The 57,671-nt window shown below is 60.6% G+C and carries 40 protein-coding genes (1 of these 40 cut by a window edge); 28 read left to right on the top strand and 12 right to left on the bottom strand.

All coding sequences use genetic code 11. From position 1 onward, the window contains the following. Positions 1 to 981 carry the 5' portion of a tetratricopeptide repeat protein gene (locus PSH90_RS14460; RefSeq protein WP_305380857.1) on the bottom strand. 75 nt of this gene lie to the left of the window's left edge, so the window shows 981 of its 1,056 coding nt (coding positions 1-981); its start codon is at positions 979 to 981; its stop codon lies off the left edge, out of view. A 171-nt stretch (positions 982 to 1,152) separates the two neighbouring features. On the opposite strand from PSH90_RS14460, the gene PSH90_RS14455 reads away from it, so the two are divergent. Genes PSH90_RS14455 through PSH90_RS14445 form a run of 3 tightly spaced genes read left to right on the top strand, consistent with a single transcriptional unit; the run spans position 1,153 to position 4,433 of the window. Then, on the top strand, positions 1,153 to 3,288 hold the full coding sequence (locus PSH90_RS14455; RefSeq protein ID WP_305380856.1) for an FUSC family protein: 2,136 nt from the start codon (positions 1,153 to 1,155) through the stop codon (positions 3,286 to 3,288). Beyond that, entirely contained in the window at positions 3,278 to 3,478 is a 201-nt protein-coding gene (locus PSH90_RS14450) for a DUF1656 domain-containing protein (RefSeq protein ID WP_016774855.1), read from the top strand. The genes PSH90_RS14455 and PSH90_RS14450 overlap by 11 nt, the downstream gene beginning before the upstream one ends. A 25-nt stretch (positions 3,479 to 3,503) precedes the next feature. Further along, positions 3,504 to 4,433, top strand: coding sequence for a biotin/lipoyl-binding protein (locus tag PSH90_RS14445; protein WP_370695142.1), 930 nt, complete (start codon positions 3,504 to 3,506; stop codon positions 4,431 to 4,433). 202 nt (positions 4,434 to 4,635) lie between these two features. Here the strand turns inward: PSH90_RS14445 and PSH90_RS14440 are convergent, their stop codons facing one another. From PSH90_RS14440 to mexE, 3 genes are read right to left on the bottom strand one after another with little or no spacing between them, the layout of a single operon-like run. Next, on the bottom strand, positions 4,636 to 6,057 hold the full coding sequence (locus tag PSH90_RS14440) for an efflux transporter outer membrane subunit (protein WP_150635171.1): 1,422 nt from the start codon (positions 6,055 to 6,057) through the stop codon (positions 4,636 to 4,638). Next, positions 6,054 to 9,245: an efflux RND transporter permease subunit gene (locus PSH90_RS14435; protein ID WP_041480270.1), complete on the bottom strand. Its 3,192-nt coding sequence runs from the start codon at positions 9,243 to 9,245 to the stop codon at positions 6,054 to 6,056. The genes PSH90_RS14440 and PSH90_RS14435 overlap by 4 nt, the downstream gene beginning before the upstream one ends. A gap of 15 nt (positions 9,246 to 9,260) precedes the next feature. Then, positions 9,261 to 10,514, bottom strand: coding sequence for a multidrug efflux RND transporter periplasmic adaptor subunit MexE (gene mexE / locus PSH90_RS14430; protein ID WP_305380855.1), 1,254 nt, complete (start codon positions 10,512 to 10,514; stop codon positions 9,261 to 9,263). Between the two features lie 370 nt (positions 10,515 to 10,884). Here mexE and gcvA point away from each other — a divergent pair, with 370 nt between their 5' ends. The 3 genes from gcvA to PSH90_RS14415 all read left to right on the top strand — a co-directional run bounded on the left by gcvA (position 10,885) and on the right by PSH90_RS14415 (position 13,484). Continuing rightward, complete coding sequence (gene gcvA / locus PSH90_RS14425) at positions 10,885 to 11,790, top strand: transcriptional regulator GcvA (RefSeq protein WP_305380853.1); 906 nt, start codon at positions 10,885 to 10,887, stop codon at positions 11,788 to 11,790. A gap of 75 nt (positions 11,791 to 11,865) precedes the next feature. Further along, positions 11,866 to 12,693: a DMT family transporter gene (locus PSH90_RS14420; RefSeq protein WP_305380852.1), complete on the top strand. Its 828-nt coding sequence runs from the start codon at positions 11,866 to 11,868 to the stop codon at positions 12,691 to 12,693. Between the two features lie 29 nt (positions 12,694 to 12,722). Beyond that, positions 12,723 to 13,484: an SDR family oxidoreductase gene (locus PSH90_RS14415; RefSeq protein WP_256809980.1), complete on the top strand. Its 762-nt coding sequence runs from the start codon at positions 12,723 to 12,725 to the stop codon at positions 13,482 to 13,484. Between the two features lie 6 nt (positions 13,485 to 13,490). Here PSH90_RS14415 and PSH90_RS14410 read toward each other — a convergent pair whose 3' ends face one another. Continuing rightward, positions 13,491 to 14,405: a LysR family transcriptional regulator gene (locus PSH90_RS14410; protein ID WP_016774850.1), complete on the bottom strand. Its 915-nt coding sequence runs from the start codon at positions 14,403 to 14,405 to the stop codon at positions 13,491 to 13,493. Between the two features lie 270 nt (positions 14,406 to 14,675). Here PSH90_RS14410 and PSH90_RS14405 point away from each other — a divergent pair, with 270 nt between their 5' ends. From PSH90_RS14405 to pgm, 4 genes are all read left to right on the top strand, one after another. Then, entirely contained in the window at positions 14,676 to 15,698 is a 1,023-nt protein-coding gene (locus tag PSH90_RS14405) for a zinc-dependent alcohol dehydrogenase family protein (protein ID WP_095180096.1), read from the top strand. 550 nt (positions 15,699 to 16,248) lie between these two features. Next, entirely contained in the window at positions 16,249 to 17,715 is a 1,467-nt protein-coding gene (locus tag PSH90_RS14400) for a hypothetical protein (RefSeq protein WP_252867676.1), read from the top strand. Between the two features lie 49 nt (positions 17,716 to 17,764). Next, positions 17,765 to 19,165: a PLP-dependent aminotransferase family protein gene (locus PSH90_RS14395; RefSeq protein WP_305380851.1), complete on the top strand. Its 1,401-nt coding sequence runs from the start codon at positions 17,765 to 17,767 to the stop codon at positions 19,163 to 19,165. Positions 19,166 to 19,273: 108 nt separating this feature from the next. Further along, on the top strand, positions 19,274 to 20,920 hold the full coding sequence (gene pgm / locus PSH90_RS14390; protein ID WP_305380850.1) for a phosphoglucomutase (alpha-D-glucose-1,6-bisphosphate-dependent): 1,647 nt from the start codon (positions 19,274 to 19,276) through the stop codon (positions 20,918 to 20,920). 55 nt (positions 20,921 to 20,975) lie between these two features. Here pgm and PSH90_RS14385 read toward each other — a convergent pair whose 3' ends face one another. Continuing rightward, complete coding sequence (locus tag PSH90_RS14385) at positions 20,976 to 21,671, bottom strand: pirin family protein (RefSeq protein WP_305380849.1); 696 nt, start codon at positions 21,669 to 21,671, stop codon at positions 20,976 to 20,978. Positions 21,672 to 21,930: 259 nt separating this feature from the next. Here PSH90_RS14385 and PSH90_RS14380 point away from each other — a divergent pair, with 259 nt between their 5' ends. Beyond that, the gene (locus PSH90_RS14380; protein WP_305380848.1) at positions 21,931 to 24,405 is read left to right on the top strand and encodes a UvrD-helicase domain-containing protein; all 2,475 of its coding nucleotides are present in this window, start codon (positions 21,931 to 21,933) and stop codon (positions 24,403 to 24,405) included. Between the two features lie 49 nt (positions 24,406 to 24,454). Here PSH90_RS14380 and PSH90_RS14375 read toward each other — a convergent pair whose 3' ends face one another. After that, positions 24,455 to 24,727, bottom strand: a complete 273-nt coding sequence (locus tag PSH90_RS14375) for a DUF1652 domain-containing protein (RefSeq protein ID WP_041480416.1) — start codon at positions 24,725 to 24,727, stop codon at positions 24,455 to 24,457. A 264-nt stretch (positions 24,728 to 24,991) separates the two neighbouring features. Between PSH90_RS14375 and PSH90_RS14370 the strand changes: the two genes are divergently transcribed. From PSH90_RS14370 to PSH90_RS14310, 13 genes are all read left to right on the top strand, one after another. Further along, positions 24,992 to 25,804, top strand: coding sequence for a nuclear transport factor 2 family protein (locus PSH90_RS14370; protein ID WP_305380847.1), 813 nt, complete (start codon positions 24,992 to 24,994; stop codon positions 25,802 to 25,804). Positions 25,805 to 25,856: 52 nt separating this feature from the next. Then, on the top strand, positions 25,857 to 27,263 hold the full coding sequence (locus tag PSH90_RS14365) for an FAD-binding oxidoreductase (RefSeq protein WP_252884278.1): 1,407 nt from the start codon (positions 25,857 to 25,859) through the stop codon (positions 27,261 to 27,263). Positions 27,264 to 27,294: 31 nt separating this feature from the next. Continuing rightward, positions 27,295 to 27,639 carry a cupin domain-containing protein gene (locus tag PSH90_RS14360; RefSeq protein WP_041480281.1) on the top strand — a complete coding sequence of 115 codons (345 nt, stop codon included), beginning with the start codon at positions 27,295 to 27,297 and terminating at the stop codon, positions 27,637 to 27,639. Positions 27,640 to 27,694: 55 nt separating this feature from the next. Then, positions 27,695 to 28,780 (top strand): polyamine ABC transporter substrate-binding protein, encoded by a 1,086-nt coding sequence (locus PSH90_RS14355; RefSeq protein WP_150740902.1) that lies wholly within the window; start codon positions 27,695 to 27,697, stop codon positions 28,778 to 28,780. A gap of 463 nt (positions 28,781 to 29,243) precedes the next feature. Further along, on the top strand, positions 29,244 to 30,689 hold the full coding sequence (locus tag PSH90_RS14350) for a serralysin family metalloprotease (RefSeq protein ID WP_305380846.1): 1,446 nt from the start codon (positions 29,244 to 29,246) through the stop codon (positions 30,687 to 30,689). 91 nt (positions 30,690 to 30,780) lie between these two features. Then, a complete protein-coding gene (locus PSH90_RS14345) occupies positions 30,781 to 31,203 on the top strand; it encodes an AprI/Inh family metalloprotease inhibitor (protein WP_191636954.1) in 423 nt (140 codons plus the stop codon). Between the two features lie 179 nt (positions 31,204 to 31,382). Then, positions 31,383 to 33,155 carry a type I secretion system permease/ATPase gene (locus PSH90_RS14340; RefSeq protein ID WP_305380845.1) on the top strand — a complete coding sequence of 591 codons (1,773 nt, stop codon included), beginning with the start codon at positions 31,383 to 31,385 and terminating at the stop codon, positions 33,153 to 33,155. Next, positions 33,152 to 34,501, top strand: coding sequence for an HlyD family type I secretion periplasmic adaptor subunit (locus PSH90_RS14335; protein ID WP_305380844.1), 1,350 nt, complete (start codon positions 33,152 to 33,154; stop codon positions 34,499 to 34,501). The genes PSH90_RS14340 and PSH90_RS14335 overlap by 4 nt, the downstream gene beginning before the upstream one ends. A 2-nt stretch (positions 34,502 to 34,503) precedes the next feature. After that, positions 34,504 to 35,874: a TolC family outer membrane protein gene (locus PSH90_RS14330; protein WP_252882087.1), complete on the top strand. Its 1,371-nt coding sequence runs from the start codon at positions 34,504 to 34,506 to the stop codon at positions 35,872 to 35,874. 872 nt (positions 35,875 to 36,746) lie between these two features. Beyond that, complete coding sequence (locus tag PSH90_RS14325) at positions 36,747 to 39,692, top strand: autotransporter domain-containing protein (protein WP_370695101.1); 2,946 nt, start codon at positions 36,747 to 36,749, stop codon at positions 39,690 to 39,692. 189 nt (positions 39,693 to 39,881) lie between these two features. Then, positions 39,882 to 42,959, top strand: coding sequence for an autotransporter serine protease (locus PSH90_RS14320; protein WP_305380842.1), 3,078 nt, complete (start codon positions 39,882 to 39,884; stop codon positions 42,957 to 42,959). Between the two features lie 57 nt (positions 42,960 to 43,016). After that, positions 43,017 to 44,705 carry a polyurethanase gene (locus tag PSH90_RS14315; RefSeq protein WP_305380840.1) on the top strand — a complete coding sequence of 563 codons (1,689 nt, stop codon included), beginning with the start codon at positions 43,017 to 43,019 and terminating at the stop codon, positions 44,703 to 44,705. 303 nt (positions 44,706 to 45,008) lie between these two features. Continuing rightward, a complete protein-coding gene (locus PSH90_RS14310) occupies positions 45,009 to 46,862 on the top strand; it encodes a polyurethanase (protein ID WP_305383135.1) in 1,854 nt (617 codons plus the stop codon). Between the two features lie 207 nt (positions 46,863 to 47,069). Here PSH90_RS14310 and PSH90_RS14305 read toward each other — a convergent pair whose 3' ends face one another. Then, positions 47,070 to 47,294, bottom strand: coding sequence for a YgdI/YgdR family lipoprotein (locus PSH90_RS14305; RefSeq protein ID WP_041480289.1), 225 nt, complete (start codon positions 47,292 to 47,294; stop codon positions 47,070 to 47,072). A gap of 195 nt (positions 47,295 to 47,489) precedes the next feature. Between PSH90_RS14305 and PSH90_RS14300 the strand changes: the two genes are divergently transcribed. From PSH90_RS14300 to PSH90_RS14285, 4 genes are all read left to right on the top strand, one after another. Then, complete coding sequence (locus tag PSH90_RS14300; RefSeq protein WP_305380839.1) at positions 47,490 to 49,142, top strand: VRR-NUC domain-containing protein; 1,653 nt, start codon at positions 47,490 to 47,492, stop codon at positions 49,140 to 49,142. After that, positions 49,139 to 51,469: an ATP-dependent DNA helicase gene (locus tag PSH90_RS14295; RefSeq protein WP_236169809.1), complete on the top strand. Its 2,331-nt coding sequence runs from the start codon at positions 49,139 to 49,141 to the stop codon at positions 51,467 to 51,469. Before PSH90_RS14300 ends, PSH90_RS14295 begins: the two co-directional genes overlap by 4 nt. Next, complete coding sequence (locus PSH90_RS14290) at positions 51,462 to 53,381, top strand: PAS domain-containing sensor histidine kinase (RefSeq protein ID WP_305380838.1); 1,920 nt, start codon at positions 51,462 to 51,464, stop codon at positions 53,379 to 53,381. The genes PSH90_RS14295 and PSH90_RS14290 overlap by 8 nt, the downstream gene beginning before the upstream one ends. 78 nt (positions 53,382 to 53,459) lie before the next feature. After that, complete coding sequence (locus PSH90_RS14285; protein ID WP_016774826.1) at positions 53,460 to 53,993, top strand: hypothetical protein; 534 nt, start codon at positions 53,460 to 53,462, stop codon at positions 53,991 to 53,993. 226 nt (positions 53,994 to 54,219) lie between these two features. Here the strand turns inward: PSH90_RS14285 and PSH90_RS14280 are convergent, their stop codons facing one another. From PSH90_RS14280 to PSH90_RS14265, 4 genes are all read right to left on the bottom strand, one after another. Continuing rightward, complete coding sequence (locus tag PSH90_RS14280; protein WP_039761510.1) at positions 54,220 to 54,513, bottom strand: hypothetical protein; 294 nt, start codon at positions 54,511 to 54,513, stop codon at positions 54,220 to 54,222. Between the two features lie 184 nt (positions 54,514 to 54,697). Then, complete coding sequence (locus PSH90_RS14275; RefSeq protein WP_305380837.1) at positions 54,698 to 56,041, bottom strand: sodium:proton antiporter; 1,344 nt, start codon at positions 56,039 to 56,041, stop codon at positions 54,698 to 54,700. Positions 56,042 to 56,083: 42 nt separating this feature from the next. Then, positions 56,084 to 56,695, bottom strand: coding sequence for a Yip1 family protein (locus tag PSH90_RS14270; RefSeq protein WP_056786193.1), 612 nt, complete (start codon positions 56,693 to 56,695; stop codon positions 56,084 to 56,086). An 87-nt stretch (positions 56,696 to 56,782) separates the two neighbouring features. Then, a complete protein-coding gene (locus PSH90_RS14265; RefSeq protein WP_256809952.1) occupies positions 56,783 to 57,640 on the bottom strand; it encodes a glucose 1-dehydrogenase in 858 nt (285 codons plus the stop codon). Between the last annotated feature and the right edge of the window lie 31 nt (positions 57,641 to 57,671).

Raw genomic sequence — 57,671 nt, 5'->3', positions numbered from 1 at the left:
CAGTTGGCCGCTTTCCTTCCAGTAGTTGATCAGCAACACCCGCGCCTTGCGGTCGGCGGGATGGCGCTGGACGATTTCCTGCAGCTGTTTTTGCGCCGCTTCCAGTTCTTCCGCGCTGTGCAGAGTGGTGGCGAGGTCGTACCGATAATCCTTGTTGGCCGGCTCCAGTTCTACCGCTTTGGACAGGCCGAGCAGGGCGTATTCGCGCTGGCCGTGGTGCAGCAGCCACAGGCCGAGGGCATGTTGCAGATAGGCGGAATCAGGCTGCGCCTTGAGTTGACGTGCGAGCAACTGGCGAGCGGCATCGCTCTGGCCCTGGCGGTCGAGCACATCGATCTGCATGACCAGCGCTGGCAGGTTGCCCGGTTCCAGACGCAAGGTATTGTCCAACGACTGTTGGGCCTGTTTGTATTCGGCGTTGTGGATATAGAGACGGGCCAGTTGCGCGTAGTTGGCGGCGCTTTCCGGCTGGCTTTCCAAGGTCTGTTGCCAGCCGTCGATGGCCTGCTGTAGCGGTGCGAAATACAGACCGAGCTCGTCCGGGGCCAGGCCGAGCAGGGCGTTGATCGCGGCAAAACGGACAGTTTGTTCTTCATCATCGAGCAACGGTCCGAGCAGCAGACTGCGTTGCCCGCCGGGCACCAGACCGACGATGCTTTTGATCGCTGCGACGCGCACTTGCGGTGCTTCGTGATGCAGGTCGATGTCAGCCAGTTTCAAGGCCTGCGGGCTGGGGTAGTTGGGCAGCTCGCCGTGCAGCCAGACCCGGCGTTTGACCGAGATGTCCGGGCGGCCCAATTGCTGGTACAACTGGCGCGCCGCTCCGGGTTCACCAGTGCGCGCGGCGTTCAGCGCTTCGCTGTAGCCATGTTTGATAGCATCGGGGATGGTCGGTGTGCTGCTGCGCCATGACAGCCAGACGACGCCGAGGATCAGTACGAGGCCTAGGCCGATCAGCAGGTTGCGGCGGGACTGAGTCATGCGGGGTTTCCGAAAGCTTCGAACTTGAGCAGAGCGGCAAGCTTCGTTCAGCTTGGCGCGTGAGTCAAACCGTTGCCGGCGAATCGTCCTACAACACGTGTCGACTGTGAAATCCGTCAGGCTTTTGCTGGAATGTCTACGCTTGCAGAAGTCGTTTTAAAGAGAGTGCCCATGTCTGCGCTGTTCGCTTATTTCAAGGCTTTGATCCATCCCGGTCAGGCTGTTCTGCTGTTTGCCCTGCGGACCATCGCCGCCGGGCTGTTGACCCTATATCTGGCGTTCATTTTCGATCTCGAACAACCGAAGTGGTCGATCATGGCTGTTGTGATTGTCAGTCAGCCATTGGCAGGGATGGCACTGGCGCGCAGTTTCGGCCAAGTGGTCGGCACCACCGTGGGTGCCGCGGTGGCGGTGCTGATCATGGCGATTTTCCCTCAGGCGCCGCTGCCGTTCATCACGACATTGGCGTTGTGGCTGGCGCTGTGCACCGCGGGCGGCACCTTGTTGCGCTACACCAGTTCCCAGGCGTTCGTGCTCAGTGGCTACACCGCGGTGGTGGTGGCCTTGTTGGCAATCCCGGACCAGGAAGGCACGTTTTTGCTAGCGGTCACCCGCGTCACGGAAACCCTGCTGGCCGTTGCCTGCGTGTGCGTGGTGAGCCTGCTCACAGCCCGGCCTGAAGCAGTGGCCAAAGGTTATTTCGCCAAAATCGATCAGGTGATCAAACTGGCCGCCAGCCACGCCGCCGAAGTGCTTCGCACGGAAGAAAGCGAAGCCGATTTTCAGCGTCGGCAGATGCAATTGCTCGGCGAGATCAGCGTATTGGAGGGGTTGCGGCGCCATTTGTATTTCGATGCCCCACGTTTGCGCGATGCCGACAATCTGGTGTTGCTGCTCGGCAATCAACTGATGCTGCTGACGTCGCGACTGACCGCGCTACGGCATCAGCGCGAATTGCTCATCGAACGCTGGGAGGGCGATCTGCCGCTGGAGGTGCAGCAACTGCGGGCCGAGGAACTGGCGTTGCTTGAGCAACTGGCGCAACAGGGTCGTGCGCTGTCTGGCGCGGACCGGCAACGTTTCGTCACATTGCAGCAACAGTTCGAAGCGTTGGCGTACAAGGCCGAGCAGCAGACCGAGAACATGAGTGCGGCCCTGCGTTCACTGGCCTGGGCGCTGCGTTGGGAGCAGGCGCGCCTGCTGCAGCAACTGGAGCAGATTCTCGAACTGAGCGACGCCATTCAGGAAGGGCGCCCGGCCAGTTGCCTATATCGCGGCCAGAGCAGTCCGTTGCATCTGGATTTCACCCTGGCCTCGATGAACGCCATTCGCGCCTTTACCGCGCTGTTGGTCAGCGGATTGATCTGGATCGAAACGGCGTGGGATGGTGCGCGCGGCGGAATGATTCTGGTGGGAATTCTCTGCTCGCTGATGGCGACTTTCCCGCGTCCGCTGATGGCTGCGCAAAGCTATGCGCGAGGCTTGGGTCTGGCGCTGGTAGTGTCGGCGTTCTATCAATTCATGCTGGTGCCCGCGATCAGTGATTTCGAGCTGCTGGCCTTGCTGCTGGCGCCGCTGCTGTATGCCATTGCCGTGGGCATTTCCAGTCCGGCCACCGCCGGTATCGGCATGGGCCTGGGGCTGTCGAGTTTTCTCATGCTCGGACCGCAAAACACCGGCACTGGGCAGAATACGGCGATCCAATGGTTCGAATTCGCCGGCGCCTACGTCAGTGCAGCGATGCTGGCCCTGATCGTTTATGCGCTGATCTTCCCGTTCCGCCCGGGCTTGCGCATCCGGCGCCTGTACGGCGAAGCGCGGGAGCAGGTGTACCAACTGAGCAAAATGCCGGCCACCGATGAACAACAATTCGCCTTCGAGAGTCGGATGACCGATCGCCTGACCAGCATGCTCGGCCTGCTGCCAGCGGCAAACGATCGCGCCATGCAACGCTTGTATGAAATCAGCCTGGCTTGCGTAGCCCTGGGCGTGGCCATGCATCAGCTGAGGCAGCAGGCGCAGAACAACGCGTTACTCACCGATGCGTTCAGCCAGCGCCTGGCATCGGCGTTACGCAAGACCGGTCGCCTGGTTGCCGGACGCGCGGATGTGCAGCTCCCGGCGCTGCTGGCGACGTTGCACCAACTCGGAGATCAGCTGGACGAGCTGCACGCCGCCAGCCATGAACATTTATGGTCGGTTTTTCGCATGCGTGTGGCGCTGCTGATTGTGGTGTCGTTCCTCGAGCGCCACGGCGAACATTTGCAACCTCAAGGTCTGGAAGGAGAACCGCAACTTGCCCATTGATTTCGAAATTGGCGGGGTTTATCTGCCGCCGATTGCCCAGGCTCTGTTACTGGCGATCCCGATTTTCATGTTGCTGGACTGGTGCTTGCGCCGCCTGGGCGTACTGCGCCTGGTCTGGCATGAAGCGCTGTTCGAAGGCGCCCTGTACGCCTGTGTCTGCGCCACGCTGATTCTGTTGATGGGAGCCTGATGTCTTGAAAGCACTAGTTGCACGAATGATGACCGTGGCAGTGGTGATCCTGGCGATCGTCCTCGGCTGGTTTGCCTGGGAGTATTACACCCGCGCGCCGTGGACACGGGATGCTCGGGTGAGGGCGGATGTGGTAACGCTGTCGGCGGATGTTTCGGGGCGTATCGTCAAACTGGCGGTGCAGGACAACCAGCATGTCGACAAGGGCCAGTTGTTGCTGGAGATCGATCCGGCGCGCTATCAACTGGCGGTCGAGCATGCCCGACGCTCGGTGGAGGTGTCCAAGGCCTCGCTGGGGCAATCGCAAGCGGCAATCGTCGCCAGTGAAGCGTTGCTCAAACAACGTCAGAGCGAGGAGCGCCGGCGACGTACGCTGAAGCAAGGCTTCGCCATTTCCGGTGAGGAATGGGAGAAGGCCAGTACCGACGTGGCGGTTGCCCAGGCGGATCTGTTGCGCAATCAGGCCAACCTCGGCTTGGCCGAAGCCAATGTGCAACTGGCAATTGCCGCGCTGACCCAGGCTGAACTGGACTTGCAGCGCACCCGCGTCGAATCGCCGGTCAGCGGTTATGTCACCAACCTGCTGACCCGCCAGGGTGATTACGCACAGGCGGGCGGGGCACTGCTGGCGTTGGTCGACAGTGATTCGTTCTACGTCAGCGGCTATTTCGAAGAAACCAAGCTGCCGCGAATCGCGGAGGGTGATCGGGTACGCATTCAATTGATGAGTGGTGAGCGCTTCGGCGGCACAGTGGAAAGCATCGCCTTCGCCATCGCCGACCGCGAAAACGCGCCCGGCAGCCGATTGCTGGCAAACATCAACCCGAGTTACACCTGGGTGAAGCTCGCGCAACGGGTGCCGGTGCGCATTGGGATTGATGGTGACTTTGCCGGCAAGAATCGCCTGCGCGCCGGTACAACCGCCACTGTCACCGTCCTGGAGGATCACCGCTGATCCATTGTGGGAGCGAGCCTGCTCGCGAAGGCAGAGTATCAGCCACCGCTGATATGTCTGACCTGACGCTTTCGCGAGCAGGCTCGCTCCCACAAAAAATCCCAGTGCTGCAAACAGGCATAAAAAAACCCCGCGACCGAATGATACGCGGGGCAAAAAATTTGGTTGGTTGCGGCCAACCAAAGGAGCTCTTTAACAACCTTTACTTGCTGGCGACCGTCTCCGGTTGCCAGCCACCGCCGAGGGCCTTGTATATCGCGACGATGCCGCGATACAGCTCGACTTCGGCCTGTGCCTGACTGTCTTCGGCGTTCAGGCGCTCACGCTGGGCGTCGAGCAGGACGAGGAAATCGGTGGTGCCTTCGCGGTAGCGGATTTCCGCCAGATCAGCGGCCTTGCGACTCGATTCGCTCTGACGGATCAGCGAGATCAAACGTTGCTGACGCTTGCCGTAATCGCTGAAGGCATTTTCCGATTCTTCCAGCGCCAGCAGCACCTGTTGCTCGTAGTTGGCCAGCGCGCCTTCGGCGTCAGCATCGGCACCGCGCAAACGGGCGCGGACGCTGCCGAGGTCAAACGCAGCCCAGGTGATGCTCGGGCCGAGTGCCCAGGCGTTGGCTGCCGACGAACCGATCTGCGAGCCACGTCCGGCCGTCCAGCCGAGGAAGCCGCTGAGGCTGACCCGCGGGAACAGGTCGGCTTTGGCCACGCCGATTCGCGCAGTGGCCGAGGCCAATTGCCGTTCGGCGCTGAGGATGTCCGGACGACGTTGCAGCAGTTCACCCGGATCACCGATCGGCAGCGCCTTGGCGATGGCCGGCAGATCTTTCGGGCTCAGGTCGACGGTCAGTTTGTCCGGGCGCTCACCGAGCAGCGTAGCGATACGGTTTTTCTGCCGAACCTGTTCCGCCTGCAACTGCGGTACCGTGGCTTCGACGTTGGCCAGACGCGCATCGGCGCGTTCGACATCGAGCTGATCACCGACACCGGCGTCACGCAGGCTGATGGTGATCTTGCGCGACTCCTGCTGGTTGTTGAGGTTGGCCACGGCGATCTTTTCCCGCAGCTGGGCGCCGCGCAGTTGACCGTAAGCGTCGACCAGTTCGGCAATCATGGTGACTTGCAACTGGTACAGATCGGCTTCGGCGGCCTGCTGGTCGGCGTCACTGGCTTCCAGATTGCGCTGGATGCGGCCGAACAGGTCGAGCTCCCAGGCCATGTCCAGACCGAGGTCATAGCGCTCGCTATTGACCCGGTCGGTGGTCTGGCCGGGAATCTGGCCCTTGCCCAAGTCGCTGCTGGCGCGGCTGGTGATGGTCGGCATCGCGTCATTGCTGGCGTCGTCGCGGATCGCCCGGGCGGCTTTCCAGCGGGCGAACGCCACGCGCAGTTCACGGTTGCCTTGCAGCGATTGCGTCACCAACTGGTTGAGTGTCGGATCATCGAATTGCTGCCACCAGATGCCTTCGAATTTCGAACGGTCGAAGTTCTTTTGCCCGGCGGCGCCGTCGGTGGCGGTCGTGATGTTGGCCGCCTCCGTAGCTGGGGTCTTGTAGTCGGGGCCGACGGCGCAGGCGCTGAGGGCCAGCACCAGCAGACTCGGCAGGAAGACTTTCAGACTCATTGTTGCGCCTCCAGTGGCTTTTGAAGAGTGTGCGCCTTGGCTGCTTTGCGCTGCTCGCCGCGTTCGACAAAGTTACGGATCAGTACATAGAACACTGGCGTCAGCAGCAGACCGAAGAAGGTCACCCCGAGCATCCCGGAGAACACCGCCACACCCATGGCGTGACGCATTTCGGCACCGGCACCGCTGGAGAACACCAGTGGCACCACACCCATGATGAACGCGAAGGAGGTCATCAGAATCGGCCGCAGACGCAGGCGGCAGGCTTCCAGCACCGCAGCGAGCGGATCGAGGCCTTCTTCCTGTTTGTCCTTGGCGAATTCGACGATCAGAATCGCGTTTTTACAGGCAAGTCCCACCAGTACGATCAAGCCGATCTGGGTGAAGATGTTGTTGTCACCGCCGGAAATGATCACACCGGTGATGGCCGACAGCAGGGTCATCGGTACGATCAGGATCACCGCCAGTGGCAGGCTCCAGCTTTCGTATTGGGCGGCGAGCACCAGGAACGCCAGCAGTACGCAGAGCGGGAACACGAACAGCGCGGTGTTGCCGGACAGAATCTGCTGGTAGGTCAGGTCGGTCCACTCATAGGTCATGCCGTTCGGAAGTTCTTCCTTGAGCAGTTTCTCGATGGCTTTTTCCGCCTGGCCAGAGCTGTAGCCCGGAGCTGCGGCACCGTTGATTTCAGCGGTGATGAAGCCGTTGTAGTGCATCACGCGGTCCGGCCCGGAGGTGTCGCTGACCTTGATAAAGGTCGCCAGCGGGATCATTTCGCCTTTGTTGTTGCGTACTTTCAGCTGGCCGATCTGGTCGGATTCAAGGCGGAACTGTTGTTCGGCCTGAACGTTGACCTGGTAGGTGCGCCCGAAGCGGTTGAAGTCGTTGGCATACAGCGAACCCAAATAGATCTGCAGGGTGTCGAAGATATCGCTGACGGCCACGCCGTGGGTCTTGGCTTTTTCACGGTCGATGGCGGCATCGACCTGCGGCACGTTCACCGTGTAGCTGGTGAACAGGCCGGCCAGTTCCGGCACGTTGTGGCTTTTGTTGATGATGTTCATGGTTTCTTTGTACAGCTCGTCGTAGCCCAGGTTGCCCCGGTCTTCGATTTGCAGGCGGAAACCACCAATGGTGCCCAGACCTTGTACCGGCGGTGGCGGGAAGATCGCCATGTACGCTTCCTGAATGTTCGCGTACTGGCCGTTCAAGGCGCCGGCAATCGCGCCGGCGGACATGCTCGGGTCTTTACGCTCGTCGAACGGTTTTAGCGTCACGAAGACGATGCCGGCGTTCGGGCTGTTGGTGAAACCGTTGATCGACAGGCCCGGGAACGCTACGGCGCTTTCCACGCCCGGCTGTTTCAGCGCGAGGTCGGACATGCGCTTGATCACGTCTTCGGTGCGATCCAGGCTCGCGGCATCCGGCAATTGCGCGAAGGCCACCAGGTATTGCTTGTCCTGGCCGGGTACGAAACCGGTCGGCGTGCTGGAGAAACCGAAGAAGGTCAGTACCATCAGGCCTGCATACACGAGCAGGGCGATGCCGCTGCTACGGATAACCCGGCGCACGGTGCCGACGTAGCCATGACTGGCACGGTCGAAGAAACGGTTGAACGGACGGAACAGCCAGCCGCCGAAGATCTTGTCGAGCACTTTCGAGAAGCGGTCTTTCGGCGCGTCGTGGCTTTTCAGCAACACAGCGGCCAATGCTGGCGACAGGGTCAGCGAGTTGAACGCCGAGATCACTGTCGAGATAGCGATGGTCAGTGCGAACTGTTTGTAGAACTGCCCGGTGAGGCCGGAAATGAACGCCGCTGGAATGAACACCGCACACAGCACCAGTGCGGTGGCCACGATCGGCCCGGTCACTTCCCGCATGGCGCGCTTGGTCGCTTCGACCGGCGTCAGGCCGAGTTCGATGTTCCGTTCGACGTTTTCCACCACGACGATGGCGTCATCCACCACGATACCGATGGCCAGTACCAGGCCAAACAGCGACAGGGCGTTGAGCGAGAAACCGAACAGGTGCATGACCGCAAACGTACCGATCAACGATACCGGCACCGCCACCAACGGGATGATCGAGGCGCGCCAGGTCTGCAGGAACAGAATCACCACCAGCACCACGAGGATCAGCGCTTCGAACAGGGTGTGCACCACCGCCTCGATCGAGCCACGAACGAAGATCGTCGGGTCATACACGATGCTGTAGTCCATGCCCTGCGGGAAGCCTTTCTTCAGCTCTTCCATCTTGCCGCGCACTTCGTTGGAAATGTCGATGGCGTTGGAACCGGGACGCTGGAAGATCGGAATCGCTACAGCCGGCTGATTGTTCAGCAGAGAGCGCAAGGCGTATTGGCTGGAACCCAGTTCAATGCGCGCGATGTCCTTCAGGCGAGTGATCTCACCGTCGTCGCCTGCGCGAATGACGATGTTCTCGAACTCTTCCTCGGAAACCAGACGGCCTTGAGTGTTGACCGACAGCTGGAAACTTTGTGCGGTCGGGGCAGGGGGCGCGCCCAGTTGACCGGCGGCGACCTGACGGTTCTGCTCGCGAATCGCGGTCACCACATCGGTGGCGGTCAGATTGCGCGAAGCGGTCTTGTTCGGATCAAGCCAGACGCGCAGCGAGTAGTCGCCCATACCGAACAACTGCACATCACCGACACCACCCAGGCGAGCCAGCTCATCCTTGATGTTGAGGATTGCGTAGTTGGACAGGTAGAGCATGTCGTAGCGCTTGTCCGGTGAGGTCAAGTGCACAACCATGGTCAGGTCCGGCGAAGCCTTGTCGACGGTGATACCGATGCGTGTCACTTCCTCGGGAAGCTTCGGCTCGGTCCGGGTCACCCGGTTCTGCACCTGCACCTGCGCGTTGTCCAGGTCAGTGCCCAGGGCGAAGGTGATGGTCAGGGTGATCTTGCCGTCAGCGGTCGATTGCGAGGACATGTACAGCATGTTCTCGACGCCAGTGATGGCCTGCTCCAGCGGAGCGGCCACGGTTTCACCGATGACTTTGGGGTTGGCCCCCGGGAAGTTGGCGCGCACGACCACGGTCGGCGGCACGACTTCCGGGTATTCGCTGATCGGCAACTGGAACAGCGAGATCGCACCGGCGATCAGGATCAACAGCGACAGCACCGCTGCGAAGATCGGCCGGGAAATGAAGAATTGGGAAAAATTCATCGGAGTTGTCGTCCCTTAACCGCGTGGGGTCGTAGCAGCCAGCTTCGCAGCCGAACCCGATGCGCCCTTGGCAGGGGCAACTTTGGGCAGGTTGCTGGCTTCCAGCGCTTGACGTTGTTGAGCGAGGGCGGCGAGGGTCTGCTCGCTGGCCATCGGAATCACCTCGGGGGTGACCGGTGAGCCAGGACGAACTCGTTGCAAGCCCTTGACGATGATGGTGTCGTCCTTGTTCAGACCGTTGCGGACGATGCGCAGGCCTTCGATCTTCGGACCGAGTTCGACGGCGCGGTAGGCGGTCTTGTTGTCGTCATCCATCACCAGCACGAACTTCTTGCCCAGGTCAGTGCCCACGGCTTCGTCATTGATCAGCATGGCGTTATAGGTGCCGCTGCCGACCAGTTTCAGCCGTGCGTACAGGCCCGGGGTGTAGGTGCCGTCAGCGTTGTCGAAGACCGCGCGACCACGGATGGTGCCGGTTTTCGGATTGACCTGGTTGTCGACGAAGTTCATCTGGCCGAGGTGCGGGTTGCCGTCTTCGTTGGACAGGCCCATGTAAACCGGCGTAGTGGCGCCACGCTGGCCGTTGCGGGCCAGTTGGGTGTATTTGAGGAACACGCGTTCGTCGGCGTCGAAATAAGCGTAGACCTTGTCGGTGGAGACGACGCTGGTCAGTGCGGTGGTGTCGGCGGTCACCAGGTTGCCGGCAGTGATTTCGGCGCGGCTGACGCGGCCGCTGATCGGTGCTGTCACGCGGGTGAAGCTCAGATTCAGTTTGGCCAGGTCCAATTGTGCCTGCAGAGCACCGACGGCGGCGCGGGCCTCTTGGGCAGCGCTGGTGCGCGAGTCGGCCAGTTCAGCGGAAATGGCGTTGCTGGTACGCAGACGTTCACCGCGAGCGGCTTCGTTTTCGCTGCGAGTGGCGGTGGCGCGGGCTTGAGCAACCAGAGCTTCGAGGCGGCGTACCTCGGCCTGGAACGGACGCGGATCGATCTGGAACAGCAGGTCGCCTTTCTTGACCAGCGCGCCTTCGGTGAACGCGACCTGATCGATCTGGCCCGATACCCGTGGGCGGATTTCAACGGTTTCCGGCGCTTCGAGGCGCCCGGTAAATTCGTCCCACTCGTTGACCGGTTGTTCCAGCACCTTGGCTACGCTGACTTTGGCAGCGGGCGGGGCGCCGGCAGTCTCCGGAGTTTTGCCGCAGGCGCTCATCACCAGTACGGCCAGCATGGCCAACGGGAAGCGCAAATGTTTGAGTGATTGTTCCATGGATGCAATCCGCCGAAGTATTGAAGATGGGCGGATGATGCTCGGCGCGGGTGTGATGGCACGAATCGAATGAAGCAAAGGTAACTATCATTCGGAATGATATAAGCGCCGAGGCAGCCCTCTAGCATGCACCTTTCGTTAGGAGGCTAACAATCGGCCTGAAAGCAATTCTGTGTTGCTTGATCTGCAATGATTGCGACCGACGCTGCGCGCGGAGGATTATCCGGCGATTAAATACCTCGCTGTTACCAGCACCTCGCCCACTTGCCGGAGCAATACGCCAATATCGCGGAACGGGCAACCAAGGGAGTTTCGCTCTAACATGAGCGTAACCTCATGCTCTGACATTTACCGTCCCCGGATCATATTTATGCGCGACCTGCCCCCGACCGCGACCCTGCGGGCTTTCGAAGTGGCCACCCGGCACCCGACGTTCACCGCTGCCGCTCAAGAACTGCACGTGACCCAGAGCGCCGTCAGTCACCAGCTCCGGCACCTCGAAGAACTTTGGGGCTTGCAATTGTTCGAGCGCGGCAAGGCGTTACGCCTTACAACAGCGGGGGCGGCGCTGGCGCCGATCGTGCGCGAGTTTTTCATCAGCCTTGAAGCAACGCTGGAGGATCTGCGCGAGCAAAAGGACAGGGTTCGCCTGACTGTCAGCACCACTTATTCGTTCGCGTTGAAGTGGCTGCTGCCACGCTTGCCGAACCTGTCACGCCAACACCCGGAGCTGTTGGTGTCGCTGGATACCACGGACAAGATCATCCACTTCGCCAATGGCGAAGCCGATGTCGCAATCCGCTTGGGCAAGGGCAATTACCCCGGCCTGTATTCAGAGTTCCTGTTTGGCGAACAGGTGTTTCCCGTGGCCAGCCCCGAACTGCTGCAGCGTGTCGGCAGGCCGGGCAGTCCCGCCGAGTTGCTGCAGATGCCGTTACTCATTCGCGACGGCGCCGAGTTGGCGCCGAAATGGGAGGTGTGGTTTCAGTCCGTCGGGCTGGAGTTTTTACCGCTGCGCGAAGGCGTCAGGTTTGGCGACACCAACATGACGGTGGAAGCTGCGTTGCTCGGCCAGGGAGTGGCGTTGGTGCGCAGCGGCCATGTCGAAAATGAAATTGCCGACGGCCGTCTGGTGAGGCTGTTCGATGTGCCGTTCACTTCGCCGCTTGCTTATTATTTCGTCTGTCCCAAAGGCATCGAAGCCCAGCCGCACATCCTCAGATTTCGTCAATGGTTGCTCAGTGAAGCGTTGAAGGTGCAGAGCGCACAGCGCTGAAGTATGAGTAATTGCTCACGGTGTAATGAGGAGACTTCACTGTAAGGCCAATGCCAGGGATGCCTAGAATGCTGCATGCCAATCCATCTCGTACTCCTCGTTCTGTTCGCCGCGCTCCTGCACGCCAGCTGGAACGCGCTGCTGCGCGGTGGCGCCGATCGGCTCTGGTCGATGACGATGATGTGCGTGGCCATCGCCATCGTCTGCGCCATCGCCGCCTCTTTCATGGCCCCGCCTGCACCTGAGAGCTGGGGTTACGCGCTGCTCTCGGCACTGCTGCATGTCGGCTACAACCTGTTTCTGGTACGCAGCTATCGGGTCGGCGATCTAGGGCAGATCTATCCGATTTCCCGTGGGTCGTCGCCAGCGCTGATCACCCTCGGCGCCGCGCTGTTTGCCGGCGAAACCATAACCCCCGGCGAACTGCTCGGCATTGGTCTGGTGTCCGGGGGGATCATCTCGTTGGCGTTCCGAGGGCGCAGCCTGTCGGTGCCGAGCCTGCCATATGCGCTGGGTACCGGTTGTTTCATCGCCGCCTACAGCGTCGTCGATGGCATTGGCGCCAGGCTTTCCGGTGCGCCGCTCGCGTACACGGTGTGGATGAGCGCCCTGTGGGGTGTGTTGATGCCATTGGTGTATATCGGCCTGCGCGATGCTCGCAGTCTGTTTTCCGTGCGGCCCGGCATGCTCGCCGCTGTGGGCGGCGGACTGGTTTCCTTACTGGCTTACGCAATCGTTATCTACGCGATGAACGAAGCGCCACTGGGCGCGGTGTCGGCCCTGCGCGAAACCAGCGTGCTGTTCGCGGCATTGCTCGGCTATTTGTTCCTCGGTGAAAAGCTCACCGTCCGCAGGATGCTGGCATGCGTGGTCATCGCCAGCGGCGCCATCATCATCGGCTGACATAGGCCAACTGCTCAGGAGAACGTCGCATGGATAAAGTCTCACAAGCACCGCTGATTCTGATCACCGGCGGCAGTCGCGGAGTCGGCGCCGCCACCGCCCGACTCGCCGCCGCGCAAGGCTACGACGTCGCCATCAGCTACGTCGCCAACGAGTCTGCCGCTCTTGAGGTGGTGGCGGATATCGAAGCGTTGGGGCGCAAAGGCATCGCGGTGCGTGCTGACAGTGCTGACCCCGAGCAGGTTGCTGAACTGTTCTCGGCCGTCGATCGCTCATTTGGACGGATCGACGTTCTGGTCAATAACGCAGGCGTTCTGGCAAAACAGTCACGCATGGAGGGCCTCAGCTTCGAACGCATGCAGCGCATCTTCGCAGTCAATGCGTTGGGGCCGATCTTGTGCGCGCAGCAGGCGGTGAAGCGCATGTCTCTGCGCCACGGCGGAACGGGTGGCGTGGTGATCAATATTTCGTCTGCCTCCGCGCGCCTGGGCAGTCCCAATGAATACGTCGACTATGCAGCGTCGAAAGGCGCGCTGGAAACTTTCACCATCGGCTTTGCCAAGGAAGTCGCGCGCGAGGGAATTCGGGTTAACTGCATTCGCCCGGGGCACATCTATACCGATATGCACGCCAGCGGCGGCGAGCCGGGGCGGGTGGATCGCGTGAAGGAGTCGATCCCGATGGGCCGGGGCGGTCAGCCGGAAGAGGTGGCGCGGGCCATCTTGTGGCTGGCCAGCGCGGAGGCTTCGTTTGTCACCGGGACTTTTCTGGATGTGACGGGTGGCAAGTAGGTCCGGCTACAGGCTATCCGGATCCCCAAAAAACATCTGAATCCGCGACCTCAACCACCGCTCTCCCGGGTCGTTATCCTGCGACCCACGCCAGGCCATGTGCAGTTCAAATGTACGCGTCGGCAGCGGTGGATCTTCAGCCCGCAGACCGCCAGCTGCCGTCAGTGCCTCAGCCGTGTAATCCGGCACGGTCGCGACGATATCGGTGCCCGCAAGCAGCGTGCCCAGTCCGTTGAACTGTGGCACCGCGAGCACCACGTGCCGTTTGCGTCCGAGTTTTTCCAGTTCTTCATCGACAAAACCACTTAGGTCACCAGCAAACGACACCAGTGCGTGCGGTCGGGCGCAGTAGTCGTCCAGGCTCAGCGGCCCCGGCACGGTGTCGGCGCGCAGCAGCTTCGGTGCGCTGCGGCGCAGGACCTTGCGCTTGGCGTTGGCCGGCAGGTCGGTGGTGTAGCTGACGCCGATCGAAATCTCGCCCGAGGCCAGCAGGCCCGGCATCAATATGTAATTGACCCGCCGTACCACGAGGACAATGCCCGGTGCTTCGGCGCGCAGACGTTTGAGCAGCATGGGCAGCAGCGCGAATTCGACGTCGTCGGACAAACCGATGCGAAACACCGAGGTGCTGGTCGCCGGATCAAAATCGGCGGCACGACTGACGGCGGTCGAGATCGAATCAAGGGCAGGCGAGAGCAGGGCGAAGATTTCCACCGCGCGCGCGGAAGGTTCCATGCTGCGACCGGTGCGGACAAACAAGGGATCGTCAAACAGGCTGCGCAGGCGCGACAGCGCCGCACTGATAGCCGGTTGGCCGAGGAACAATTTTTCCGCGGCCCGAGTCACACTGCGTTCGTGCATCAATGTTTCGAACACGATCAGCAGGTTCAGGTCGACACGACGCAGGTCATTACGATTCATCTGGAGTCCTGGCAGAGTCATCAAACTTGACGAGGGCGGCCATATGAGAACAATGGCCGGCATGAATCTTACGGGGAAAGGCTGGTACTCTGCACCGGAAAATTCAGCTTTACTGCGACGGTGGCAGGCCTTTTTTCATGGATTTTGCCAATGCCGCCCTTGATGCGGAATCAATGACAGGCATGTCGACTATTAATAGCCACTGATGGTCTTGGGTCCAAAGCCCAGATAGAGTTCATGGCATTAGAGGTTACTTTGACGAGGTTTGCGATGTCCCGCACGATCCGTTTTCACAAGTTTGGTCCGGCCGAGGTGCTCAAATGCGAAGAGCATGCGGCTGCTCAGCCAGGTCCTGGCGAAGTGCAGGTGCGTGTCGAGGCAATCGGCATCAGTTGGTACGACACCCTGTGGCGCCAGAATCTGGCGTCGTCCCAGGCACGTCTGCCTTCGGGCCTCGGTCATGAAATGGCTGGCGTGGTCACTGCGGTGGGCGCTGATGTCGAAGACCTGTCCGTCGGCGACAAAGTGGCCAGTTTTCCTGCAGAAAGCCCGAACGACTATCCGGTGTACGGTGAGTCCATCGTCCTGCCGCGCACCGCGCTGACCCGTTATCCCGATGTGCTCAGCCCGATCGAAGCGAGCGTGCATTACACGCCGCTGCTGATCGCCTACTTCGCTTATGCCGATCTGGCGCGGGTCAAACCCGGTCAATTTGCGCTGGTGACTGACGCCAGCCACTGCGCCGGCCCGTCGTTTGTGCAATTGGGCAAGGCGCTGGGTGTGCGAGTGATCGCGGCGACCAAATCGGCGGAGGAGCGGGAGTACCTGCTGTCCCTCGGTGCGGAGAAGGTCATCGTCACCGAAGAGGAAGATCTGTTGATGCGCATCAACAAGATCACCGACAACCGCGGCGTCGATGTGGTGTTCGATGGTCTTGGCGGCCCGCAGATGTCGTTGCTCGGCGATGTGCTGGCGCCACGCGGCAGTCTGGTGCTGTACGGGCTGCAAGGTGGTAACCAGACTCCGTTCCCGGCGTGTGCAGCGTTCCAGAAAAACATTCAGTTCTTTGTGCACTGCATCGGCAACTTCACCGGCAAGCCGGAGCTGGGCATTGTCCAGGACCACGTCGCTCTGCAGCGTGCTTTGCGTGACATCAACCAGTTGACCGCTGACCGCGTGCTTTTGCCGCTCAAGACTCGTGTATTCCCGTTCAACGAGTTCGTCGAAGCGCATCGCTACATGGACGAATGCCCATGCCGCGAGCGAGTGGCCCTGCAAGTGGAAACCGCGTAAATCCGCTCATCAGAGTCCGTGGCCGCCACGGACTCTTTTCTGTTTATACCCTCGCTGTCAGTAAACCCTCCCCAATATCGAAGCATTGGCCTTTTCAGCAACTGAACTGGTTTTTGCCGTTCATCTGTATCTTCTAATCACACTATAAGCACTGATAATTGAATGATTACTTTCATCTCAAGGAATGAGCTATGGCTGTGCATTCAATTTGTCCGAGGCAATATCAAATGGCTGGCTCAGCTGGCTTCGTCAATTTCTGTTTAATTGCTGTAGGGCGATTCGGAAGTTGCTTCTCTTTTTCTTGTAATGATTTGGCGTGGGACGTTGTGGGAAGTTTCCTCAGAACATTGTTGAGTGGCGAAAGGCCAATGAATACGGGTGGTTGAGCGTCAAGCCTGGCATCTGGAAGGCTTTGTTCAGGTGAAGTGTTTCAAATAACTACAACTTTGTAAGTGTTAGCATTTCAGCGTCTATTACTTATTGATCCAATTGCCGCGCGCCTACTGTCATGTCTGCGCGGCATGAAACTTTTGATACCGGGTAAATACCGATGAGCACGATCCATGATCAGGCAATGAACTATGTCTATCAGCAAGTATTGCAGCGTTTGCTGAGTTTCTTTTCCCGAGCCGAGCGCACGGCATTGCAATTGCTGATACAGCGCCTGGTGGTGGCCGCAGGCGGCATGGAAAACATCGGGCAATTCAAGGTGCTGGTGCCTCAGTCCGGCCTGCGGGACGGCTGCTATACCCTGGCCTTGCTCCGGGCCGCTCAGTTGACCATTGCCGGCCGTGCTCCGGCGACCTTTCAGCTGCGCGTGGCTTCCCTGCGCTGGAATGGCGACAGCCCGCTCGCCCTGCAAAACCTGCATCGCAGCTACAGCGCGCTATTCCTTTATGACGATCCGCGGGTCGAGGTGCTGATGGTGGATAACCGCGAGGTCCTGCCGTTCGACCATCGCACGCCTGTCAGCAATGAAGGGCGCGAGGCCAGCCGGGTCAATCTGCTGCTGGTGGGGCACTGTCGCACCTGGCTGGAAACACCTGAATTATGGGATGACGCCTACCTGGCGACGGCCGAGTACTACAGCCAGATCGCGCGCTGGAACAACGGCGTCGACGCCATGATCAGCACCGAAACCAAAGGCAGTCAGCAGCATTTCCTCGAAGGCCTGAACCGCGCGATGCAGCGAGTGGCAATACCGGCTCCAGGCCTGGTCAATGCCGGATTCGAAACGCTTTTTCCTCTGCTCGACGAACTCGGTGACGACTTTTACCGGGAACTGCGTGCCGATGATGACCGGACCGTGTGGCGGCCGGAAGGTGAGTTCGAAGCCTGCCGGCGCACCAGTTTTATCGACATCAACGACATGATGGTCGGCAAGCTCGAGGATCGCTGGCCGCTGTTGGGCGAGTTTCTCGGTTATGAACCTGATGATCTGGCGCTATACCAAGGCGAAGCGGTGTTTGCTGATCCTCTGATCTCGGCACATGTGCGAGGTTTGTACGCACGGTTCATCGAGGGGCGCGCCTATGAGGCGGGCATCGACGATTACGTCCGGCACACGCTGGCCGACATGCGGCGAAAGCAGGTTGCCGAAACCGTCTGCGAGCACTTGCTGGCCAGCTACGACAACGCCGGCGGGCCAGAACAACTGCGGATGCTTGCCGAGGATTACCTCAGCAATGGTTTCGGATTGACCGAAACGCAGTTGGCGTGCCTGCTGTTTGCGCCGTTCATCGACAACGGCAAAGGTCTCGAACGCTTCCTGCGCAATTGTCATCCCGGCATGCTGGTCGCCATGCCGGACCTGCACCGCGCCATGCAGGGTCTGCACGCACCTGAGCAGGTGATGAAGTGGCTGACGGAAGTCAGCGGCTTGCCAGTCAGGCTGTTGAACCGCCTGTATGCGATGGGTCCTGTGCAGATTGATGCACCTGCGCAATTCTCCTCGGAGAGTTCGGGTTCGGACGAGGCGCGTTCGGCTGCGCCGTTCGAGCGGTCGACGGAACGCTGACGGTGAGCCAGAGCCTGGATTGTGAACCAATATCTACGGAAATGAGGGTGTGAAGGGCGCGCGGGACAACGACTTTGTTTATCAGGCAGTTTATCGATATCTGACAACGCTGATTGATGCTGCCGGAGGTGGTGGGGCGGTACGCATGCCTTCCTTGCGACAACTGGCGGACCGGCTGAATGTCTCCATCTCAACTGTGCAATACGCCTATTCGCTTCTGGAAAAGGAAGGCCGGGTCTATTCGATCGCCAAGTCAGGGTATTACGCGCAAGCGCAGTTCAGCATGGATGCACCCGGCAACGGCAATGACCTGCTGGAGACCCTGTACGTCAACGCCAGGCGTCCCGGGATGTGTGTGTTGAGTGCTGACGAACCGGCCTCGCTGCAACCGTTGGACAGTCCGTTGCTGACCTCGGAACGTGAGCTCTTGCGTCAATACCCGCGTCAGTTGCAGACATTCGTGCAGCCTTGCGGTGAACTGGAACTGCGGGTTGCGCTGGCGGCGCGGTATACCAGCTCGACAGAGCACTTCTGGCATGCCGATGACATTTATATCGGCGCTGATCTGCGTGGCGTCCTGGAGATTCTGATTTCGGTGCTTGGATTGCGTCAGGCCACCGTGATTGTCGAATCACCGTGCGACTGGGTCATCCTGCGCCTGCTCGAGTCGTGCGGAGTACGCGTGATCGAGTGGCCATTGCTTGCCCGAGGCGTGCTCGATCTGTCGGCACTCGAATCACTGCTGAAGAACGAGCCGGTTCGTTTGATCCTGCTGTCTTCCGTACTGAGCATGCCCCAAGGCAACGGTTTCACTCGCGAGTGTCAGCAGGCCACGGCGCAGTTGCTCAATCATCATGGCGTCTGGGTACTGGAAAACGACTGCTACAGCGAGCTTGACGAGCGCAATGATTCGCAGCGTTTGCGCAGTTGGCTCGATCCTGATCGTCTGCTGGTGTTTTCCACTTTCGAGAAATTCATCGGCGCCGAAGCACCATTCGGCTTTGTCTTGTCGCGTCACTGGCGCGAGGAATTGCAGCGCCATTTTCTGCTGCGGGCGTTTCGCTTGTCGCCCATTCGCCAAAAGGCGATTGCGCGGCTGTTGAATGGCGGACGGCTTGATCAGCATTTATTCGTGTTGCGGCGAATGCTGGGTGAGCGGCGAGCCGTGTTGATCCAGACACTGCGCGAACGCCTGGGCGATACCCTGCAGATTGGCGAGCCGCCGGGCGGGGCGACGGTGTGGGTGCGTTCGTTACGCCCGGTCGACATGGCAAGCGTGTTTCATCGCCTGCTCAAGCAACAGATCATCGTGGCGCCGGGCGAGCTGTTCAGTCTGCAGGGCTTGCATGCGGATCATCTGCGTTTGAGCGCGCTGAACCATGGCGAGCGGGATTTGCCGAGTGTCATCGGCTTGCTCGGCGATGCCATGCGCCTGTCGCCCGGTCAATAACGTTAAAAAACATCGGGCGAGTTTCGGATACATCCCGTCGCACAGTGGTCAAACTGCCAGTAAACTGCGCTGCATTTCCTGAACCACTCCGATTTCAGAGGTTTTTGCATGACACTCAGTCCTTTTGCGGGCAAACCGGCACCGGCAGAACTGTTGGTCGACATCCCGCGACTGGTTACGGCCTATTACACCGGCCAGCCTGATGCATCGATTTCTACCCAGCGAGTGGCGTTCGGCACGTCCGGCCACCGCGGCAGTTCGTTCGATTTAAGTTTCAACGAATGGCACGTTCTGGCCATCAGCCAGGCGATCTGCCTGTATCGCGAAGCCCAGGGCATCACCGGCCCGCTGTTCGTCGGCATCGACACCCATGCATTGTCGACCCCGGCCGGCGCCAGCGCGCTGGAAGTCCTCGCCGCCAACGGCGTCACCGTGATGATCGCCGAAGGCGATGAGTACACGCCGACCCCGGCAGTTTCTCACGCCATTCTCTGCTACAACCGCGGTCGCACCTCCGGCCTGGCGGACGGTATCGTCATCACGCCGTCGCACAACCCGCCACAGAGCGGTGGCTACAAATACAACCCAACCAACGGTGGCCCGGCCGATACCCACATCACCAAGTGGATCGAAGCCAAGGCCAACGAGCTGCTGGCGAACAAACTGGCCGGGGTTAAACGCATCAGCTACGAGCAGGCGCTCAAGGCCAGCACCACCCATCGCCACGATTACTTGAACACTTATGTCGCCGACCTGATCAACGTCATCGACTTCGATGCCATCCGCGACGCCAAGCTGCGTCTGGGTGTCGATCCGCTGGGCGGAGCAGGGGTGCGCTACTGGTCGGCCATTGCCGAACACTATCGTCTCGACCTGGAAGTGGTGAATAAACAGGTCGATTCAACGTTCCGTTTCATGACCGTCGACTGGGACGGCCAAATCCGTATGGACCCATCGTCCAGCCACGCGATGCAGGGCCTGATCGGCCTGAAAGAGCGCTTCGACGTGGCGTTTGCCTGCGACCCGGATCACGACCGCCACGGCATCGTCACGCCGTCCGGTGGTTTGCTCGCGCCGAACAATTATCTGGCGGTATCCATCGACTACCTGTTCCAGAACCGTCCGCAATGGCGCGCTGATGCCTCCGTGGGCAAAACCGTGGTCAGCAGCGGCCTGATCGACCGCGTGGCCAAGCGCCTGGGCCGTCGCCTGTACGAAGTGCCGGTCGGTTTCAAATGGTTCGCCGATGGCCTGTTCGATGGCTCTCTGGGTTTTGGCGGTGAAGAGAGTGCTGGTGCTTCGTTCCTGCGCAAGGATGGCTGCGTGTGGAGCACCGACAAGGACGGGCTGATTCCAGCCTTGCTCGCCGCCGAAATGACGGCGCGCACCGGGCGCGATCCAAGCCAGGCCTACCGCGCGCTGACCGACGAACTGGGCGAACCGTTCTCGGTACGCGTCGACGCCAAGGCCAACCCTGAGCAGAAGGCACTGCTGAGCAAGCTGGCGCCGGAACAGGTCACCTCGACCGAGCTGGCAGGCGAAAAGATCCAGAGCATCCTCAGCCATGCACCGGGCAACGATCAGGCCATTGGCGGTCTGAAAGTCATGACCGAAAACGGCTGGTTCGCCGCGCGTCCTTCGGGCACTGAAGACATCTACAAGATCTACGCCGAAAGCTTCCTCGGCGACGACCACCTCAAGCAACTGGTGGCCGAGGCGCAAACTTTGGTAGACGGCGCCATTTCCAGCAAATGATGCGCACATGAAAAAGGGCAACCGTAATGGTTGCCCTTTTTTATTGCCTTGCCGATCAAGCCAGGTCGACCAGTACGATCTCGCTGTCCTCGATCGCCGTGACCGTCAGCACTTGCTCATGGGCTACCGCCACACCGTCACGCGCTTGGGCACGCAAGCCATTGACCTCGATCACGCCAGTGGCCGGAACCAGATAGGCGCGCCGTCCTTCATCCAGTCGATATTCTGCGGTTTCACCGGCCTTGATGTTCGCCGCCACCAGGCGCGCATTGGCGCGAATGTGCAGGCTCTCATCGTCGCCGTCCTTGCCGCTGGCCAAGGTGACAAAACCTTCGCGCTCGCCTTTGGGAAACGGCTTGGCGCCCCACGACGGCGGCGCACCGGTTTCGGTCGGCAGAATCCAGATCTGGAAGATCTTGGTTTCCTTGTCTTCTAGGTTGTACTCGCTGTGGGCGATGCCGGTGCCGGCACTCATCACTTGTACATCACCGGCTTCGGTGCGGCCCTGGTTGCCCAGATTATCTTGGTGCGTGATGGCACCTTCACGCACGTAAGTGATGATTTCCATGTCGCGGTGCGGATGCTGCGGGAAACCGGTGCCTGCGGCGATGATGTCGTCGTTCCACACGCGCAAGTTACCCCAGCTCATCCGCTGCGGATCATAGTATTCGGCAAACGAAAAGTGGTGATGCGCGTCCAGCCAGCCATGATGGGCGCCGCCCAGCGAGCTGAAGGGTCTGAGTTCAAGCATGATCGTCTCCTTAAATTAGGTTCGTCAGGGGGCGGGCCCCGTGGTTGATGACGACGATCATCTATCAGGCAATCATCGATAAAAAGCGCAAAAACTGCCGCATCATGATCAGTTTATTTGATGAGAATGTGCCTCGAAATCGTCTCATCCGACTTTCAATTCGTCGCCTAAACCGATGACCTGTAAGCATTTCGCTAGAACTCATCAGCAAATCCAGACACCATAGCCGCCACAGCCTCACACCCTGGAGTCCGTCAGCGTGGCGCAACACACCCCCGATCTTCCCCCTGAACTTCGTCCACTGGCCGAGATGCCCTGGTTCAAGCGTCTGGCTGCGCGATTCTTTGGTCACGGTCTGACAAAATTGCGCGCCCAGCACCGGGCATCGTGGCTGCACGGGCAAGCCGACGGATTTCGCAGTGGCCACACAGCCGGCGTCGAGTACGGCTTCAAGGAAGGCAAGCTCGAGGGGCTGGAAGAGGGCCGTCAGGTGCTGCTGATTCGCGACAGCCGCAACACCGAGCATCGGCCGCCCAGTGTCGATAACCACCTGTTCGATGACTGGCGCCTGCCGCTCACCGCCGAATTGAAAAAACGCATCAAGGCTGACGTCGCTCGTTTGCTCCCGGCCCACGCCCAGCCCAGCGCCGCGCAATGGAAAATGATCTTCAGCGATACGCCGTCCACCTCGGTGGTCGCCGGTGCGGGCGCCGGCAAGTCGACCACGCTGGTGCTGCGCATACTGTTGCTCAGCCATTATCTGGGTTTTGAGCTGGATTCGATGACTGTGGTGACCTTCACCCGTGAATCGCGCAAGGACTTCATTAACAAGCTCATCGAAATATTCACGTTGTGGGGGCAGCCGCTGAACCTCAAGCAGGCGCGCGAACTGGTGCGAACCTTCCACTCGCGCATCCTGCCGATGGTGCGCAGCCTGCCGGGTTTCGAGCGCTTGCAGGCCTTCGAGAACCTCAGCGATCGCCCGCAAAGTGGCGCAGAGGAGGTCGACAGCAATCCGTTTGACCTGCGGATCAACGACGCGCAACGGCAGCAACTCAATGCCTGCTACCACCGCTTGTTCAACGAGGATGAGCGTTTCCGCCAATTGATCCAGCCGCTGTCCCGCGCGGGTTTGCAATTAAAGGAACTGGAACGCGACCACCCCGATGTGCAGAAACGCATGGCGGTCACCGAACTGGCGGCCAAGCGCGATGAAGAGCTCTGCGATGTGATTGAAGATTTATGGTTTCGTGCAGGGGCGTGGCCCATTAAAGGCATCGAGCCGAATCGGCAGGCCTTCGAAATCAATGGCTCGAAGTTCCACGCTCACGGCTATATTCCCAGCCTCGATGCCTGGGTGGTGCTCGGCTTTGATCCCAAGGAAAACGCCCAGCTGACTCGACCCAACGCCAAGCTGAGTGTCCGTGCAGAGTGGGCGGTCAAGCGCACTCTGTTTCAAGCTTTCTGCCGTAAGCCATTGATATGGATGGATAGTTACGAGTCATCCAGGCGCGTTCTTGCGACGTTGGCCGGAGATGCCAGCGCCGGTCCCGGATTTGATTACAAGGTCAAGGGCGAGCTGGCATCCGCGCCATTGCTGGACTGTTTTGTCGCCGCGGCGGGCTTCATCGAAAACCTCGGCCTGGATGTGCCGGACGCGGTCAGCCGGATGAGCTTCGCCAAGGACGATCCTGATCGTTTTTTCTTTGAGGCCCTGAGCCTGTTCTGGCGCGCATTTGAAGATCACCTGCTGGATCAGAAACCGCCAGTGATGACCTACAACCGCATGTTCGCGTTGTTCAGCGAACACTCGCCGGACAACCTCAAGCTGCTCAGCGATGAGTTGCTGCGGCCGATGGCGCATTTGATGATCGACGAATTCCAGGACGTATCGCCGCAGATCGTTTCGTGGATTCGCGCCAGCCTCAATGAAATCCGCAGCCGTGGCCCGGCCATGCACGTTGGGCGAGGGGCGCAGCGGTCGTCGCTATTGTGCGTCGGTGATGACTGGCAGTCGATTTACGGCTGGCGCGGCAGTTCTCCGAGTTACTTCATGGAGTTCAACAAGGAATTTCCGTCGCCGAGCACCACGCGGGTCATGCTCAGTGACAACTACCGCAGCCACCAGCACATCATCGACGCCGCTGAACACATTGTCCGTGCAGCGCCGGCGATCGCAGGCAAGAAGGCCAAGGCCAGTGGTGAGCCCAAGCCGCTTCACCCGGTCAACGTGCTTGAGCGTGACGATGAAGCGTTGGGGCAGCGTCTGGCCGAGCATTACCGGCGGGGTGATTCAATCCTGATGCTTTATCGAAAAAGCAGCGATAAGTTATTGATTGAGCAGCATATTCAGCCTGTACTTAATGTGGATTCGAGCTTGCCCTATGATGCGCGGCGGCTGAAACAGCTGACCTATCACAGCGCCAAAGGCTTGCAGGCTGATGCGGTATTCCTGCTGGGTGATTGTCAGCATCTGACCAGTTCTCCGTACAAGAACCAGGTGTATCGCATGGCGGGATTGGGCAAAAGTGGCGATAGCGAGCCGTACGACACTGCGCAAAAGGACGAAATCCTGCGCCTTGCCTACGTCGGTATCACGCGCGCCGTCAGCCATTGCTACTGGTACGTCGAACCGCAGGAAATCCAAGCGGTAAACATGCCGAGGGCATCGGATCGAGTTGCCAAGGGCAAGCCGTTCTTCGTCGACCATCGACGCGAAAAGGTCAGCGCCTGACCAATAAAAAGCCCGCATCGCTGCGGGCTTTTTGTTTTAAATCAGGTGGTTATGCGTAGTTCTTGAGAGATTCCGGAGGAGTGAAAGCTTCCAGCTCATCTTCGATGGCCTCGATGATGCGCTCGACGTCCGCCGCGTTCATCACCGTTGCGCAGGGAATGCCAGCGATGGCGATCATGGTTTCGCCGCTGGCACGATCAAACAGACGGGCGATCAGGCTGCCCGGCGCATCCATCGTCGCCTCGAAACCCATGGGATGAAAATGCCAGCGCATCAGCTGGCAAGCGTTTGGAAAGGTGACTTTGCTGAACCCTTTATTCATGGTGTTGCCCGCCTGCTTCATCGAGCGCTTCCTTTTGCTCATGTTAGGTGGGAAGAGCCTTCATTGGCTCAACCAGTGCTTGAGCTTTAAAAGTAGCATCCGTGTGTGAAAAAACTGTGAGTTTTTTCAGTCCGTTTAGCGATTGATTCGCATTTTTGATGTAAGTCACTGGCTCATCGATTATCGCCAAAACGCCACCATGGATTTTTCATTGAAGCGGCAGAGGAAGTTGGGCAAGCTCGGTTCTTTTTCGCCGAGCCGCTTATGCACGCCGATGACGACGGCCCAGAACAGACCCAGGCCACGGCCGCCACGGTCATGCGCTATCACCTGAGCTGGAAACACCGGGATCTGGACAGCGTCATGGCGCTTTATCACGCCGATATCCAGTACAACGATTTCTTTCAGAATCGCGTACTCAGACTGGATGAGTTATGCGAGTACGTGCGCGTGAGCATGCCGCGAGAATCCGACGAACTGCTCGAGCATTGCGACCGCATTCGGGTGGATGGCAACACCGCGTTCATTCAGTACGAGGTGACCTTGCGTGGCGGCGATGGCCTGGTGTCGTTCCGTTCCAGCGAAGCGATCACGGTCAAGGACGGCCTGATATGGCGCGTCAATGAATACGCCTCGCTGGTGCGTACCCAAACCAACGGCAGTTCGGCACCGAGCCGTCCGGCGGTCAGTCGTCTCGGTCTGTCACCGCGCCAACTGAGCTTCATGGCCGAAGACCTGCAGCAGTATTTCGAGAAGCAGCAGCCTTATCTGGACCCTGAACTTGACCTGCAAAGGGTGGCGAAGGAGTGCGGGTACAGCCGCAATCAGATTTCCTATCTGCTCAATCAGGTACTCGGGCAAAGCTTTTATCGCTACGTCAACCAGGCGCGCCTGCAGCATTTGCTGCGTGCACTGGACAGCGCCGCACCGCCATTGCGCGTCGACGAGTTGGCGTTTGCCGCCGGTTTCAATTCGCTGTCGGCGTTTTACAAATGCTTTCGCGAGCACACCGGCCAGTCGCCCAAGGCCTACGCCAAACAAATTTCTCTGCGGGCACGCGCGCAAGACATCCACTGAAGGCAGCCACTAGGATCGACGCCATCGAAGGTTTTCAGTGGCGGAGTCTGGCATGTCGGCGTGGCGCACGATCAGTTTGTGGATGGATCAGCTCGATGAGCCGCTGCTGGCGCGCCCTGCGCTTGAGCGGGATCTAGATGTCGACGTGGCGATCATCGGCGCCGGTTACACCGGACTGTGGACGGCGTACTACCTGAAAAAACAGGCGCCCGGCCTGGATATCGCCATCATCGAGGCGCAAACCGCCGGGTTCGGTGCGTCCGGACGCAATGGCGGCTGGCTGATGGGTAACTTGCTGGGTGAGGATCGCTTGCTCGCAGGCTTATCGCCGCAGCAGCGCAGGGCTTCGTTTGATCTCCTGCACAGCATCCCCGATGAAGTGGAGATCGTCGTTGAACGCGAAGGCATCGACTGCGATTACCGCAAGGGCGGGGTGCTTTATTGTGCGGCGCGCTACCCAGAGCAGGAAACCGTGCTGCGCGATTACCTGAGCAAGCTGCATGCCCAAGGCCTGACTGACGACGATTACCGCTGGCTGAGCCCTGAGCAACTGGCCCAGCAGATCCGCGTGGCCAAGCCCTACGGCGGCATCTTCGCCCCCCATGTCGCGACCATTCACCCAGCGAAACTGGTCCGTGGCCTGGCGCGTACCGTGCAGAACATGGGCGTGAAAATCTACGAAAACAGCCCGGTTACCCACTGGCAATCCGGCAGTTTGCGCACTGCCAAGGCCAGCGTGCGCAGCCGTTGGATCGTCCCGGCCGTAGAAGGCTATTCGGTGACGTTGCCGCCGCTTGGTCGCTATCAGTTGCCGGTGCAAAGTCTGATTGTCGCCACCGAGCCGCTGTCCGCTGCGACCTGGGACGAAATCGGCCTCAATCGCGGCCAGGCCTTCAGTGAATTCAGCCGTCAGGTCACCTATGGCCAGCGCAGTGCCGACAACCGCCTGATTTTCGGCGCCCGTGGCGGTTATCAGTTCGCCGGCAAGCTTCGCCATGACTTCAACCTCACTCGCGATGAAGTCGAGTTGCGCCGCTATCTGTTCGGCGAACTGTTCCCGCAGCTGAAAAACGTGCAGATCACCCACGCCTGGGGCGGCAACCTCGGCATGTCGCGGCATTTCAAGCCGCACATGCTTTGCGACCGCGCCAACGGCATCGCGCTATCGGGCGGTTATGGCGGGGAGGGCGTCGGTGCCAGCAATCTCGGCGGCCGGACGCTGGCCGATTTGATTCTTGAGCGCGACAGCGAGCTGACCCAACAACCGTGGGTCCTGCCCGACGGTGGCATTCACGCGCTGCGTGCCTGGGAACCGGAGCCATGCCGTTGGCTCGGTTACAACGCGATCATCAAGAGTTTCGTGCATGAAGACCAGACGCTGGCCAATCCGGCGACCGCGCCCTGGCGGCGCAAGCTCGCCAGCCAAGTCGCCGGGTTCATGGAAGGTTTCATGCACTAAACGCCGTTTCCCTCAATAAACAGGTCACGCCATGAGCATCACCCAATTCAAGAACACCGCCACGCTGGAGCTCGATGAATCCAGCCCGGTCGCCGTGCCCCTCGGCGAGCCCGTCGCAATTGCCTCGACCACCAGCGTCGAGCGTGATGACGGCGTTGAAACCGGCGTCTGGGAATGCACCCCGGGCCGCTGGCGGCGGCAGATCACCGCGCAGGAGTTCTGCCATTTCATTTCCGGGCGCTGCACCTTCACCCCCGACGGTGGCGGCGAAACCCTTCACATACAAGGCGGCGACGCACTGATGTTGCCAGCCAACACGCTCGGGATCTGGGATATCCAGGAAACCGTGCGCAAGAGCTACGTGCTGATTTTCTGATTGTTCGATCCTTTGATTGCCTGCCAACAAAAAAAGCCCATACAGGAATCGCCCCATGATCCAGAAAACCCTCGCATTGGCGCCGCTGCTGCTGGCCGCTTCCGTCAGTCACGCGGCCGAGACGGTCAAGGTCTACAACTGGTCCGACTACATCGCCCCGGACACCACGAAGAATTTCCAGAAAGACACGGGCATCGGCGTCACCTACGACGTCTACGACAGCAACGAAACCCTCGACGGCAAATTGATGACCGGCAAATCCGGTTACGACGTGGTGTTCCCGTCGAACCACTTCATGGCGCGGCAGATTCAGGGTGGGGCGCTGAAGAAACTCGACAAGAGTCAGTTGCCGAACTGGAAGAACCTCAACCCGGCACTGCTCAAAGCCTTGCAGACCAACGACCCGAACAACGAGCACGGTTTCCCTTATCTGTGGGGCAGCACCGGCATCGGCTACAACATCGCCAAGGTCAAAGCGGTGCTGGGCGACGACGCGCCGGTGGATTCCTGGGATCTGATCTTCAAACCCGAATACATGGAAAAACTGCAAAAGTGCGGCGTGGCGATCCTCGACAACGGCCCGGAACTGCTCCCGGCGGCACTTAACTACCTCGGCCTGCCACACCACAGCAAGAATCCCGAAGACTACAAAAAAGCCGAAGCTTTGCTGATGAAAGTGCGGCCCTACGTCAGCTACTTCCATTCCTCGAAGTACACCAGTGACCTGGCCAACGGCGACATCTGCGTAGCAGTCGGCTTTTCCGGCGACATCCTGCAAGCGGAGAACCGCGCCAAGGAAGCCAAGAACGGCGTCGAGATCGGTTACGCGATTCCCAAGGAAGGGGCGGCCATCTGGTTCGACATGGTCGCCATGCCCGCCGACGCACCGGACGAAAAGGCCGGCTACGCCTTCATGAACTACCTGCTGCGCCCCGATGTCATGGCCGGCATCACCAATTACGTGCATTACGCCAATGGCAACGAACAGGCGGACACGCTCATCGATCCGGCGATCAAGAACGACACCAAGGTTTACCCGAGTGCGGAAATGATGGGCAAGCTGTTCGCGCTGGAAGCGATGCCGCTGAATATCGACCGGATCCGGACGCGGGTTTGGAACAAGATTCGTACCGGCAGCTGAGTTTTTTCAGGCCAACGTACAAGACCCCTGTGGGAGCGAGCCTGCTCGCGAAGCGGTTTGTCATTCGACTCTTATGTTGACTGGCTTGGCGCCTTCGCGAGCAGGCTCGCTCCCACATTTGTTATTCAATGAATCAGCATAGTTGATATCAAAGCACTGGCACCGCTGACTGAAAGTGTGACTTGCCCAACAAATTCAAACTTAGCGATATTTAATATTTAAATAGAAAATCGTCAGACAATTTCCGCCCTCATCGCAACTAAAAACAATCTTTCCTCCCCGCACGCTTTGTTTACGGCAGTTTCCTGATACCACCAAATTGGATCGCAAAAAAATCCTTTACGACAGATTTCCAATTGTGTCAGGTTCGTTACGCCTTCATTGGGCGAGTGATAGGACGATCTCGCCAAAGATCGTCCTGTCGGACAAAAACTGTTCCATTGCTAAACAAGGAAGTGTGTTTATGTCGAAAGTTAAAACCAATGCTGTTGATTCCGCCGAACAGGCTTTCCAGCTGGCTGCCTTCAGCTCGGCGTACAACCAGATCAATAGCTTCAGCCATCAGTACGACCGTGGCGGCAACCTCACGGTCAATGGCAAACCCTCGTACTCCGTCGACCAGGCGGCTACGCAATTGCTGCGTGACGGCGCTGCCTACCAGGACAAGGACAGCAGCGGCAAGATCGAACTCACCTATACGTTCCTGACCTCGGCCTCGAACAGCACGATGAACAAGCACGGGATCACCGGGTTCAGTCAGTTCAGCGCGCAGCAACAGGCGCAGGCCAAGCTCGCCATGCAGTCCTGGGCCGATGTGGCCAATGTCACCTTCACCGAGAGAGCCTCGGGCGGCGACGGGCACATGACCTTCGGTAACTACAGCGGTGGCCAGGATGGCGCTGCGGCGTTTGCCTATCTGCCGGGGACCGGCGCCGGTTATGACGGCACCTCGTGGTACTTGATCAACAGCGGTTACACGCAGAACAAGAACCCGGATCTGAACAACTACGGTCGTCAGACCCTGACCCACGAAATCGGCCATACCCTGGGCCTTGCTCACCCTGGCGACTACAACGCCGGCAACGGCAACCCGACCTACAACGACGCGACCTACGGCCAGGACACCCGTGGCTACAGCGTCATGAGTTACTGGAGCGAGAGCAACACCAACCAGAACTTCAGCAAGGGCGGCGTCGAAGCCTATTCGTCCGGCCCGCTGATGGACGACATCGCAGCCATCCAGAAACTCTACGGCGCCAACACCACCACCCGCACCGGCGACACCACCTACGGCTTCAACTCCAATACCGGCCGCGATTTCCTCAGTGCGTCGTCGTCGAGCGACAAAGTGGTGTTCTCGGTGTGGGATGCCGGCGGCAAGGACACCCTGGATTTCTCCGGTTTCACCCAGAACCAGAAGATCAACCTCAACAGCGCTTCGTTCTCCGACGTTGGCGGCATGGTCGGTAACGTGTCGATCGCCAAGGGCGCGGTCATCGAGAACGCGATTGGCGGTTCCGGCAGCGATCTGTTGATCGGCAACAGCGTGGCCAACGAGCTGAAGGGCGGTGCCGGCAACGACATCCTGTACGGCGCTGGCGGTGCCGACAAGCTGTGGGGCGGCGCCGGTTCGGACACTTTCGTGTTCGCCGCCAGCTCGGACTCCAAGCCAGGTGCGATCGATCAGATCCTCGATTTCGTCAGCGGTCTGGACAAAATCGACCTGACCGGCATCACCAACGGTGCGGGCCTGCACTTCGTCAACAGCTTCACCGGTTCGGCTGGCGACGCAGTGTTGACCTCGTCGGGCGGCAATAGCCTGTTGTCGGTGGATTTCTCCGGGCATAGCGTGGCTGACTTCATCGTCAGCACCGTGGGCCAGGCTGCGACCAGCGACATCGTGGCGTGATGTGAAAGGAAAGCGGCGCCTCGTGCGTCGCTTTCTTCGCTTGCATCGGCCTGATCCCCGAGCAAGGCTACGAGCGGAAGTGAAATTTCCTATGACTCGATACGTTTTAACTGACACGACGATGGCATGGCTGATGGCAGTCACGCTGATGATGACCGGAGCGACAAGCATGGCAAGCAGCCTCAGACTCGAAGAACCCTCGGCATTCGCCGGGCGCTGGCAGGCCACATTGACCGGTCACCACGACACACCCGAAACGCGGTCGTTGCAAGACAAGCCGTCGAACACATGCGTTGTCGATCTTGCGCCAGACAAGACCTTGGGCGAGGGCGCCGATTGTCTGGGCGCATGGTTGAGCGAAGCCCCGATTGGTTGGTTTCCAGAACCCGATGGCATTGCCATCACTGGCAAGGAGGGTTCGAAAATCGCCTTTTTCAGCCGCCGGGGGGATGGCTCTTACGCAAGCAGGTTGAGTTCGCAATTGCTTATCTTGCTCGAACGCATCGGGCACTAAGCGGTGGCTGGGTAGTTGCGCAAAGTTGATGTACTGCAATAACTGAGCGTTATAACCGCGAAGCCGATCAACTTGTTATGAAATTGTAAGCACTACTTGCAAATGATCTTTGGCAGGTACGCGAAATATCAATGGAATGCTCGTCCGCACCGACGAGACTATGAACTCAGGAAGAATCAATGAAGATGGCGAAGTCTCCGGCCGCTCCGTTAATCAAGGCATTGGGCGACTATAAAAGCATTCTGATCAGCGTCGGTTGTTTCACCGCGTTGATCAACGTGCTGATGCTGGTGCCGTCGATCTACATGCTGCAAGTTTACGATCGGGTGCTGTCGTCACAGAACGAAACAACCCTGGCAATGCTGTCGTTGATGGTGGTCGGGTTCTTCGCCTTCATCGGCCTGCTGGAAGTGATCCGCAGCTTTATCGTCATCCGCATCGGCAGCCAATTGGAGCGGCGCTTCAATCTGCGCGTCTATCAGGCCGCGTTCGAGCGCAACCTGTTCAAGGGCGAGGGTAACGCCGGGCAGTCGCTGGGCGACCTGACCCACATCCGCCAGTTCGTCACCGGCCCGGCGCTGTTCGCCTTCTTCGATGCGCCGTGGTTCCCGGTCTATCTGGTTGTCATTTACCTGTTCAACGTCTGGCTCGGCGTGCTGGCCACGGCAGGCGCGTTGCTGCTGATCGCACTGGCCTGCCTCAACGAATACATGACCAAAAAACCGCTGGGCGAAGCCGCCGGCTTTTCCCAGCAGTCCAGTCAGTTGGCTACCAGCCACTTGCACAACGCCGAAACCATTCAGGCGATGGGCATGCTCGGCTCGCTGCGCAAGCGCTGGTTCGGGGTGCATTCGCGCTTTCTCGGCTTGCAGAACCAGGCAAGCGACACCGGCGCGGTGATCAGTTCGCTGAGCAAGACCTTGCGTCTATGCCTGCAATCCCTGGTGCTGGGCCTGGGCGCGTTGCTGGTGATCAAGGGCGACATGACTGCGGGGATGATGATCGCCGGTTCGATCCTGATGGGGCGCGTACTGAGCCCGATCGATCAGTTGATCGCCGTTTGGAAGCAGTGGAGTGGGGCGAAGCTGGCTTACCGGCGCCTTGATGCGTTGTTGCAGGCGTTTCCGCCTAGCGACGAGGCGATGGCACTGCCGGCACCGAAAGGCCAGATCAGCTTCGAACAAGTCAGCGCCGGCCCGCCGGGGCAGCGTGCGGCCACTTTGCACATGGTCAATTTCAATCTGAGTGCTGGCGAAGTGCTCGGCGTGCTCGGCGCGTCTGGTTCCGGCAAGTCGACGCTGGCTCGAGTGCTGGTCGGCGTGTGGCCGGTTCTGGGCGGCACGGTGCGCCTCGACGGTGCCGATATTCACCGCTGGAACCGCGACCAGCTCGGCCCCTACATCGGTTATTTGCCGCAAGACATCGAGCTGTTCAGCGGCTCCATTGCCGAAAACATCGCGCGCTTCAGCGAAGCCGACCCGCAAAAAGTCGTCACCGCCGCGCAACAGGCCGGTGTCCACGAGATGATCCTGCGCCTGCCGCAGGGCTACGACACGCAACTGGGCGAGGACGGCAGCGGCTTGTCCGGTGGCCAGAAGCAACGCGTGGCTCTGGCCCGCGCGCTATATGGCACGCCGAGTCTGGTGGTGCTCGATGAACCCAATTCCAACCTCGACACCGTCGGCGAAGCCGCACTGGCCAGCGCCATTGCGCAACTCAAGGCGCAAGGCACCACGGTGATTCTGGTCACGCACCGTTCTTCGGTATTGGCTCAGGCTGACAAATTGCTCGTGCTCAACGATGGCCGCTTGCAGGCGTTCGGCCCGAGTCAGGATGTGCTCAAGGCACTTTCCGGCCAGCACGAACAGCAACGCGAAAAAGCCGCACAAACACCGGGCGGGCTCAGCATGAGCCGGCAGTATCAGCCCTCGACAAGGAATTCGGGTGTATGAGCAGCGCCAGCATGAACACTGAAAACGAAGCGAACATGGAACACGCCTACCTCACCGAGCGCCCGGAGCGTGATGCGAAATTCTTCGCGCGCATGGGCTGGATTCTGGCCATCGTCGGCGCTGGCAGTTTCTTCACCTGGGCGGCACTGGCGCCGCTGGATCAGGGCATTCCGGTGCAGGGCACGGTGGTGGTCTCGGGCAAGCGCAAGGCCGTGCAGTCGATGAGCAGCGGCGTGGTCAGCCGGATTCTGGTGCGCGAAGGCGAGATCGTGAAGCAGGGCCAGCCGTTGTTCCGCCTTGATCAGACGCAAGTGGCTGCCGACGTGCAATCGCTACAGGCGCAGTACCGCATGGCTTGGGCCAGCCTCGCGCGTTGGCAAGCTGAGCGCGACAACCTCAAGCAAGTCAGCTTTCCGGCCGAGCTGAGCAACGACCCGGACCCGCGCCTGGCGCTGGTGCTGGAAGACCAGCGGCAACTGTTCAGCAGCCGCCGCGAAGCGTTCTCCCGGGAACAAGCGGCACTGCGCGCCAATATCGAAGGCGCCACCGCACAACTGGCCGGCATGCGCCGCGCCCGCAGCGACCTCAATGCCCAGGCCAGTTCCTTGCAGCAACAATTGAGCAACCTGCAACCGCTGGCCGACAACGGCTACATCCCGCGCAACCGCTTGATGGACTACCAGCGGCAACTGTCGCAAGTGCAGCAGCAACTGGCGGAAAACACCGGTGAAAGCGGGCGCGTGGAGCAGGGCATCCTTGAATCGCGCCTGAAGTTGCAGCAGCACGGCGAGGAATACCAGAAGGAAGTGCGCACGCAACTGGCCGATGCGCAGCTCAAAAGCGTGACGCTGTCCGAACAGCTGACCTCCGCCGGTTTCGACCTGCAACACAGCGAGATCCTCGCCACCGCCGATGGCGTGGCAGTCAACCTCGGTGTGCACACCGAAGGCGCCGTGGTGCGTCAGGGCGAAACCCTGCTGGAGATCGTTCCGCAAGGCACCACCCTGGAAGTGGAGGGGCACTTGCCGGTCAACCTGATCGACAAGGTCGGCACGCATTTGCCGGTGGACATTCTATTTACCGCGTTCAACCAGAGCAAAACCCCGCGCGTGCCCGGCGAAGTCAGCCTGATCTCCGCCGACCAGATGGTCGATGAAAAAACCGGCGTGCCGTATTACGTGTTGCGCTGCAGCGTCAGCGATCAGGCCATGGAAAAGCTCAACGGCCTGGTGATCAAGCCCGGTATGCCGGCGGAAATGTTCGTGCGCACCGGTGAGCGTTCACTCCTCAACTATTTGTTCAAACCGCTGCTCGATCGCGCCGGTTCTGCGTTGACCGAGGAATAAGGATGTTCGGCTGTATGAAAAAGCTTTGCATGCTGGGGGCCGCAATGACGCTGCTCGCGAGTCACTCGGCAGTCGCGGCCATGGGGCCATTCGAGATTTACGAACAGGCGTTGCGCAACGATCCGGTGTTTCTCGGTGCAATCAAGGAGCGCGATGCAGGCCTGGAAAACCGCGCGATTGGCCGCGCCGGGCTGCTGCCACGGATCGGCTACACCTACAACAAGGGCCGCAACTCGTCCAAGGCTACGTCTCTGGATGATCGCGCGCGCAACCGCACCGATGAGCGCAACTACAACAGTTACGGCTCGGCGCTGACGGTGCAGCAACCGCTGCTCGATTACGAAGCTTACGCGGCGTATCGCAAAGGCGTGGCGCAGTCGTTGTTTGCCGACGAAGCGTTTCGCGGCAAGAGTCAGGAACTGTTGGTGCGCGTGCTGGATAACTACACCAAAGCCTTGTTCGCCCAGGACCAGATCGACATCGCCCAGGCGAAGAAGAAGGCCTACGAGCAACAGTTCCAGCAGAACGAACACATGTTCAAGCAGGGCGAGGGCACGCGCACCGATATTCTCGAAGCCGAGTCGCGCTATGAGCTGGCGACTGCCGAGGAGATCGAAGCGCGCAACGAGCAGGATGCCGCCTTGCGTGAGCTCGGGGCGCTGGTCGGCGTGCCGGCGGTGGATATCGGTGATCTGGCGCCGCTTGGTCAGCAATTCCAGACCTTCACCCTGCAACCGGCCAACTTCGACACCTGGCATGAACTGGCGATCAGCAACAACCCGAACCTCGCTTCGCAGCGTCAGGCCGTGGAAGTGGCGCGCTATGAAGTCGAACGCAACCGCGCCGGGCATCTGCCGAAAGTCAGTGCTTATGCCTCGATGCGCGACAACGAGTCCGAAAGCGGCAACACCTATAACCAGCGCTACGAAACCAACACCATCGGCCTGGAAGTCAGCGTGCCGCTGTACGCCGGCGGCGGGGTGTCGGCCTCCACACGTCAGGCCAGCCGCACCATGGAGCAGGCTGAGTACGAGCTGGATGGCAAAACCCGCGAAACCCTGATCGAACTGCGCCGACAGTTCAGCGCGTGCCTGTCCGGAGTGAGCAAATTGCGTGCTTATCAGAAGGCCTTGAAGTCGGCCGAGGCGCTGGTGGTCTCGACCCGACAAAGCATTCTGGGCGGCGAACGCACCAATCTCGATGCGTTGAACGCCGAGCAGCAACTGTTCACCACCCGCCGCGACCTGGCCCAGGCACGCTACGACTACCTGATGGCCTGGACCAAATTGCATTACTACGCCGGGACGCTGAATGAGCAGGATCTGGCGCGGGTGGACGAAGCATTTGTGGTCGCGCAACAGCCCTCACCCTAACCCTCTCCCAGAGGGAGAGGGGACCGATCCGGGGAGATTGGCGAGATGCACCGACTTGAACGAGCTGTGCTGAATCCGTAATCGACTGGTTTTCCAGGTCGCTGAATAACTGAAGACAACACGGTCGGCTCCCTCTCCCTTTGGGAGAGGGCTGGGGTGAGGGGAACGGGCGACACCGCAGGATCTGAGGCTTTGCACCGAGACGTTAATGAGCAGGATTTGGCGCGGGTGGACGAAGCATTTGTGGTCGCGCAACAGCCCTCACCCTAACCCTCTCCCAGGGGGAGAGGGGACCGATCCGGGGAGATTGGCGAGATGCACCGACTTGAACGAGCTGTGCTGAATCCGTAATCGACTGGTTTTCCAGGTCGCTGAATAACTGAAGACAACACGGTCGGCTCCCTCCCCCTTTGGGAGAGGGCTGGGGTGAGGGGACCGATCCGGGGAGATTGGCGAGATGCACCGATTTGAACGAGCTGTGCTGAATCCGTAATCGACTGGTTTTCCAGGTCGCTGAATAACTGAAGACAACACGGTCGGCTCCCTCTCCCTTTGGGAGAGGGCTGGGGTGAGGGAAACGGGCGACACCGCAGGATCTGAAGCTTTGCACCGAGACGTTAATGAGCAGGATCTGGTGCGGGTGGACGAAGCATTTGTGGTCGCGCAACAGCCCTCACCCTGACCCTCCCAGAGGGAGAGGGGACGGACCGAGTGGCCTGCGATAGCTGCATCGACTTGAGCGACCGAGCAGGCCGCAGGTTTTGACATCAACACAAATCGGCTCCCTCTCCTCGGGGAAAGGGCTGGGGTGAGGGGAACGGGCGACATCGCTATCAGCCCTGAACAAAACAACAAAAACGAGAATGATGACCATGGACGTACGCATCAAACCGATTTCGCTCGGCACGCTATTGCTGGTGACCTCGGCAACGCAGGCGCAATACCTGGAACCCGGCCAGCCCGGCAATCCGGCCAGTTGGCGCAGCGCCGAGTTCTTGCGCGACTGGGGCCTGGAACGCATGCAGGCCGATCAGGCCTACGCAGCCGGCATCACCGGCAAGGGCGTGAAAATCGGCGCGCTCGATTCCGGTTTCGATGCCGCCCACCCCGAATTCTCCGCCGACCGTTATCACCCGGTAACCGCCAGCGGCAGCTACGTCGATGGCTCAGCGTTCAACGTCGACGGCACGCTCAACCCGAACAACGATTCCCACGGCACCCACGTGGTCGGCACCATGGGCGCCGCCCGTGACGGCAGCGGCATGCACGGGGTGGCGTACAACGCGCAAATCTACGTCGGCAACACCAACAAGAACGACAGTTTCCTCTTCGGCCCCGGCCCTGATCCGCGTTATTTCAAAGCGGTCTACGACAGCCTCGCCGATGCCGGGGTTCGAGCGATCAACAACAGTTGGGGCAGTCAGCCGCCGGATGTCAGTTACCGCACTCTCGCGGATCTGCACGCCGCCTACGCGCAACACTGGAACAAGGGCACCTGGCTCGACGCCGCTGCCGATGTTTCCCGGCGCGGCGTGATCAATGTCTTCAGCGCCGGCAACAGCGGCTACCCGAATGCCAGCGTACGTTCGGCGCTGCCGTACTTTCAGCCGGATCTGGAAGGTCACTGGCTGGCGGTGTCCGGGCTCGATCAGAGCAATCAGCAGAAATACAACCAGTGCGGCATCGCCAAATACTGGTGCATCACCACACCAGGGGCGAAGATCGACAGCACCATTCCCGGTGGCGGTTATGCGATCAAGTCCGGTACCTCGATGGCGGCGCCGCACGCGACCGGCGCCCTGGCGCTGGTGATGGAGCGTTATCCGTACATGACCAACCAGCAGACGCTCGAGGTGCTGCTGACCACCGCCACCCAGCTCGATGGCGCGGTCACCGACGCACCGAACGAGCGGGTCGGCTGGGGCGTCGCCAATCTCAATCGGGCGATGCGCGGGCCGGGGCAATTGCTCGGTGCGTTCGACGCGAATCTGGGGGCAGGGCAGCGCGATGTCTGGAGCAATGACATCTCCGACAAGGCGCTGCTCCAGCGTCAAAACGAAGACCTCGCCGAGCACAGCGCCTGGCAGCAAACCCTACAGGACAAAGGCTGGGAGAACGGTGTCCCGGCCGGCGCCAGTCAGCAGGACCAGACCGATTACGCCGTCGGCATGCTGCGTGATGCGGCAGCGGCAAACCGGGTGTATGAGGGCAGCCTGATCAAGTCCGGCGCCGGGCAATTGCTGCTCAGTGGCGCAAACACCTATCGCGGTCCGACTACCGTCGACGGCGGTCTGCTGACCGTCAACGGTTCGCTGACCTCAGCGGTCACCGTCAACGACAGCGGCACCCTCGGCGGCTCCGGACGCATCGGCGCGTTGACCGCCAACAGCGGCGGCCGTGTCGCACCGGGCAATTCCATCGGCACCTTGAACGTCGCTGGTGATGTGACACTCGCCCCGGGCTCGACTTACGCCGTTGAGCTGTCGCCCACCAGCAGTGACCGCATCGTCGCCGGCGGCACGGCAACCGTCAGCGGCGCCAGCGTCAGCCTGGCGCTGGAAAACAGCCCGACCTTGCTCAGCAGCGCCGAAGCGCAAAGCCTGCTCGGTCGCCAGTACAACATCCTGCAAGCGGCCGGCGGCGTGCAGGGGCAGTTCGCTGCAGTAGTGCCGAACTACCTGTTCATCGGCGGCGCCCTCGACTACGCCGCAAGCGGCATCCAGCTGAATATCCAGCGCAATGCCACCAGCTTCGCCAGCGTCGGGCAAACGCCGAACCAGCGCTCGGTGGCCGCTGCAGTTGAAGGTCTGGGCGCCGGCAATTCGGTTTACGAAAGCGTGCTTCGTGCACCGACTCAGGCCTCGGCGCAGCAAGCCTTCCAGCAACTGAGCGGCGAGATTTATCCGGCGCTGGGGACGATGCTGATCAATGACAGTCGCCAGTTACGTGATGCGGTTGGCGAGCGGCTGCACGATGACTCGGCGACCCGCAGCAACGGCTGGATCAAAGCCCTCGGCGCTTGGGGCAGCACCGATTCGGGCCACGACACGGCCGGCTACAACACCTCGATCGGCGGCCTGCTGGCGGGGGTCGACGGCGCGCTGGACGAGCAGACCCGCATCGGTCTGGTCACCGGTTACAGCGACAGCTCCTTGAACATGGGCTCGGGCACGCATTCTTCGGCGAAAGTCGACAGCTATCACCTCGGCACTTACGCCGCACACGACCTCGGCGCCTGGCGCTTGAGCACTGGCGCGGCCTACAGCTGGCATCGCGGCGATGTGACGCGCGATCTGCAATACGACGAGGTCAGCGCCAAGCAGAGAGCCAAAGTTGACGCGACCACCACCCAAGTCTTCGGCGAAGCGGCGTATCGCTTGCAGCTGCAAGCGCTGGCGCTGGAACCTTTCGCCAACCTGACCTACCTGCATCTGGACACCGAGGGCTTTACCGAGAAGGGCGATGCCGCTGCGCTGAAAAGCTCTGGAGATCGACGCGATGTGGCGCTGAGCACTCTGGGCGTACGGGCGAGCAAAACCTTCAACCTTTCCAGCCAGCAAGCGCTGGACGTCAGCGCGCGTCTCGGCTGGCAGCACAGCCTCAGCGATATCGAATCGGAGCAGCATTTGCGTTTTGCCAGCGGCGGCACGCCGTATTCCGTGGAGAGCTCAGCGCTGGTACGCGATGCCGCACTGGTCGGCGTGCAGGCCAGTCTGGCCTTGAGCAAGGACGTGCGGGTCAACCTCGATTACAACGGCCAACTGGCCAGCCGCGAGAAGCTGCATGGCGTTGGCCTGAGCCTGAACTGGCAGTTCTGATTGCATGTGTTTGAGTCACCGTGGCGAGGGGATTTATCCCCGCTCGACTGCGCAGCAGTCGCAAAACCTGTGTTTACGTAGGTTGGAAAAATTCCTGGGGGTCGCTTCGCAACCCAACGGGGATGAATCCCCTCGCCACAACTATTGAAACAACCGGATTTTTCGCAACATCACTAAGGAAGGTCGTGGATGGATAACAATAATACCCCCGCGCAATCGGGTGGCCGCTTTGCCCTGAAAACCCTGACAGTCGCCATGCTCTGTGCCAGTGCGATGGCGCAGGCAGCGCCTTACGTTGAGAACGGCCGCAGCGGCGACCCGTCGAGCTGGCGCAGCAATGAATTCAAGGCTGACTGGGGCTTGGGTGCGATCGGCGCGGATTACGCCTACGCCGCCGGCTACACCGGCAAAGGCGTGAAACTGGGCATCTTCGATCAGCCGGTCTACGCCGCGCATCCGGAGTTCTCTGGCAGTAACAAAGTCGTCACCCTGGTCACCAGCGGCATTCGCGAATACACCGACCCTTACATCCCGGTAAAGGCCGGCGATGCGTTCCTCTATGACGGTTCACCCTCGGTCGGCTCCAACGGCAAGCTCGGCGCCCATGGCACGCACGTCGGCGGCATCGCGGCGGGCAGTCGCGACGGCGGGGTGATGCACGGTGTTGCATTCGGTGCGCAGATCATCAGCGCCGATAACGGCGACCCAGGCCCGGAAGACGGCATCGTGCGCGGCAACGACGGCGCGGTGTACAAGGCCGGTTGGGATGCGCTGATCGCCAGCGGGGCGCGGATCATCAACAACAGCTGGGGCATCGGCATCACCGACCGCTTCGACCTCGGCGGCCGCGATCCGGCGTATCCGCACTTCACCGTCAACGACGCGCAATTGCAATTCAACGAAATCCGTACGCTGCTCGGCACCAAACCCGGCGGCGCTTACGACGGCGCCATCGCCGCCGCTCGCAGCGGCATCGTCACCATTTTTGCCGCCGGCAACGATTACAACCTGAACAATCCCGACGCCATTGCCGGCCTGGGTTATTTCGTCCCGGACATCGCGCCGAACTGGATCACCGTCGCCGCGTTGCAGCAGAACCCAGACACCGCCAGCGCCAATCCGTACGTGATCAGCACGTTCTCCTCGCGCTGCGGCTATACGGCGAGTTACTGCGTCTCGGCGCCGGGCACCAAGATCTACAGCTCGATCATCGAAGGCACCAACGCCGGCAACCTGACCACCAGCTACGCCAATTACAACGGCACCTCGATGGCGGCGCCGCATGTCGCTGGTTCCATTGCCGTACTGATGGAGCGTTTTCCGTACATGAGCGGCGACCAAGTCGCCAGCGTGTTGCGCACCACCGCCACCGACCTCGGCGCACCGGGCATCGACGCCTTGTACGGTTGGGGCATGATCAACCTGCGCAAGGCCATCGACGGCCCGGCGATGTTCGTCACCGAGCAGGACATTCCCGAAGAGTTTCGCGTGCAGGGCGCTTACGGCTCCGGCCAGTTCGTGGCTGATTTGCCGGGCATCGGTGCGATCATCGATCAGGGCAAACCCACCGAACGCGTGTGCAGCGACATCACGTGCGGCCTCGACACCTGGCGCAACGACATCGGCGGCCACGGCGGTCTGACCAAGCAAGGCATCGGCACCCTGGTGCTGACCGGCAATAACACTTACAGCGGCCCGACCCTGGTCAATCAGGGTCGACTGGCCATCAACGGTTCGCTGCAATCGGCGGTCACTGTCAACAATGGCGGCATCCTCGGCGGCAATGGCCGCATCGGCGCGCTGGCAGTGAACAGCGGCGGTACGGTGGCGCCGGGCAACTCCATCGGCACCCTGAACGTCGCCGGTGACGTGACCTTCGCGCCGGGTTCGACCTACGCCGTAGAGCTGTCGCCAACCAGCAGCGATCAGATCGTTGCGGGCGGCAAAGCCATCATCGACGGTGCCACGGTGAGCCTGTCGCTGGAAAACAGCCCGACCTTGCTCAGCACCGGCGAAGTGCAAAGCCTGCTCGGTACCCGCTACAACATCCTGCAAGCGGCGGGCGGCATTGAAGGGCGCTTCGGTCAGGTCTTGCCGAATTACGCCTTCCTTGGCGGCACCCTGGATTACTCGGCGGGCGGCATTCAGCTGGCGGTGGGACGCAATGAGGCATCGTTCGCCAGCGTCGGTCTGACGCCGAACCAGCGCGCCGTCGGTGCCGCCGCCGAACGTCTGGGGGCGGGCAATGCGCTGTTCGAAACCCTGTTGCTGTCGCCCAACGCGGCGTCGGCGCAGCAGGCCTTTCAACAGTTGTCCGGCGAGATTCACCCGGCCATCGGCACGCTGCTGATCAACGACAGCCGCTACCTGCGCGAAGCCGTCGGCGAACGCCTGCGTGAGCGTGATCTGTTCAACGCCGATGCGCCGACTGATGATCGCAGCAACGTCTGGGTCAAGGTCCTCGGCTCGTGGGGCGAGAGTGACGGCGGATACGACAATGCCGATTCCAATAGCTCCATCGGCGGGCTGCTGGCTGGTGTCGACGGTCTGATTGCTGAAGATACCCGTCTCGGTTTCGTCACCGGTTACAGCGACAGTTCGTTGAGCATGGGCAGCGGCACGCATTCGTCGGCGTCGGTCGACAGCTACCACTTGGGTGCGTATCTGGGCCATGAGATCGACGCGTTGCGCCTGACCGTCGGCGGCGCCTACAGCTGGCATCGCATCGACGTCAAACGTGATCTGCAGTTCGGCGACGTCAGCGGCAAACAGAAAACCAAACGTGACGCGACCACCGCGCAAGTGTTCACCGAGGCCGCATACGATCTGGGCCTGCAACCGATGAACCTGGAGCCGTTCGCCAATCTGTCCTACGTGCACCTCAACACCGACAGCTTCACCGAAAAGGGTGACGCTGCCGCGCTCAAGGGTGGTGAAGACAATCGCGACGTGGTGCTGTCGACCCTCGGCGTGCGCGCCAAGCGCAGCTTCGCCTTGTCGGATCAGCGTCAGCTGGAACTGGGCGCCAGCCTCGGTTGGCAGCACAACCTGAGCAGCGTTGATGCCGACAGCCATCTGGCCTTCGCCAACGGCAACAGCGCCTTCACCGTGCAGAGCGTATCGATGGATCGTGACGCCGCTGTGGTGGGCGTGCGCGCCGGGCTGGCGCTCAATCGCGAGGTGCGGGTCAACCTCGACTACAACGGCCTGATCGGCTCGAACGAGAAGGATCACGGCGTCGGTCTGACCCTCGACTGGCAGTTCTGAGGCGTAACCGGCAGCGCTTCTGGGCTGCCGGTTTTTCAAGGAAAAGGAGCGCTGCACATGGGATTGTTCGATTACAAAAATGCCGACGGCAAAGGGGTGTACAGCGACGCCATCGCACTGACGCTGTATGCCTACACGCCCACCGGCAAACCATTGCCGGCCACGGCGTGGGCACCGGTCACGGCGACGGCGCTGGGCTATCAGGGCAAGGTCGGCGTGCAAGGCACGTTCTTCGGGGAACAGGATGGCTTCACCAGCGCCGAGGCCGAAGTGCTCGGCAAGTACGACGCCGCTGGCAAGTTGATCGGCCTTGGCATTGCCTTTCGCGGCACCGGCGGGCTGGGTTACAGCGACACTTTCGGTGATCTGAAAAACAATCTGCTCGCGGCGGTCGGGCCTTCGGATTACGCGAGCAACTACGCGAAAAACGCGTTCGACAATCTGCTCAAGGCCGTCGCCGCTTTCGCGATCGCCACCGGCATTGCCGCCAAGGACGTGCTGATCAGCGGCCATAGCCTCGGTGGGCTCGGGGTCAACAGCGTCGCCGAATTGAGCGGGGACAACTGGGGCGGCTTCTACAAAGATGCCAATTACATCGCCTTCGCGTCGCCGACCCAGAGCAGCACCGGCCCCCAGGTGCTCAACATCGGTTTCGAAAACGATCCGGTATTTCGCGTGCTCGACGGCACCACGTTCAGCACGGCGTCGATGGGCAAGCACGACAAGCCGCACGAATCGACCACCGACAACCTCGTCAACTTCACCGATAACTACGCCTCCACGGCGCAGAACCTAGTGCCGTTCAGCATCGCCAACCCGCTGAACTGGTCGGCGCACAGTTCACTGGGCTACGCCGATGGCTTGAATCGGGTGATCGATTCGGCGTTCTACGATCTGACCGAGCGCGACTCGACGATCATCGTCGCCAATCTCGAAGAGGCATCGCGGAGCAAGACCTGGGTCGAGGACCTGGGCCGCAGCGGCGAGCCGCACAGCGGCAGCACCTTCATCATCGGCACGCAGAGCAGCGACTGGCTCAAGGGCGGGGCGGGTAACGACTTTCTTGAAGGACTGGGCGGCGACGACCGTTTTCGTGATGACGGCGGCTACAACGTCATTTTCGGCGGGCAGGGCCATAACACCTTCGAACTGCAGAAACCGTTGCAGAACTTCAGCTTCGCCAACGACGGCGACGGCACGCTGTACGTGCGCGACGCCTACGGCGGCGTCAGCCTGACCCGCGACATCGGCGCGCTGGTCAGTAAAGAGGCCGGTTCGTGGTGGGGCAGCAAGGAGATCACCTGGGGCGTCACCGCCAAGGGCCTGAGCAACGGCAGCGAACTGACCCAGTACAACCATTCGCTCAGCGGTGATGGCTACGGCAATGCCTTGCATGCCACGGCCGATGGCGACTGGCTGTTTGGCCTTGGTGGCGATGATCAACTGATCAGCGACAAGTCGCAGGTGACTTTTGTGGGTGGCGCCGGCAACGACGTGATGACGGCGGTGGGTGGCGGCAACACCTTCCTGTTCAGCGGTGCGTTCGGTTTCGATGCGATCAATGGTTATCAAGGCAGCGACAAACTGCTGTTCATGGGCGTCGCGGGCGCGGGACAGGGTTATGACTACAAGCAGCATGCCGCGCAGTCCGGCGCTGATACCGTGCTGAAGGTCGGCGATTTTGCCGTGACGCTGATTGGCGTCGGCGTGACTGACCTGACGGACTCGAGTTTCGTCTTTGCCTGATTCCGAAGTTGCAGGAGATCTCATTGTGGGAGCGAACCTGCTCGCGAAAGCGGTGGGTCAGGCGATTGTGATGTTGAATGTGCTGCCGCCTTCGCGAGCAGGCTCGCTCCCACAGGTACGGCGTACACATGAACGTTCCCACGCTCTGTGTGGGAATGCAGCCGGGGACGCTCTGCGTCCCACAAGATCGCAGCCTTCGGCAGCTCCTACAGAGGATGTGCAAGATGTAACGAATGCTCCAGAGCCCCGCGCTCTGGCTGTGAGCTATCTCTGACAATTCCAACAACAAGAGAGGCAATGGCAATGGGTGTATACGACTACAAGAACTTCGGCACAGCCGATTCCGCGGCGCTGTTCAGCGATGCCATGGCGATCACGCTGTATTCCTATCACAACCTCGATAACGGCTTCGCCGCCGGTTATCAGCACAACGGCTTCGGCCTGGGCCTGCCGGCAACGCTGGTCACCGCACTGATTGGCGGCACCGATTCGCAAGGGGTGATCCCCGGTATCCCGTGGAATCCCGACTCGGAAAAACTCGCCCTCGATGCCGTGCAAAAGGCTGGCTGGACGCCCATCACCGCTGCGCAATTGGGCTACGACGGCAAGACCGATGCACGCGGGACGTTCTTCGGCGAGAAGGCCGGCTACACCAGCGCGCAAGTGGAAATCCTCGGCAAGTACGATGTCCAGGGTCACCTCACCGAACTGGGTATCGCCTTTCGCGGCACCAGCGGCCCGCGCGAAATCCTCATTGGTGATTCGATTGGCGACGTGATCAACGATCTGCTCGCGGCGTTCGGCCCGGCCGATTACGCAAAAAACTACGTCGGCGAAGCTTTCGGCAATCTGCTCAACGATGTCGTCGCATTCGCCCGGGCCAACGGCCTCAGCGGCAAGGACGTGCTGGTCAGCGGTCATAGCCTGGGCGGCCTGGCGGTGAACAGCATGGCTGACTTGAGCGCTGGCAAGTGGGGCGGTTTCTTCGCCGATTCCAACTACATCGCCTACGCCTCGCCGACCCAGAGCAGCGGCGACAAGGTGCTGAATATCGGCTACGAAAACGACCCGGTGTTTCGCGCCCTCGACGGTTCGACCTTCAGCAGTGCCTCGGTGGGTGTGCACGATGCGCCGCACACATCCACCACCGACAACCTCGTCAGCTTCAACGATCACTACGCCTCGAACGCCTGGAACGTGCTGCCGTATTCGATCCTGAATATCCCGACCTGGATTTCGCACCTGCCCACTGGCTACGGCGACGGCATGACCCGCGTGCTGGAATCGAAGTTCTACGACCTTACCAGCCGCGACTCGACGATCATCGTCGCCAACCTCTCCGACCCGGCGCGGGCAAACACTTGGGTACAGGACCTCAACCGCAACGCCGAAACCCACAAGGGCAGCACGTTCATTATTGGCAGTGACGGCAATGACCTGATCCAGGGCGGCAGCGGCAATGACTATCTGGAGGGCGGCGCCGGCAACGACAGCTTCCGCGACAACGGCGGCTACAACGTCATTCTGGGCGGGCAGGGCAACAACACGCTCGACTTGCAGCAGACGGTGAAGAACTTTGATTTCGCCAATGACGGCGCCGGCAACCTGTACATCCGCGATGCCAACGGCGGGATCAGCATTACCCGCGACATCGGCAGCATTGTCAGCAAAGAGCCGGGTTTTCTCTGGGGCGTGTTCAAGGACGACGTGTTGCACAGCGTCACGGCCACGGGGCTGAAAGTCGGCAGTAATCTCACCGTTTATGAATCGAGCGTAAAAGGCACGGCCGCTGCTGACATGCTCAAGGCGCATACCGGCGGTGACTGGCTGTTTGGCCTTGAGGGCAATGATCATTTGCTCGGCGGCGCGGGCAATGATGTGTTTGTCGGCGGCGCTGGCAATGACCTGCTGGAATCGGGCGGCGGGGCGGATACGTTTCTGTTCCACGGCGCGTTCGGCCAGGATCGGGTCGTTGGCTATACGGCCGATGACAAACTGGTGTTTCTCGGCGTACAGGGTGTGTTGCCGGGGGATGATTTCCGTGCCCACGCGTCGGCGGTCGGGCAGGATACCGTGCTGACATTTGGTGGGGATTCGGTGACGTTGGTGGGGGTGGCGCTGGGGAGTTTGAGCGACGACGGGGTGGTTATCGCCTGAGGTTGATGCGGGGCCTGTGCCGGCCCCTTCGCGAGCAGGCTCGCTCCCACAGGGGATTTGTGAACGACGCAGATCCAGTGTGTGATCGTTCCCACGCTCCGCGTGGGAATGCAGCCCGGGACGCTCTGCGTCCCACTCGAGAGCCGAACGCGGAGCGTCCGTGGAGGCATTCCTTTGCTGCGCATGGGAACGATCATTCAGGCCAAGTCACTCTTCCTTGCGCACGGTCGCGACTTCATCAGCGCGGACCTTGACCTTGGCGCCGGAAATATCCTCGAACTCATAGAAACCATCTTCGGTCTCGGTCTTCGGCATGTCCTCGGTCAGGTACTGGGTGCCGTTCTGCAGCGTCACCACGGTCTGGGTCGAACAGCCGCCCAGCGCCAACAGGGCTGCGACCGCTACAGGAATACCCAGCATCTTGATTTTCATACCCACCTCTGACTCCTTGCTTGAATGTGATTGCGGGCATTGTCGGCCCTGTAACGCGGTTGGTGCCAGCAGCGGCGGAAAAGTTCGATGGCGGCACGAAAAAATGCCATTGATCTTTTTCCGTTTGCGCCGGGCGGGGCTGAGCTGTTATCTGTACGCATAACCAGTGTTCGCTTGCCGTGGCTTTGAATTCCCGTGACCTCCAACCCTCTCGACGATCCGTTGTATTACCTCAACAACTTCCGGCAAGTGCTTGATTGGCTTGGGCTTCGTTATGCCGATGTGATGAGCACGAGCGAGCACGGCTTCATCCGCGACTTCAACACGCTGCCGCAAGCCTCGCAGGGATTGCTGGTGCGCATGGTCATGCGCAAGGGCATTCACTTTCGCGCGAGCAAACTCAATTATCTGGAAATCGGCGACATCGCTGAGGCGGCGCAGCCGTTGCTTGATCGCGGCTGGCTCGATGAACACGCTGCGCTGACCCTGGCAGAGCTGTTTGATGTCCTGCTCAAGGCCGAGCTGCTGCAAGCGTTCGGCACCTTTATAGAACAGCCGAAAGGGCGCAAGGACGAGTGGCTGCCGGTGCTGGCCGAACAGTTCAGCGAGGCGCAGCCCCTGCGTGTCTGGGCGCCGCAACTGGCTGAGCGGCTGTTCAGCCTGACCCTGATGGACCTGTGCGATCGCCTGCGCCTGATGTTCTTCGGCAATCTGTATCAGGACTGGTCGGAGTTCGTGCTGGCCGACCTGGGCATCTTCACTTATGAAAAAGTCGAGTTCTGCGCCGACTCCCGAGGCCTGCGCAGCCGCGAAGACGTCGACGCCTGCCTGTTCCTGCATCAATGCCAGTTGCGCTTCGAAGCCGGTGAAGCGCTGGACGAGATCGTCGAACAGATCAACGCCGTGCAATTCGACAACCCGTGGCTGCGCCGCCGACAAGCCAAGGCGTTGTTCCAGATCGGCCAGTACGCCGAGCGCATCGGCGACTTTGCCCTGGCCCTGAGTGTTTACCGCGACTGCGCTTATCCGGGCGCACGGCTGCGCATGATCCGTGTGCTTGAACGTTGCGGCGAATATGCATTGGCGCTGGAACTCGGCACGCTGGCCGAACAGGCGCCGCAAAGTGCCGCCGAGCAGCAAGGCTTGCAGCGCATCGTCCCGCGTCTGCGGCGTAAACTCGGTGGCCCGCCGCTCAAGCGTGCCAAGGCCAGAGAGGTCGAGCGCCTCGATTTGCATTTGCCGCGCAGCGATCCGGCGCGGTCGGTGGAATTTCACGTACAAGCGCACTTGCACGCCGATGACGGCCCGGTGCATTACGTCGAGAACAGCCTGATCAATTCACTGTTCGGCCTGTTGTGCTGGCCAGCGATCTTCGCGCCGTTGCCGGGCGCGTTCTTCCACCCGTTCCAGCGCGGCCCGGTGGATCTGCTCAGTGAAGACTTCCTCGAGCGCCGCGCCGAGCTGTTCCAGGCCTGCCTGGGCGAACTCGATGACGGCCGCTACGCCGAGACCATTCGCCAGCGTTTTGTCGACAAGTGGGGCATTCAGTCGCCTTTCGTGTTCTGGGGCGCGCTCAACGAAGACTTGCTGGAGCAGGCGCTGGCCTGTCTGCCCGCCGAACACCTGAAACACTGGTTCAATCGCCTGTTGCTCGACATCAAGGCCAACCGCGCCGGCATGCCGGACCTGATCCAGTTCTGGCCGCAGCACAAGACCTACCGGATGATCGAAGTCAAAGGCCCCGGCGACCGCTTGCAGGACAATCAGCTGCGCTGGCTGGAATTCTGCCACGAGCACCAGATGCCGGTGGCGGTGTGTTACGTGCAATGGGCGGAGCAGAGCGCTTGAGTTACAGCGTTGCCGTGCGTGCACTGTGCGAGTTCACCGCCAAGACCGGTGATCTCGACCTGCGCTTCACCCCGTCACCTACCGCGCTCGAAGGCATCGTCGGCCATCGCACCGTGGCGTCGCGGCGCAGTGAGCAGTACCAGAGCGAAGTGGCTCTGCAAGGCGAATTCGGCGAGCTGAAGGTCAAGGGCAGGGCGGATGGCTACGACCCGGCGCAAAACTGCCTGGAAGAAGTCAAAACCTATCGCGGCGACCTGAGCAGGCAACCGGCCAATCACCGCCAGTTGCACTGGGCGCAGGCGAAAATCTACGGCTGGTTGATGTGCCAGAAACTGCAATTGCAGCAGATCAATCTGGCGCTGGTGTATTTCGACGTCGTCAGCGAAAAGGAAACCTGCCTGGTCGAATCCCACAGCGCCGAGTCACTCCAGACGTTTTTCACGCAGCAGTGCGGCTTGTTCCTGCAATGGGCCGAGCAGGAAATGGCCCATCGCGAAGCGCGCAATCTGGCCGCGCAGCAACTGGCGTTCCCGCATGCGGATTTTCGTCCCGGCCAACGGCATCTGGCCGAATCAGTGTTCAAAGCCGTCAGCACCGGCCGCTGTCTGATGGCCCAGGCACCGACCGGGATTGGCAAAACCCTTGGCACGCTATTCCCAATGCTCAAGGCCCTGGCGCCGCAGCAACTGGACAAGGTGTTCTTTCTCACCGCCAAGACTCCCGGACGCAAACTGGCGCTCGATGCCAGTCAGGTGTTGTTCAGGCAAGCGCCGGACTTGCCGCTGCGGGTGATGGAAATGGTTGCTCGCGACAAGGCCTGCGAACATCCGGACAAAGCCTGCCACGGTGAATCCTGCCCGTTGGCCCAGGGTTTTTATGATCGCTTGCCTGCCGCCCGCGAAGCTGCCAGCCGCATCAACCTGCTCGATCAGGCGGCAATGCGTGAAGTTGCCGCGCAGCACAGCGTATGCCCGTATTACCTCAGTCAGGAAATGGCCCGTTGGGCGGATGTGGTGGTTGCCGACTACAACTATTACTTCGACTTCAGCGCGCTGCTGTTCGGTCTGGCCCAGCTCAATCAGTGGAAAGTCGCGGTGCTCGCCGACGAAGCGCACAACCTGATCGAACGCGGCCGGCAGATGTACAGCGCCAGTCTCGACCAGTTCACCCTCGCCAGCGTGCGCAAAACCGCGCCGGCAGCGCTGAAGAATTCCCTGCAACGGGTCAACCGCGAATGGAACGCGCTGCATGCGCCGCAACTGGCGGCGTATCAGGCGTACGACAAGGCGCCGGACAAGCTCCTGCACGCCATCTCGCTGTGTTGCGCGGCCATTGGTGATTACCTCAACGAGCATCCGCAAGGCCTCGACAGCAGCTTGCAGAATTTCTATTTCGATCTGCTGCAATTCGCCCGGGTCGCCGAGCTGTACGACGAGCATTACCTGTTCGATATCAGCAAACGCGATCTCGACCGCAAGCGTCCGCTGTCGCAACTGTGCCTGCGCAACGTGGTGCCGGCGGCGTTCATCGGCCCGCGCCTGACAGCGGCGCGCAGCAGCGTGCTGTTCTCGGCCACGCTGAGCCCGCGCAACTATTACGCCGACCTGCTCGGCACGCCCGCCGACACGGTGTGCATCGACGTCGAATCGCCGTTCAGCGCCGAGCAATTGCAGGTACACATCGTCAGCCAGATCTCCACGCGTTTTAACCATCGCCAGGCCTCGCTGGAGCCTATCGTCGAACTGATCGCGCGCCAGTTCAGCGAGCGCCCGGGCAACTATCTGGCGTTCTTCAGCAGTTTCGATTACCTGCAACAGGTCGCGACGTTATTGGCCGAGCGCCATCCGCACATCACTCAATGGCTGCAATCGCGGGGCATGGCCGAGGGCGCGCGGCAGGCGTTTCTCGACCAGTTCAGCGCCGACAGCCAGGGCGTCGGGTTTGCGGTGCTGGGTGGGGCGTTTGGCGAGGGCATCGATTTGCCCGGCGCGCGGCTGATCGGCGCGTTCATCGCCACGCTGGGGCTGGCGCAGCTCAACCCGGTCAACGAGCAGATGAAGCGGCGCATGGCGGCGATTTTTGGCGCCGGCTACGACTACACCTATCTGTATCCGGGCATGCAAAAAGTCGTACAAGCCGCCGGGCGGGTGATTCGCACCCGTGAGGATCGCGGCACGGTCATGCTCATTGATGACCGCTTTGCCGAAAGCCGCATCCAGCAACTGCTGCCGCAGTGGTGGGCAATCAAAAGCGAGCCGGCACTTTCCAAATCAGTGGATTCACGCATACTTCAGCCCATGACAGTGGCTGGTGAGTGTGATGAGTGAAAACAACAGTACCGCAGCGATCGAAGACAGCCGTTTCCGGCTGCTGATCGACGCGGTTGTCGACTACGCGATCTACATGATCGACCCCGACGGTACCATCACCAGTTGGAACTCCGGCGCCAAACGCTTCAAGGGCTACGAAGAAGCGGAAATCATCGGCGAGCATTTCTCGCGCTTCTATACCCCGGAAGACCGCGCCAACGGCATGCCGCAACGGGCGCTGGACACAGCGATCCGTGAAGGTCGCTTCGAAGGCGAGGGCTGGCGCGTGCGCAAGGACGGCACGCACTTCTGGTCGCACGTGGTGATCGATCCGATCATCGACCCCAACGGCGAACTGCTCGGTTTCGCCAAGATCACCCGCGACCTCACCGACCGCAAAATGGCCGAGGAAACCCTCAAGCAAAGCGAACAGCAGTTCCGCCTGCTGGTGCAGGGCGTCACCGACTACGCGATCTACATGCTCAGCCCCGAAGGTTGCGTCAGCAACTGGAACCAGGGCGCGCAGCGCATCAAGGGTTACCTGCCGGAAGAAATCATCGGCCAGCATTTTTCGATTTTCTACACTCCCGAAGACCGCGAACTCGGCGAGCCGCAGCGCTCGCTGGAGATTGCCACCCGCGAAGGCCGGTTCGAGAGCCGCAGTTGGCGGATGCGCAAGGACGGCACGCGGTTTCTTGCCCACGTGGTCGTCGATGCGATTCGCGGCGACACCGGCACGCTGCTCGGCTTTGCCAAGATCACCCGTGATGTGACCGAGGCGCACGAGGCGCAGCAGGCCCTGGAAAAGACCCGCGAGGCGTTGTTCCAGGCGCAGAAGATGCAGGCGATCGGCCAACTCAGCGGCGGCATCGCCCATGACTTCAACAACCTGCTGACGGTGATTCTCGGCAATCTCGAGATCGTGCAGAAACGCATCGGCGACGCGCCGAAAATCGCTCGACTGCTGGAGAACGCCACCCAAGGGGCCTTGCGCGGTGTCTCGCTGACCCAGCGCATGCTGGCCTTCGCCCGGCGTCAGGAACTCAAGACTGAATCGGTGGATATCCCGCAACTGGTGCAAGGCATCACCGGGCTGCTGCGCAGTTCGCTCGGGCCGGGGATTCGTATCGAAACGCGCTTTCCCGACGATCTGCAGCCAGTGCTGGCCGATAGCAATCAGCTGGAACTGGCGATCCTCAATCTGGCCACCAATGCCCGCGATGCCATGCCCGACGGCGGCACGGTGATCATTCAGGCACAAGCGGAAGTGGTGCTGGAACAAATCCATTCGACATTGGCGGCAGGTCGATACGTCTGTCTGAGCCTGATCGACAGCGGCGAAGGCATGGACGAAGCCACGCTGGCCTGCGCCCGCGACCCGTTCTTCACCACCAAAGGCCTGGGCAAAGGCACCGGGCTCGGTTTGTCGATGGTGCACGGCTTCATCGAGCAGTTGGGCGGGCGCTTTACTCTCAAAAGCGAGAAGGGCCAGGGCACGGCAGCCGAGCTGTGGATTCCGGTGGCGCTAGAGCAAACGGCCAGTCGCCCGGCGTACAGCAACGCCGCGCCCATTGCGGTCCCAAGGCTCAGCGTGCTGGTGGTCGATGACGATTCGCTGGTGCTGACCAGCACCAGCCTGCTGCTGGAAGACCTCGGCCACCGCGTCATCGGCGCGACCTCCGGCGCCCAGGCGCTGGCGCTGTTCGATCAGGGCGAAGTCATCGATCTGGTGATCACCGACATGGCCATGCCAAAAATGAGCGGCGCGCAACTGGCTCACGCCTTGCGTATGCTCAAGCCGGATTTGCCGATCATTCTCGCCACTGGATACGCCGAACGTTTGGAAGGCTTCGCCGCCGATCTGCCGCGTCTGCCGAAACCGTTCACTCAGTTGAATCTGGTGCAGATCATCGCCCAGTCGATGAAGTGATGCGCTGGTCGATCCGGCTGAACTAGTGCTGACGCGTGCCTTTCCAAAAGTCTTGTTCACTTTTGGAGGGCACGTCTCTTGTCTCGCATATTGACCCAGCCAAGCGCTGTTGAAGAAGCCTTGGCCGAGCACGACGCCAAGATGTTTGGCTCACCCAAGGAGCGGCTGGATTTCTATCGCCGGGAAATCCAGTACGAAACCAGCATCCTCGCCAACCGCACAGACGCCTACCTGGCGGCGCAGTCGTTTCTGGTGATCGCTTTCGCCTCGTGCATGGCCAACCTCAATCCCGAGTGGGGCAAGATGTTCACCCTTGTCGTGCCGCCGTTTCTGGCGCTGCTTGGTGTGCTCAGTTCGCTGAATGCCTGGCCGGGGATTCGTGCGGCTTACGACATCATTGATCACTGGCACTTTAAACAAAGCCAGTTGCTGCACAGCGAACCGGTGATGGGCGCGGCGTATGACGAGTCTCCACTGTTCAGCGAAATGGAATCGAGCCACAAGGGCTATCGCAAGTCGCTGCTGTTCTCAGTGCGCACGCCTTGGATTTTTGCGACGTTCTGGGTGATGTTGGGGGTGTATGCGGTGTTTATTCAGGTGACCAATCCTTGAGGTGGATTGGTTGGGACAGGTGCTGGATGTTGTGGGGTTTATGAGATTTTTACCCCCTCACCCCAGCCCTCTCCCCCAAGGGGGCGAGGGGGAAGGGAGCCGATCTCGGTTTCATTCGAGGCCTGAGTTCGGCGCGGAATTTTAGGTCAGTGTAATGCGCAAGAACACCTCGGTCAGTCCCCTCTCCCTCGGGGAGAGGGCTAGGGTGAGGGGCTTTTGACTTTTATCACGCGGTTTCCAGCTCACGCCGCGGTGTAACAGCATTCTGCACCGCTGCCGGAATCGGCGGAAAATCCTCATTCAGCACACACAGATGATCAATCGCATCTTCAAACTTCGCATCGGCTTTCTTGCGCAGTGCCCGGTATTGCTCAAAGCGTTCGAAGTCGGTCGGGGTCTGTTCCAGCAGCGCGTTGGCCGCTCGGTTCAGTTCGTGGGCTTCTTCGAACAGTTGACGATTGCGTTCCAGAGCCAGTGCTCTGCAAGCCTTGATTTGCGCAGGAGTCGAGCATTCGTTCATGACTGTGACCTTGTTTGTGTCGGGGTTCCGTTTGATAGGCTGTTCACCGCAGGGGAACCGAACCTGCCGGGTCGCGCTGGATGGTTGGCGCGGTTAAAGGTGTGACCCTTGGGTCGCGCCCGGCGATCCATTTTTTTGTAGAAAAATCTTCGATGATTTTCGGCAAAGCGCAGCGGTTGAAGAATCAGCTTTTTCGTTGCTTCAGACTTTCATAGCGCGCCAGCATCGGCTGTGTGCTGATGCCATGCAGCAGGATGCTCAGGGCCACCACCGACAACGTGATGTCGGTACAAACCTTGGCCACGTCGGAATCCAGGCCATGGTTCAGGGCGAAGAACAGGTAGAACAGGCTGCCGATGCCGCGAATGCCAAACCAGCCGATCAACAAACGCTGCGGCCCGCTGAGCAGAGTGCCCCATGGCATCAGCGCCACGCTCAGCGGACGAATCAGACAGAACAGCACGGCGCCGATCCACAACGCCCGCCAGTCCCAATGCGCAATCAGTACGACGCCGAGCAGGGTCACCAGAAACACTTCCATCGCCCGCTCGACCAGACTGCCGAATGCGAGCATGTCGCCCATCATGATGCCCGCTGCAACCTGGCTGTCTTCCAGTTGCTCGGTGTCGCCATGCACGGCGTTCTGTGGTTCGACGTTCTGATGACCGACCACCGGCTGCACCAGATGCTCGGCAGGCGCTTGGGTGATGCCCGTGGATTTCACTTCCTCCTGACGCAGACCCAGGCCAGCAGCGAAGACCGCGAGAAAGCCGTAGCCGCCAATGGCGTCGGCCACCACGTAGGACAGCGCGATCAGCGCGAGGGTCAGGTAATCGTTCGGGCCGAGGGTGCTGTCCTCGTTGTGAATGCGTAGTAACAGAGCGATGCGGCCAATGCCGCGCCCCATCCAGTAACCGGTGAGCAAACCCGCCGGCACCGCCCACAACAGACTGCGAAGCACCCAGTGCTGCCATTCGCCAGCGCTGCCGTCACCGTGCAGCAACAGCAGACCGAGAATCACGAAAGGGAAAGCCACGCCATCATTGAGCCCGGCTTCTCCGGAGAGGCCGAAGCGCACGCTGTCGACGTCCTGCGCATCATTGACCTGCACCAGTGCGGCGAGCACCGGGTCGGTCGGGGCCAGAATCGCGCCGATCAGCAGGGAAGGCCCCCACGGCAATTGCAGGCCCCAATGCAACAGCAGGCACACGCCGATAATCGTCAGAATCATTACCGGCCCGGCCAGACCAAAAGCGATACGCCAGGTCTTGTGGGCCAACGGCAACCGCAGCTTCAGACCGCAGACGAACAGGGAAAAGAGCACCGCGACTTCAGTCAGGTGCTCCATCCACAATGATGATTCTTCCAGCGACAGTTTCAGAAGTTCGAGGCCGCTGGGGCCGATGGCAATGCCCAGCAACAGGCACACTGCCGAGGTCGTAACCGGCATCCAGCGCAACCAAGACGACGTCAGGGCCAGCGTCAGCAGCACGGCGCCGAGCACCGCGACCCATACGCCGAAACTCATGACCGCTCACTTCGGTGAATTCTCAAGGACAGGCGCACCGGGTCAGCTCACGGTCGTGCGCAGGTACTCGGGGATGAGCACGTTGAACCACAGCAGGATCATCGACACCAGCATGGTCACCAGCACCAGCAGGCCGACGCCCCACACGCACGCCGAATACAACAGGCCTTGCTCCTTGCGCTCATGCATGAAGGTCGGCAGGCCGACGAACAGCAAGAACGTCGAATAGATCGACGCCGCGCCGAGCACCAGAATCGCCAGCCAGCGGCTCGGGTACAGCCCGGCGATCCCGGCGAGGAAAAACGGCGTCACCGTGTAAGCGGCAAACCCGATGCATTGATTGAGCGTTGGTCGCGCATCGAATGAACGCGACATCCATCTGATAAACCCGCCGATAACCGCCACACCGGCGACAATCGTCACGTACAGGAGCACGCTCAATTGCAGGGCGCTGGCCGTGCTCAGGCGCACGTTCTCACCCGCGGCGAGGCTCCAGCCGACTTGAGTGGTGCCGATGAACAGGCACACGGCGGGAATCAGCGCGAGCAGCAGCAAATGCGCGAGGTAGTGGCGGGGATGGGTTTCTTCTTCGCGGCGGATATCGGTCCAGGCGAAGTTGGGTTGGGTGAAGAGTCTGACGAGGGGGGCGGACATGACAACCTCCTGTTCCTGTTGGCCCGTAGGCGCTTACAGGTATGGAGAGATGCCATGCCGCTCGGGTTCAGTTTTTCTGCTGCACGGTTACAGCATCGGTTTGCCGCCGGTCACGCCGTAGCGCTGGCCGGTGATATAGCTGGCTTCGTCGGAGGCCAGTAGTACATAAATCGGTGCGACTTCTACCGGTTGGCCCGGACGGCCGAGCGGGGTGCTGCCGCCGAAGTTCTGTACTTCTTCGTCGGGCATGGTCGAAACGATCAGCGGTGTCCAGATCGGGCCTGGGGCGACGCTGTTGACGCGAATCTCCTTCGGCCCGAGCATCTGCGCCAGGCCACCGGTGAAGTTGGCGATTGCGCCTTTGGTGGTGGCGTAGGCCAGCAGGGTCGGCTTGGGCATGTCCGAGTTGACCGAGCTGGTGTTGATGATCGACGAACCGGGGCGCATGTGTTTGATCGCCGCCTGGCAGATCCTGAACATGGCAGTGATATTCACGTCGAAGGTCATCACCCATTCGTCATCGGGGATTTCTTCGAAGTTTTCGTGGGTCATCTGGAACGCGGCGTTGTTGACCAGAATGTCGATGCGGCCAAAGCGCTCGACGGTCTTGTCGACCAGCGCCTGGCACTGAGCCTTCTCGGCGATATCGCCCGGCAGCAGGATGCACTGACGCCCGGCCTGCTCGACCCAGCGTGCGGTTTCCCTGGCGTCTTCGTGTTCATTCAGGTAAGCCACGGCGACGTCGGCGCCTTCACGGGCGAAGGCAATCGCCACCGCGCGACCGATGCCGCTGTCGGCACCGGTGATCAGCGCGATCTTGCCGGCGAGGCGGCCGGAACCGACGTAACTTTGCTCGCCGCAGTCTGGATACGGTTCCATCTTGCGTTGCGAGCCGGGCACCGGTTGGGCTTGTTTCGGGAAGGGTGGTTTTGGATAGTCAGTCATCGCAGGGTCTCCTGATTTCAAGTCCAGTGTT

This window comes from Pseudomonas sp. FP1762 (genome assembly GCF_030687105.1).
In the GTDB taxonomy this organism is placed as follows: Bacteria; Pseudomonadota; Gammaproteobacteria; order Pseudomonadales; family Pseudomonadaceae; genus Aquipseudomonas; species Aquipseudomonas siliginis.
Note: the sequence above shows the minus strand (reverse complement) of the source record. Positions and strands in the feature narration are given on the sequence as shown.

Excerpts from the sequence above, each read along its gene's own strand:
- PSH90_RS14455 (WP_305380856.1), top strand. The coding sequence starts at position 1,153 with ATGTCTGCGCTGTTCGCTTATTTCAAGGCTTTGATCCATCCCGGTCAG.
- PSH90_RS14445 (WP_370695142.1), top strand. The coding sequence starts at position 3,504 with ATGATGACCGTGGCAGTGGTGATCCTGGCGATCGTCCTCGGCTGGTTT.
- PSH90_RS14440 (WP_150635171.1), bottom strand. The coding sequence starts at position 6,057 with ATGAGTCTGAAAGTCTTCCTGCCGAGTCTGCTGGTGCTGGCCCTCAGC.
- PSH90_RS14435 (WP_041480270.1), bottom strand. The coding sequence starts at position 9,245 with ATGAATTTTTCCCAATTCTTCATTTCCCGGCCGATCTTCGCAGCGGTG.
- mexE (WP_305380855.1), bottom strand. The coding sequence starts at position 10,514 with ATGGAACAATCACTCAAACATTTGCGCTTCCCGTTGGCCATGCTGGCC.
- gcvA (WP_305380853.1), top strand. The coding sequence starts at position 10,885 with ATGCGCGACCTGCCCCCGACCGCGACCCTGCGGGCTTTCGAAGTGGCC.
- PSH90_RS14420 (WP_305380852.1), top strand. The coding sequence starts at position 11,866 with ATGCCAATCCATCTCGTACTCCTCGTTCTGTTCGCCGCGCTCCTGCAC.
- PSH90_RS14415 (WP_256809980.1), top strand. The coding sequence starts at position 12,723 with ATGGATAAAGTCTCACAAGCACCGCTGATTCTGATCACCGGCGGCAGT.
- PSH90_RS14410 (WP_016774850.1), bottom strand. The coding sequence starts at position 14,405 with ATGAATCGTAATGACCTGCGTCGTGTCGACCTGAACCTGCTGATCGTG.
- PSH90_RS14405 (WP_095180096.1), top strand. The coding sequence starts at position 14,676 with ATGTCCCGCACGATCCGTTTTCACAAGTTTGGTCCGGCCGAGGTGCTC.
- PSH90_RS14400 (WP_252867676.1), top strand. The coding sequence starts at position 16,249 with ATGAGCACGATCCATGATCAGGCAATGAACTATGTCTATCAGCAAGTA.
- pgm (WP_305380850.1), top strand. The coding sequence starts at position 19,274 with ATGACACTCAGTCCTTTTGCGGGCAAACCGGCACCGGCAGAACTGTTG.
- PSH90_RS14385 (WP_305380849.1), bottom strand. The coding sequence starts at position 21,671 with ATGCTTGAACTCAGACCCTTCAGCTCGCTGGGCGGCGCCCATCATGGC.
- PSH90_RS14375 (WP_041480416.1), bottom strand. The coding sequence starts at position 24,727 with ATGAATAAAGGGTTCAGCAAAGTCACCTTTCCAAACGCTTGCCAGCTG.
- PSH90_RS14370 (WP_305380847.1), top strand. The coding sequence starts at position 24,992 with ATGCACGCCGATGACGACGGCCCAGAACAGACCCAGGCCACGGCCGCC.
- PSH90_RS14365 (WP_252884278.1), top strand. The coding sequence starts at position 25,857 with ATGTCGGCGTGGCGCACGATCAGTTTGTGGATGGATCAGCTCGATGAG.
- PSH90_RS14360 (WP_041480281.1), top strand. The coding sequence starts at position 27,295 with ATGAGCATCACCCAATTCAAGAACACCGCCACGCTGGAGCTCGATGAA.
- PSH90_RS14355 (WP_150740902.1), top strand. The coding sequence starts at position 27,695 with ATGATCCAGAAAACCCTCGCATTGGCGCCGCTGCTGCTGGCCGCTTCC.
- PSH90_RS14350 (WP_305380846.1), top strand. The coding sequence starts at position 29,244 with ATGTCGAAAGTTAAAACCAATGCTGTTGATTCCGCCGAACAGGCTTTC.
- PSH90_RS14345 (WP_191636954.1), top strand. The coding sequence starts at position 30,781 with ATGACTCGATACGTTTTAACTGACACGACGATGGCATGGCTGATGGCA.
- PSH90_RS14340 (WP_305380845.1), top strand. The coding sequence starts at position 31,383 with ATGAAGATGGCGAAGTCTCCGGCCGCTCCGTTAATCAAGGCATTGGGC.
- PSH90_RS14335 (WP_305380844.1), top strand. The coding sequence starts at position 33,152 with ATGAGCAGCGCCAGCATGAACACTGAAAACGAAGCGAACATGGAACAC.
- PSH90_RS14330 (WP_252882087.1), top strand. The coding sequence starts at position 34,504 with ATGTTCGGCTGTATGAAAAAGCTTTGCATGCTGGGGGCCGCAATGACG.
- PSH90_RS14325 (WP_370695101.1), top strand. The coding sequence starts at position 36,747 with ATGGACGTACGCATCAAACCGATTTCGCTCGGCACGCTATTGCTGGTG.
- PSH90_RS14320 (WP_305380842.1), top strand. The coding sequence starts at position 39,882 with ATGGATAACAATAATACCCCCGCGCAATCGGGTGGCCGCTTTGCCCTG.
- PSH90_RS14315 (WP_305380840.1), top strand. The coding sequence starts at position 43,017 with ATGGGATTGTTCGATTACAAAAATGCCGACGGCAAAGGGGTGTACAGC.
- PSH90_RS14310 (WP_305383135.1), top strand. The coding sequence starts at position 45,009 with ATGGGTGTATACGACTACAAGAACTTCGGCACAGCCGATTCCGCGGCG.
- PSH90_RS14305 (WP_041480289.1), bottom strand. The coding sequence starts at position 47,294 with ATGAAAATCAAGATGCTGGGTATTCCTGTAGCGGTCGCAGCCCTGTTG.
- PSH90_RS14290 (WP_305380838.1), top strand. The coding sequence starts at position 51,462 with ATGAGTGAAAACAACAGTACCGCAGCGATCGAAGACAGCCGTTTCCGG.
- PSH90_RS14280 (WP_039761510.1), bottom strand. The coding sequence starts at position 54,513 with ATGAACGAATGCTCGACTCCTGCGCAAATCAAGGCTTGCAGAGCACTG.
- PSH90_RS14275 (WP_305380837.1), bottom strand. The coding sequence starts at position 56,041 with ATGAGTTTCGGCGTATGGGTCGCGGTGCTCGGCGCCGTGCTGCTGACG.
- PSH90_RS14270 (WP_056786193.1), bottom strand. The coding sequence starts at position 56,695 with ATGTCCGCCCCCCTCGTCAGACTCTTCACCCAACCCAACTTCGCCTGG.
- PSH90_RS14265 (WP_256809952.1), bottom strand. The coding sequence starts at position 57,640 with ATGACTGACTATCCAAAACCACCCTTCCCGAAACAAGCCCAACCGGTG.